Below are 57,671 nucleotides of genomic sequence, written 5' to 3'. Positions count from 1 at the left end.
CGCGTGCTCATCATCGACCGGCGCGACTTCTTGGATTTGCTGGCGGACCGGCCCGAGCTGCTCACCGGCTTCTTCCGCGCGGTGAGCCTCCAGCTCCAGGCGCTCATCGCGCTGCCCGACTCGCGCGAGACAGGGGAGCGACTGGAGATGACGGCGCCCCTTCCTCCGACGGCCCCGCCGCTGCCCACGGGCCCCGCGCCCGACTCTCCCGAGCCGACCGAGAAGCGCTCGCGCGGCAAGGACGCCTGAGCGTCACGCGAGGCGTTCAGGCGCGGATGGAGTCCTCGAGCTGACCGGGGACCCGGGCGCTCGAACCGGAGTCCGTGCCCCGTCCTTCACGGGCGCGACTTTCGGCCTCCTCCCGGAGGATGTGGGCGGACGCCACGGGGATGAGGGGGCGCACGAAGAACTTCAGCGGCGCGAACGAGCCCACGAAGCGCACCAGCGACAGCCCCGCGTAGGCCCACGGATGGCGCTCCACCGCGGCCACTGGCACGAAGACCTCCGTGGATTGCCTGCCCCACATCGCGCCATAGCGTTGCAACACCGGCCACCGCAGGCCGGGCACGCGGGTGGTGAGCCAGGTCCACGTGCGCAGGAACCAGGGCGGCCGCTGGCCGGCCATCGGCTCCCAGGCCTGGGCGCTCTTGGCCGCGGTGAACACCATCAACCACCACCCGCCCCACAACGAGGTCATGGTGGCCATCACCGGACTGCTGAGCCCCAGGCAGAAGAGGGGCGAGACCACGAAGGCCGCCGCCGGCACGCCCACCGCGAAGAGGATCATCGCTCGGATGCGGCGGTGCACCTTCTTCCTCATCCACGACACGTTGAGGCGCACGTGCGGCGTCATGGCGTCGTCTTCCGGTGCCACGCGGGTCAGCAGGCTCGCCTCCCGGGAGATGACGTCGTGGTAGTCGCGCGACAACGCGATGATGACCCACTGGGCCAACTGCATCAGCGCGAACAGCTTCACCCAGAAGGGGAGGCCGAGCAGGGCGAAGCCCTTGAACGTCGGGCCCGCGGGGGCCTTGTCTTCAGGAGGCGCCTTTTGAGTCGGCTCCTGGGGCTCAGACCCGGGCGTGTCCTGCTCCTCGGGCGTGCCTCTGTTCTTCTTCGGCTTCACGCTGGACGCGTCCGAGGAAGCACTGGAGACCGCTTCGACCACCAGGGCCATGACCGCGTCGGAGACCGAGGTGCCCGCGTCCGGGTTGTTCGCGGCGGCCTCGATGTCGCGAACCCGTTTCTCCAGGTTCAGCGCGATGCGGCCCTCCGGGTCCTCCTCGGCCGACGCGGCCTCGGACGGTTCTCCTGGGCGCTCCTCTGCCGCGGCGGGGCTGCCTTCCAGGGGAGGGGCCGCGACCGTGTTGCCTTCAGCGGTCGGCTCCGAGGGCTTCGCCTCGTCTTCCGCGTCCCCATCCGGAGGACTGGCCTCGTCCGTGTCCGACTTCCCGGCCTGCGCCTGGGCGTCTTCGTCCGAGCCCGGCGCCAGGGCGACGGAGCCCGCCCCGGTGTCGACGGCGCGGTCCGTGGCCGCGGCCGCCGTACCCGCTTCGGGCCTGACGTGCGAGTCCCGCTCCGCCGCTCGGGCCGCGTCCACTTGGGCCTTCTGGTTCCGGCGCTGCTTGCGGAGCTCGCGGGCTGCCTCCCGCTCCGCCTTGCGCGTGTTCTCCGCCGCCACCGCCGTCGCGACCTTCTTGAGCGCCGATGACACCTCGGCGGCCACGGCTTCGTCCCGGCGGTCCTCCACCGCGTCGGCGGCCTTCTCCGCCGAGCCCATGCACGTCAGGCACAGCGCCAGGGCGACCGTGGTCTGCATCAGCCCCACGCGCAGGTACTGGCCGCGCGCCACCGGGTCTCTCAGCAGGGCCCGGGCAATATGAAACGGAAGGCTCAGTCCATGGATGAACTGTCTCACCCGGCCCTGAGGAACCGCCGCCGAACCCCGCTCCTCGAAGTGCGTGGCGCCTTTTTGCAGCTCTTCCCAGAAATGCTGGGCAAGTACGCGGCCGGGCTGGTGCTTTCCGCTCACGGCGTCCTGCTGCTGCTCCCCTCGCGGTGAGGGTGGGCCCTTGGGGTCCTGTTCATCCGACACGCCAGTCACCGTATCACGTCCCGAGTTGTGCTAAACGGCGCGCTGTGAGCTCGAACCCCTGCTACCGCCCCCGTCCCTCCCGCCAGTCGCGCCTTTCCGGCGTGCTGGTCCTCGCGCTCGGCGCCCTGGCCGGCTGCGAGAAGAGCAGTCCTCCCCCTACCGCCCCCGTCGCCGAGCAGCCTGATGCCGCGACGGCGAAGCCCGCGGTGCCCAGCGAGGTGACGGTGCTCGTCACCGGTGGCACCTTCGGTCAGCTTCAGCCCGTCGAAGGCAAGGGTGGCGCCGCCGAGTTGCTCGGGCACTGGATCAACGACGAGAAGCACTGTCCCGGCCCCGTGAAGGATGGCCAGGCCACCTGCGCCGACTCCGGCACCCTGGCGCTCGCCACGGGCGACCACTGGAACGGGCCGGCCCTGTCGTCCTTCTTCCTGGGCGCTCCCACCGCCGAGGTCATGGGCCGCATGGGTTATGCCGCCTCCGCCATGGGCAACCATGAGCTGGCGTTCGGCAAGGAGGCCTTCCTCAAGAACCGCGCCTCCGGCGGCTTCCCGTTCCTCGCCGCCAACGTCCGCGTGAAGGACCCGGCGCTCGCGGGTGACATGTCCCTGCCCGCGTTCCAGGTGTTCGACCGCCGGGGCCTGAAGATTGGCGTCGTGGGTCTCGCCTCGGAGAAGACGGTGCGCACGGCGATGGCCGGCCGCGCCGAGGGCCTGGAGGTCACCGGCTATGAGGAGGCGCTCAACAGCGCCATCCCCGAGGCCCGCAAGGCCGGCGCCGACACCATCGTCGTCGTGGCCGACACGTGCGTGACGGAGCTGCAGCCCGTCGTCGCCAAGCACCCCGAGTGGAAGCTGTCCGTCGTGGCCGGTGGCCGCTGCCCGGAGCAGGTCTACTCGAAGGAGAACGGCGTCATCTTCGCGTCGCTGGACCGCGGCTTCGCCAAGTACCTGCGCGCCCAGATTCAGTTCGACCCGGCGAAGCCCGCTGGCGAGAAGGTCACCAACATCGAGGGCAAGCTCGTCGACGTGGCCGGTGGCACGCCGGACGCCGAGACGGCGCAGCTCGTCGCCAAGTGGAAGGCGCAGCTCGACGAGGTGCTGGGCCAGCAGATCGGCTTCACCAAGACGGGCATCACCCAGGCCTCCCCGCAGATGGCGAAGTGGATTGGCGGCGCGGTGCGCGAGTCGCTCGGCACGGACGCGGCCATCCTCAACAAGGGCGGCATCCGCGGCGACCTGCCGGCCGGCCCGGTGACGCGCGGCAGCATCTACTCGGTGATGCCGTTCGAGAACTCGCTGCTCGTCGTGAAGCTCAAGGGCGAGGACCTGGCCAAGCAGCTCGCGAACCCGAACGCGCTCATCTCCGGCTTCACCGCCGCGGGGAAGAACAAGTTCAAGGACGCCAAGGGCAAGCCGCTGGACCCCAAGAAGGAGTACTCCGTCGCCACGGTGGAGTACCTGTACTTCGGCGGTGACGGCTTCGAGTTCGAGAAGCTCGCCCCCGAGCCCACCGAGACGGGCATGGCCTGGCAGACGCCGGTGGTGGATTGGACGAAGCAGCTGGACTCCAACGAGAAGAAGCCGCTGGAGAAGCAGCTGAAGTAACCCACGGCGGTCCGCGTGGTCTCCGAGGCGCCGGTCGGGCCCCCTTCCAGGGCTCACCGGCGCTTCGTCGTTCCGGACGCTACTCGCCGCCCGCGGGCGAGGACGCGGCGGCGGGAGAGGAGCCGCACACCGCCTCGTAGCGGGCCAGGGTGTCGTGCACCGTCTGGCGCAGCCGCTCCGGCGTGCCCTCGTAGAGCACCTCCACCGCGAGCTGCTGCGTGGCGAGCGCCTCCTGGCAGCGGCCCAGCTGGAAGAGGATGGTGGAGTAGGTGTCGAGCACGCTGGCGTTGCCGGGCGCCAGGGCCACGGCACGCTGCGCCGCCGCCAGCCCCTTCTCCGGCTGCGCGGTGCGTGCGTAGTAGCGGGCCAGGCCGTTCTGGGTGCCCACGCTGTCGGGCACCAGCTCCGCGGCGCGCAGCCGGGCCGCCTCCTGCTCCTCGGTGGCATAGCCCGCCGCGTCCAGCGCCTGGGCGAGCGCGTCCCACGCGAGGCCACTCTCCGGCCTGCGGCTCACCAGCTCCCGCGCGAAGCCGAGCTGCTGGTCCGGGTCTCCCATGGAGCGGATGCGCAGCAGCGCCACGGTGAGGTTGCCCGGGTCCTCCTTCAGCGCCTGCGCCATCTCCCACTCCGCCTTCTCCAGGCGCACCTCGGCGGGCGCGGCGCCGGGCGTCATCAGGATGAGGCGCGCGCGCACGGCGTGCACCTCCGCGGGCTCCAGCGGACGGGTGCGGATGTCGCTGGAGACGGGCACCAGCGGCGCGGTGATTCGCGGGTAGTGCACGTGCCGTCCGCCGTGGGCATAGGCGTGGACCTGGCCCGCGATGTCCCTCACGCCCCGGAAGGACGCCTCCCAGGCGCTCCTCGGCTCCTCGCCGCGCATGAGGCGCTTCTGGAAGCGCTCGAAGCGCTCGGAGTGCTGGCTGATGAAGAAGTGCACCCAGAGCCACGCGGAGGCGTAGTACTGCCGCGACTCCGCGCTGCTCATCAGCCCGCGCCGGTCCCACTCCCACAGCTCGTCCAACGTGCGCCAGCCGCTGCGTTTGACGTGGGACAGGAACGGGTCATGGAGCGTGCCAAGGATGACCTCCTTGCGCTCCGGCCGCAGGGTGATGGTCTCCAGATAGGTGGCCAGGCCCTCCGACAGCCAGCGCGGCTGGCGCACCAGGGCGAACTGCGAGAGGTAGTGCGTCAGCTCGTGCGCCTGGGTGGAGATGTCCGCCGCGTCCTCGCTGAGCGCGTAGCTGTTGCCCGCCATGACGAGCAGGGGGCCCTCGGACGTGGTGGCGGAGAAGCCCTCGATGCCGACGTTGGTGAACTCCGACAGCTCCCGGCGGTTGCGCAGGACGATGACCTCCACCGTGCCCGGCGGGTCGAAGCTGCCGCCCCACGCCTGGAGCAAGCCCTGGCGCAGCATCTCCAGCTCGCGCGCCGCGTCCTCGGCCGTCTCGGTGTCCAAGTCGGTGCGGATGCTGAAGTGGGGGCTGCGCACTTCCACCCAGGGGCGGCCGCCCTCCAGGGGACACAGCGCTCGCATGGAGCTGCATCCCGATAAACAGGCCAAGAACCACCCCAGGAACGCCAGCCGACACGTCATGCCCCTGTTTTCCCACAACCGACGCCCGTAGGGCAGGGTGGGCGTACCGCCCTCCTGGGCTAGACTGGCGTCATGGAGATGGCGGAGTTCATCGAGTCGCGCCGGCCTCGCTGGGAGAAGCTCGAGAAGCTGTTGGACCAGTCCGAGGTGGGCGGCCTGCGAGGGCTGAGCCTGGATGACGCTCGGACGCTCGGAAAGCTCTACCGCGCCGTGTCGAGCGATTTGCTTTGGGTGCGGGCCCGCAGCGGCTCGGCGGACGTCAGCGCGTATCTGAATGACCTGGTGGGGCGTGCCTATGCGCTCACCTATCCGGGACGCCGCCCGAGGCTGGCGGATGTCTGGGGTTTCGTGGCGCGAGGCTTTCCCGCGCTCCTGCGCCACGAGTGGCGCATGTACGTGGCGGCGGTGCTGCTCTTCCTGGCCGGCGCGGGCTTCGGCTACCTGGGGATGATGGTGGACCCGGATGCGGCGCACTACCTGGTGCCCGCCGAACATCTGGAATTGGACCCGGTGCAGCGCGCCGCCAACGAGGCGTCCGGGGACGGCATGTCGGTGGGCCAGCAGGCGCACTTCTCCTCGTTCCTCTTCACCCACAACATCCAGGTGGCCTTCCTGTGCTTCGCGCTGGGCGTGACGCTGGGGCTGGGCACCGCGGTGATGCTCTTCGTCAACGGCCTGTTCCTGGGCGCGCTCGCGCACGTGTACGCGGCGAAGGGCATGGCCGGCTGGTTCTGGGCGTGGATCCTCCCGCACGGCATTCCGGAGATTACGGCCATCTGCATCGCGGGCGCGGCGGGCCTCGTCATCGCGCGCGGCCTGGTGGCGCCCAAGGGACTGCCGCGAGGAGAGGCGCTGCGCATGGAGGCGGTGACGGCGGTGAAGCTCCTCTTCGGGACGCTGGTGCTCTTCGTCCTCGCGGGCTTCATCGAGGGCACGGTGTCCCAGATTCATCCCCCCAAGCTGTCGGTGGCCTTCAAGGTCACCTTCGCCCTCGTGGTGGGCAGCGGCGTCTACTCGTACCTGATGTCGGATTGGCTGCGCGGCGCGGGCTCGGCCAGCTCGGCCGGCTCGGAGGACGAGCGGCTGGAGGCCCCCCGGCCGGGCTGACAGAGCCCTCCCGCCCTCGGGGCGTGCTACACGGGAGGCGTGTCCGAGCCGCTGCTCCTGCCCCTGTTGCCGCGTGAACCCGAGGTCGTCATCGAGTGCCCGCGCTTCTCGTTCGTGAAGCGACGCGCGGACGGCACGGTGGACTTCGTGGCGCCCCTGCCGTGCCCGTACAACTACGGCAGCATCCCGGGGCTGATGTCCGATGACGGAGACCCGCTCGACGCGGTGGTGCTCGGTGCCCGTCTGCCTCGGGGCCAGCGCGTGCGCGTGCCCGTCGTCGGGGTGCTGGGCTTCATCGACTCGGGGCGGGGCGACCCGAAGGTGATTTGCAGCACGGGCGAGCTGAGCGAGGCGGAGCGTCTGGGCCTGGAGTCGTTCTTCCGCGTCTACGCCTTCTTCAAGCGCGGCCTGCACCTGGTGCGAGGCAACGTGACGGACACGCGCTTCACGGGCTGGCTGCCGGTGACGTCAGCGTCTTTCGCATCCTGAGCACGCGGTAGCTCAGCTCGCCGTACTGAAGCGGGCCCACCCACTCTTCTTCCTCGAAGCCCATGCGGCGCCAGAAGCGCAGCGCCGACGTGTTCGGCTCGGAGACTCCGACGCGCAGCACGTGCATGCCCTCGGAGCGCAGCCAGTCCTCGTAGCCGTGGAGCACCGCAGCGCCGAGCCCCAGGCCGCGCACGTGGGGCGCGAGCAACATGAGTCCCAGGTAGGCCTCGCCCGGTTTGCGGAAGCCCTGGAGTCCTTCGAGGACGCCCACCCACTGGCCCGAGGCGTCGCGCACCGCGATGAGGTGGCCCGCGTGGGGAGGCAGGCCGGGAGGACGCTCCAGCGGAAGCTGTCGTCCCTCGTCCGGGCGCGCGGGGCGGCCGTAGCACAGCTGGAAGAAGTCCTCGCAGCGCTCCAGGAGCGGCTGGAACCGCTCGGCCTCGGCGTCTTCGATTCGCTCGGCGGTGAAGGAGACCTGGGCCTGGAAGAGGGGGCTCATGGTGCCGGCCGCTACAGCACGCCCCGGGCCTTGATGTCGAGGTAGCGGTTGACGGCCGCGAGGCTCAAGTCATCCGGTTGAACATCCAGCATCTGCACGCCGCCCTGGCTCACCCGCGCCTTGAGCACCTCGCGGTCCGAGAGCAGCTCCGAGGCGACGGCGTGCTGGAAGGCCTCCTCCGGTCCGGGCGGTGGCGTGCGCAAGAGCTTCTGCAGCGCGGTGTCCTTCACCGACAGGCAGAGGGGCACGTGGCGCCGCGCGAGCCGGTGCAGCGGGGCCACCATGGTGGAGGCCTGCTCCTCGTCGAGGAAGTCCGTGAAGACACACAGCAGGCTGCGCCGGGTGAGGCGGACGTTCAGCTCCTTGAAGAGCGCCAGGTAGTCCACGTACGTGAGGCTGGGTGTCGTCGAGTAGAGCGCGTCCACCATCTTCCGGTACTGCCCGCGTCCCGCCGCGGGAGGCAGGTACGTCTTCACGCCGTCCGCGAAGACGGCCAGGCCCACGCGGTCTCCATTGCGCACGGCGACGAAGGCCAGGAAGAGCGCGGCGTTCACCGCGTGGTCCAGCTTGGTGAGGCCGTCCACCTGCGCCGCCATGGAACGGCCTGCGTCCACGCAGATGAGGATGGACTGCGAGCGCTCCGACTCCAGCACGCGCGTCACCGGCTTGCCTCGCCGGGCCGTGGCCTTCCAGTCCACGTCACGCGCGCTGTCGCCCTGGGCATAGTCGCGCAGGCGCGCGAACTCGCTTCCCCGTCCGTCGCGGCGGAGCTGGCGCAGGCCCAGGTTCACCAGGTCCAACGCGGCGCCGGAGAGGAGCAGCCGGTTGGCCCCGCGCAGGTCCGGGTACACGGAGATGGACTGCGCGGCGGGGAACACGCGCTCGTGGGACACGAGGCCCAGCGGCCCCTGGACTCGCACATACACGTCCCCGAACTCGAAGCGCCCGCGCTTCGCCGGCGTCACCCGGTACACCCAGCGCGTCTCGCTGTCCGCGTTGAGCTCCAGTGGGGCTTCCTCGGGCGTGGCGGTGAAGGACTCCGGCACGCCGTCCTTGAGGCGCACGCGCACCTTTCGGCCGCCCCGGTGCACCACGCGCAGTTCGACTTTGTTGGGCACGCCGACGTTGAGCCGCTGCGGCAGCACGCGCCGCGCCTCCAGCTTCGCCGAGCGGGCGCTGAAGAAGTCCAGCAGGGCCAGCGCCAGGGCCAGCGCATCCAGGGCGATGACGGCGCCGCCGAGGCCGGGAAGAAAACCCGCGGCCATCATGGGCAGGGCCAAGAGCGCGAGCAGCCCCCAGAGGCGCCCGGTGGGAATCACCGGGGGACCTCCACCGCCTGCACCACCTCGCGCAGCACGTCCGACGGCGTGGCGCCATCCAGCTCCGCGTCCGGCGACAGCAGCAGGCGGTGCTTCAACACGGGGCCCGCGAGGAAGCGCACGTCGTCCGGCGTGACGAAGTTGCGTCCCCGCAGCGCCGCCAGGGCCTTGGCCGCCAAGAGCAGGTGCACTCCCGCGCGAGGGCCCGCGCCCAGTCGGATGCGGCTGGAGGCGCGCGTCGCGGACACCAGCTTGCGGATGTAGCTGAGCACCGGCGGCTCCACGTTGACCTCGCTGAGCGCGGCGCGCGCGGCCAGCAGGCCGTCCTTCGTCACCGCGGCGCTCACGCCGGCGCGCGACAGGTCTCCCGAGTCGAAGCCCCGGTGCACCGACGCCAGAATCGCGTCCTCCTCCTCCGGCGCGGGGTAGCCGACGTCAATCTTGAGGAGGAAGCGGTCCAACTGCGCCTCGGGCAGCGGGTATGTGCCCTCCGACTCCACCGGGTTCTGCGTGGCGAACACCGTGAAGAGGGGCGACAGCGTCAGGTTGCGGCCCTCCAGCGACACGCCGCGCTCCTGCATGGCCTCCAGCAGCGCGGACTGCGTCTTCGCCGGAGCGCGGTTGATTTCGTCCGCCAGCAGCAGGTCCGTGAAGATGGGGCCGCGCACCAGCACGAAGCCCTGCGTCTTCAAGTCGAACACGCTGGTGCCCAGGATGTCCGCCGGCATCAGGTCCGGGGTGAACTGGATGCGCTTGAAGTCGGAGCTGATGCTGCGCGCCAGCGCCTTGGCCATCAGCGTCTTGGCCACGCCGGGCACGCCCTCCAGCAACACGTGGCCACCGGCGATGAGGCCGCAGAGCATCAGCTCCAGCACCTCGTCCTGGCCCACGACGGCCTTGCGCACCTCGCGCAGCACGCCCTCGCGGATGGCGTGGGCTGCCTGCACGGCGGAGCCAGTGGGCACGAGGGAGGAGGCGGAGTCATTCGCGTTCATGGGGTTCCGGGAGTGCCGCGCCGGGCGGTGCCGGCGGAATGGAGTCGTTGGCGCAGCCCCGCCGCGCGAGCGGTGAGCTGCTGAAGGTCTGAGTCGTTCTGCGCGGTCTCCGCGCGGCCTGCCACTTCCCTCAGGCCGCGCGCCAGGTCCTCGCGTCCGCGCTCCTTCAGCGCGTCGGAGACGGCGGAGGGCGTCGCGTGCGCGGGCAGCCCCGCGTGCAGGGCGAACTCCTGGGTGAGTCCGCGCGAGACGAGCTTCGCGGCGAAGGCGTGGTGCCGGCCCTCTCGGTACAGCCGCGCCATGGCGAACAGGGCGTCCGTGGCGCCCACGCGCGCGGACTCGGGAGGAGGGCGGGGCGGGCCGAAGCGCTTGAGCGCCACGGACCACAGCGCCACGCCCACGAGCAGTTGGAGCACCGCGAACTGCAGTCCGTAGCGCCGCGCGAAGTCCACCACCGAGCGCTCGTTGGTGAAGCCGTGGTGGAACTCGTCGAACTCGTAGGGGCCGGGGCCCAGTGCGCGCAGGGCCGAGAGCCAGAACTGCGCGTTGTCCGCGCGTGCCAGCGCCCCGTTCATCGCCAGCTCCGGCGCGCCCACCACCAGCACCCGGCCCTGGCCGTGAGGCACCACCGCGGCCACCATGCGCCCCAGCCGCTCGTCCTCGAGCAGCGGCACCGCGTTGGCCGGCAGCTCCAGATACGCCTGCACCTTCACCTCCACCCGCTCCACGCCCAGCGTGTACGGGGAAGGGAAGGGCGGCACCAGCGTGCGCATGGGCAGCGTGGTGTCCGCCTTGGTGAGCTTCACGCCCAACGCGTCGAGCAGCGGATTCTCCCGCGAGCCCCACGGCACGTAGACCACCGTGCCGCCCGCCACCACGCGCTCCAGGAGCTCCGTCACCTCGCGGTCGTCCAGGTGGCCTGCGCGGAAGGCATTGAAGCCGACGCGCGGCACGTGCTCGTCGCCCAGGCCCGCATCGGGCTCGGCGGCGAGCTGCGTCTGCTCCAGGTCATCCTCGCGCGAGCCCTCCACCTCCACCGCCAGCAGCACCGGCGTCGAGGTGCCCTCTCCCATGATTCGCAGGTCCGCCATGCGGCGCGTCACCGGCAGGCCGCTCTCCTCGGCCAGCAGGAACAGGGCGCGCGAGCCGTCTTCTTGGGCGCGGTAGGTGGACAGGGTGTCGGCGAACTCGCCGCGCTTCGCGCCCTTCACGAGCAGCGAGCCCAGCACCACGGTGAGCACCAGGCCGCCCACCACCAGCAACGGGAAGCGGTCACGCACCGGCGGCCTCCGGAGTGGCGGGCCCGGCCAGCATGGGCGCGGTGAGCGTGCGGAACTCCTGGTAGCCGGACTGGCCCACCGGCGTGTTGCCGTACCAGGCGAAGTCGAAGCGCAGCGTCAGCTCGCGGAAGCGGGGCTTCCACTCCGAGCGGCCCTTGAACTGGCGCAGGTAGTCCCAGTTGGACAGCGTCACGTCGTACAGGATGGCGCCGTCGCGGTGGAGTCGGGAGAGCAGCGCCAGGTACAGGCTGCGCACCGCCTCGCGGTACTCCCCGCGCGCCGCGAGCTCGTCCGCGAGCTGGGCCCAGCCCTCCGGCGGACGTGACAGCGCGTGCGCCGGGTCTCCGGCGAGGGTGGCGGCATCCAGGGTGGATACCTCCAGCCCCTCGGCGCGCGCTCTCGGCTGGGACTTGCGCAGCGCGCGCACCAGCACGATGGCCAGCACCACCACCGTCAGCCCCACCAGCACCACCACCAGGGCATTGGCCACCGCGCCGCCGCTGACGACGGGGGGCGTGGTGGAGATGGGCTCGGGCGCCTCGTCGCGCTTGAAGAACTCCTTGAGCCACTCCGACAGCTTGTCGATGAAGCGCCGCCACCAGCCTGGTGGCTCCGGGGGCGGAGTGGCCTCGGGCGCCTCCGCGACCTCCTTGAGGGGCGCCACCGCGAACTCCGGCCGCGCCAGGATGTCGCGAGCCCGCGCCGAGGCGACGCGCGCGTCCGCCTGCGCTTGCGCCTCCACCGTCCCCGTCGCCTGCTCCAGCCCCTGCTCCAGCGTGGCCAGGGCCGAGTCGCAGTCCTCGTTGTCGTACGCCTGGCGCTCCACCGCGCGCACCAGCCGGTCCAGCTTGCCGCGCTCACCGGCGCTCAGGGAGCCCAGGCGCTCGAAGCGCGGATCCTCGGAGGGGGCGCCCCCCTCGCAGGTCTCCGACACCTGTCCCAGTCGCTTCGCCGCGTCGCGCCCGGAGGTGACGGGGGCCCTGGGCTCCGTGTCCTGCGCCCGGGCGGGAGTTCCGACGAGCAGGCCCAGCCCCAGCGCCACCACGAGCATGGCCGCGCTGCGAGGGCCCAGCGGCCTGCCGGAGTCGCGCGTCGGCAGTTGCTGCACGGCCGCCATCAGGTCGAGCCCCTCCTGCCGCACCCGGCCATCCACCAGCAGCAGCGTGGCGGCGGCGGCGCGCACGGGCTCGAAGAGGGCGAACGTCGCCGCCGCGAGGAACAGGAGCCAGGGCACGTTGTCCAGCGAGGCGAAGCGCTCCGCGAAGGTCAGGTCGACGCCAACGAGCTTGCGGGCCATCGTCAGCAGGAAGTTGAACCCGATGTGCAGGTTGAAGAATGCCAGGACCTGCACGCCCATCAGCAGGCGGACCATCGTCGCGGTGCCGCGCGCCGGGCCCAACAGCCGCGAGCAATACCCGTACAGCCGCAGCACGCTCCCCTGGCCCTGCATCACCGCGGCGTAGCCCACGCCCTGCGCGGAGAACACGAGGAAGCCGACGCCCAGGGTCAGCGTCACGACGAGCCAGTTGAAGCAGAAGAGGTAGCCCACCGTGACGAGGAGCGAGGGCAGGCGCCCCAGCGCGGCCTTCATCGAATCCCACGTGGAGGGCTCGCCCTGGCCCTCCAGGAGCCGCGCCTGGACGTGGTGACACGCGGCGCCCTGGCACACGCCCCGGACGAACCAGGCCAGGGTGAGCGCCAGCGTCGGCAGGGCCAATGAGCGCCCCATGCGCACCGCCTCGGCCAGGTACAGCATGGCGGCGATGACGGCCGCGCCGCCGGGCAGCGTGAGGGCCCAGACGCCCGTGCTCCGGGCGCACAGGCGCAGCGCCGCGTCCATCAGCGCGACGGCGTTGCGGGGGCGCAGCTCCAGCGCGGAGACGGCCATGGGCTAGCTCGCCGCCAGCGAGGCGAGCATGTAGAAGCCGCCCCAGACGAGGAACAGGCCCACCAGCGCCAGGAGCCCGTTGCCCACCGTCCACTCGCGCCGCTCACCCGGGCCCTCCAGCGCCTTGAGGCGCTGGCCCAGACAGCTCGCGCAGCGGTTGATGCCCTCGAACTGCGTGGTGCACTCCCGGCAGATGACCCGCCGGCACTCCACGCAGATGCCGAGACCGGCGCGCTCCGGGTGGTAGTGGCAGCGGCCCGAGCCCTGAATCATGCCGCCACCTTACGCAAACCCGGGCCCGCTGTACCACCCCCGCGAACCTGCTCGGAGCTCGCCTTAGAGCTCGTCCAGGAACTCGTCGTTGTAGGTGTAGCGGGAGAGCCGCTTGACGAGCGCTTCCATGGCCTCCACGGGCTTCACCGCGTGGAGCATCTGCCGCAGCTTCTTCACCTTCTCGTACTCGCGCTGGGTGAAGAGCTTCTCCTCCTTGCGCGTGCCGGACTGGGCGATGTTCACCGCCGGGAAGACGCGCTTCTCCGCGAGGAGGCGGTCAAGCGTGACTTCGGAGTTACCGGTGCCCTTGAACTCCTCGAAGATGACCTCGTCCATGCGGCTGCCGGTGTCGATGAGCGCCGTGCCGATGATGGTCAGCGAGCCCGCCTCCTCCGTGGCGCGCGCGGCGCCGAAGATGCGCTTGGGGCGCTCCAGCGCGCGGCTGTCCACGCCGCCGGACATGGTGCGGCCGGAGTTGTCGATCTCCTTGTTGTAGGCGCGCGCCAGACGCGTAATCGAGTCCAGGAGGATGACCACGTCCTTCCCGTTCTCCACCAGCCGGCGGGCGCGCTCCAGCGCCAGCTCCGCCACCTTGAGGTGGTCCGCGGTGGGCCGGTCCGAGCTGGAGGCGACGACCTCCGCCTTGATGCTGCGGCGCATGTCCGTCACTTCCTCGGGCCGCTCGTCGATGAGCAGCACCATGACGTGCGCCTCCGGATGATTGGAGATGACGGCCTGGGCGATGCGCTGGAGCATGATCGTCTTGCCCGTCTTCGGCGGGGCGACGATGAGCGCGCGCTGGCCCTTGCCGATGGGCGACACGAGGTCCAACACCCGCGTCACCATCTCCTTGTGGCCGCTCTCCAGCTTGAGCCGCTCGGTGGGGTCCACCGACGTCAGGTCCGCGAAGTGCGGCAGCCGGGGGGCGCCTTCCAGCGGGCGGCCATCCACCGTGTCGACCTTCTGGATGATGCCCTTGTGGCCGCGCATCTGCGCGAAGGCCGTCAGGTACTGGCCCTGTCGCAGCCGCAGCTTCTGCACCAGGTTCTTGGGCAGCTCCGGGTCATCCGGCGCCGCCAGGAGGTTCTTCTTCACCTGCCGCAGGAACGCGTTGGGCCCCTTGGCCTCCGTGTCCAGCACGCCCTCCACGGGCGACAGGTTGGACTGCTGCGCCGCCTGGGCCTGCTGACCGCCGTGGTGCTGGCGCTGATGCTGCTGACCGCCACCATGGCCGCCCTGCTGCGGCCCCTGCTGGGGCTGCTGCGGACCCGGCTGCTGTTGCTGCTGGGCCTGGCGCTGCTTGTGCTGCTCCAGCTCCTGGGGCGTCAGGAAGACCTGGACCTGCTGCCCGTCCGGGCCCGGCTGCATCCGGTACGCCTGACCCTCCGGCGTGAAGAGCACCTGCGCGCCACGACGACGACGGCGCCGACGACGACGGCGTCCCCCGGGTTGACCGGGCTGGCCGCCGGGACCACCGCTGGCCGAGGCGCCACCGCCTTGGCCATCCCCCTCGTCTCCACCCTCGTCGTCGCCGTCATCGCCGCCATCGTCGTCCGCTTCGGGAGGAGGGACGGGGCGGGCAACCGCTGGCGGCGGCGGGGTATCACGTGGGTCGCGGTTATCGGAGTTTTCGCTCATGAGGTTTCCAGACCGTGTGCGCCCCACACGGGCCATCCCGAGGGGAGGGCGGGGGGACGCAGGGTGACTCAGGCTGTGGGACAGGGAGCCGGGCGCGGGGCCCTGAGACACGGAAGGCCGAACCGCCGGTCCCTGGAACACCCTGGCGGCCCGAAGGCCGACCAGTGTGCATGAGGAACACTAACAGAGGACGCCCGGCGCGCTCCCGTTTTTTCTAGGGGGTGTTGGCGGGCGGACCTCCCTCCCGCCAACACGTCTTCAGCGAACGGTGAGGGTGAAGGGCATCATCGCCTTCATCCCCGGGCGCAACAGCTCCAGGTTCACCCCGGCCTCGCGCGCGAGGTGGCTCAGCGCCGCCGGGAAGGGCTCGGCGGGCGCTGGGAGCAGGGCGAGCGCCGCTCGCACGCCCGGCTCCCCGCCCAGGCCGGAGAAGAAGCCGCGCGCCTCGCCCATCAGCACCAGGTCCAGCTCCTCGGAGGGCGCGACGCCCGCGTGTTTGCGAGCGGACTCCACCGCGTCATGCAGGCCGCCCAGCCGGTCCACCAATCCCCGCGCGAGCGCGTCCGTGCCGCTCCACACGCGGCCCCGGGCAATCGCGTCGATGTCCGCCTTGTCCTTCTTGCGCGCCTTGGCCACCTCGGTGATGAACATGTCGTAGGACGCGTCCACCCACTGCTGCACGGCGGTCTGCTGCTCCGGTGTCCAGGGCTCCCAGGTGCCGAAGACGTCTGCCATGGGCGAGCGGCTCAGCGTCTCCTGGTTCATGCCCAGCTTGTCGCCCAGGAGGCCCTGCAGCGCGGGCTTGATGTAGAAGACGCCGATGCTGCCGGTAATCGTCGTGGGCAGCGCCAGCAGCTCCGTGGCGCCCATGGCGGCGTAGTAGCCGCCGGACGCCGCCGCGTCGCCCATGGAGGCGATGACGGGCTTCTCCTTCGCCGCGTCCAGCACCGCCTGATACATGATGTACGAGGCCAGCACCTCGCCACCGCCCGAGTCCACGCGCAGGACGATGGCGACGACGGACGGGTCCGACTTCGCCGACTCCAGCGCGCGCACCACCGTCTCCGCGCCGGCGATGCGGCTGAAGCCCAGCGGATCCTCGCGGCTGGTGCCTCCGGCGATGGTGCCCAGCACCGGCACCACGGCGATGCGGCGGCGCTGGCCCCAGCGGCCCTCGCGCTCGTCGCGGGGCGAGTACGCCGCGCTGAAGCGGCCCCGCGGCACCAGCTCCCGCACCTTCCCGTCCAGCTCCGAGGGGTGGATGAGGCCATCCAGGAAGCCCAGCTCCAGGGCCCGCTTCGGCGTGGGAAGGCCCGCGGTCCACAGCTCGTGCAGCTTCTCCACCGGCACCTTGCGCGACTCCGTCACCGCGCGCTCGTACCAGCTCACCTCGTTGTCCAGGTACGCGCCCACCGCCTCGCGAGAGGCGTCGCTCGGCTCGCTGAGGGTGAGCTGCTCGGGCGCCGTCTTGTACTTGCCCACGCGCGCCACGTCCCACTTCACCCCGAGCTTGTCCATCGTCCCGCCGAACGTCTGCAGGTGCGCCGCCAGGCCATTGATGCTCAGCATGGACTCCGGCATCGCGTAGATGCGCTCCGCCGCCGTCGCCACGAAGTAGCCCATGTCGTCCACCGACAGCAGCACCGCCATCACCCGCTTGCCGGACGCGCGCAGCCGCAGCACCGCCTGCCGCAGCTCCTCCGCCTTGCCCCAGTCCACTCCGGGCAGGCCCTCCATCTTCAGCACCACGCCCGACAGCCGCTCGTCCTTCGCGGCCAGGTCCAGCCAGCGCGACAGCCGCAGGAACGGGTCCGCCTCGCTCACGCCGAGCACCGCCAGCAGCGGACTGCCTCCGCCGGCCAGCACGTCGTTGAGGTCCAGCATCGTCACCACGCCGCCGGGCGGACGCAGCGAGCGATAGTTCTCCGAGGACAGGCGCACGCCGATGACGTGGTCCGTGCCGTCCTCGCCGCCGCCTGCAGCGTACGTGACGCCGAGGTGGCCCGTGTCCACCGTCGCCGCCAGTTGGAGCGCCAGGGGCACGCCGCTGACGAAGCCGTGCGACACGCCGCCGCCCAGCCGCACGCCCGGAATCACCTCCGCCTGGAGGGTGTACGTCGCCTGGCCTTCGCGGAACGCCCCCTCGGAGAAGAGCCAGTCCACGCCCAGCGTGAAGCGCTCGCCGAACGGGCGCAGGCCCAGGCCGAAGTCGTAGCCGCGCTTGATTTCAAGGGCGCCTTCCGTGGGCGCGTTGAGGTCCTTCACCACCGCCGCCAGCGACAGGGCGCGCAGGGGGCGGGCGGTGAGGCCCACGTCGAACGTATCCAGCGCGTCGATGTCGTCGTCGCTGGAGCTGAAGCCGTGCCACGAGGCACCGAGCCGCAGCGTGGGCGAGCCCAGCGACAGGCCCAGCGAGGTGCGGCGGTAGTGCGGCTCGTGGCGTCCGCGAATCCACTCCATCGCGCCGCCCAGGCCCAGGCCTCCCAGGTTCGCGCCGAGGAAGACGCCGTCCGCGACGCTGTCGCGCTCCAGGTTGCGCTCGTGCAGGTAGAAGAGCTGCCCGGCGTTGACGAAGCCCAGGCCCGCCGGGTTGAGCGAGAGGGAAGTGGCCTCGTCCACCAGCGCCGCGCCGGTGGGCGGCAGCGTCATCCCCCGCGTGGGGACGGGGGCCTGGACGATGGTGCTCGTTTGAGCGAGCGCGAGCGACGAGAGCAGCGGCAGGAGGGCGAGCAGGCGCATACGCGCCAGGACTCTAGGCCGCGCCCGCCCGGGGACAAGCGCCGCGTGTCACCAGTCCTCGGTTCCGGACACCCCGTCGAGCGGATCATCCGCTTTCTTCTTCTTCTTCTCCTCGGAGCGGGTGCGTCCTCCCCGGTCCTCGGCGCCCCAGTCCTCGGTGCCGCCCCGGTTGTCGAGCGGATCCGAGCTGCGCACCACCTTCTCCGCGCCGCCGTCGCTGGTGTTCACCATCTGATTCACCATGCGCTCCATCTCCGCCTTGAGCTGACCGAACTCGTCGCCCTGGAGCACCACGCGGCGGCCTCCCAGCTTCTTGCCGTTGCGCAAGTCGTAGTAGCCGAGGATGAGCTCGTTGCCCTCGCCCGAGGCCTTCACGGTGCCCACCATGGCGCGCTCCAGGCCCAGCGACTTGCCCAGCCCCGCCACGCCGTTGGCCTGGGCGATGCCGCGCGAGACTTCGCTGGCCACGCGGTCCAGCTGCGCGTCGTAGGCCTTGTACGAGGCCGTGGGCACCAGCTCCGTGCTCACCTCCACGTCATCCGGCGTCACCTCCATCAGCTGCCCGTACTGACGGAAGCCCGGACGTTCGATGCGCAACAGATGCTTGCCCACCGCCAGCGTGGGAATCGTCACCGGCGTGTAGCCGGCCATCTCCCCATCCACGTAGACGCGCGCGCCGGAGGGCCGCGACTTCACCGTGGCGCTGCCGCGAAGCAGGGACGTGCGGCCGGTGGCCACCTGCACGCGCAGGGAGATGAACTCCCGGCTGAAGCGCTTGGGGTTCAGCTCGAAGGTGGGCGACACGGCGATGAGGTCGATGAGGACCAGCTTCGCCTCCTCCACGTCGCCGCGCAGGTGCAGCAGCGCCGCGTACAGCGCCAGCGACTCGCACAGGGGCGAGCAGCCGCGCATGGACGACGGCGCGCCGTTGAGTTCCTTGAGGGTGGCGCGCACCTTCGCCTCCGCCTCGTCGTACTCCTTCTTGTCGAAGGCGGCGGCGCTCTCCGAGTAGCCCTTGCGGGCGCGCTCCAGCGCGGACTGGGCGGCGGGGTCTCCCGGCAGCCCGAAGAGCTCCTCGGGCTTGCGCACGGTGAAGCCCGCGAAGTTCCCCAGGGCCTCGTTCATGTAGCCCTCCATCTGGACGGCATTGGCCTCGGAGGCCGGGTCCATGGGGACGAGGAGGCTGGTGACGCGCCGAGCCGGGGCGGGGGCAGCCGCCAGGGCGAGCGAGGGAAGCAGGGCGAGGACGAGGGCTCTCATGGGGTAACCTCAGAAACGAGCGACGCGAGCGGGCGATCCGTCATTCAACCCGTGGCTCAGAAGCCTGTTCCTCCGGTGATGGGATTGAAGGGCCGGCCCTTGTCCTGGGTCGCCACGAAGACGGCGCCCGCCGTCACCGCCGCCGCTCCGCCGACGACAGCCCAGAACCAGGGCCGCTTCAGCAGGGACATGCCGGAGCCGGTGCTCTCCGCGACGCGGGGCGACATGGCGCCGTTGATGAAGTCGCGGACCTGCTGGGCCGCCGCCTCGGGGCCCTTCTCGCGGTCCTTGCCGGACAGGTCGATCTCCACGCCGCGCAGCCGCGCCTGGGTGCGCACGTCCCAGACTTGGAGTTCCGCCTGGAGGCGGCCCTTCTTGTCCTGGGACACCGCGGCCAGCACCAGGTAGCGAGCGTCCAGGCGCTCGGCGATGGCGCCCGTCTCGGCGGGAAGCGTCTCGCTGTCGAAGGCCTCCTTGGATCCGGCGCGCACGGAGGCCTCGCGGATGGCGGACAGGCCCGGCCCGGCCTCCAGCGTCGCCTTCACCTCGGCGCTCCCGCTGGCCTTCACCTCCGTGTACTGGGCGAAGGACGTGTAGCCCGGAGACGACACCACCACCGCGTGGTGGCCGGCGGGGACGGAGATGCCCTTGAGCGGCGTCACGCCGACGTCCTGGCCGCGCACCCGCACCTGGGCGCCCGCGGGCTGGGAGTCCACGATGAGGGTGCCGCTGGGACGCGTGCTCGCCTCGGCGCGGGCCTCCTCGAAGGCCTTCTGCACATCCTGGCCGAAGAGGGCCTTGTCCGGGCGGGTGGAGGGCTCTGCGACGACGGAGCGCAGGAAGGACTCCTTCGCGCCCGCCGTGTCGCCGTTGAGCATCCGGGACGCGCCGAGGAACAGGAACGCCTCGCCCAGCCGCTCCGGCCGCAGCTCGCCGGGGGACTTCTCATACGCCTCGGCCGCGGAGCGGAACTTCGCCTCGGCGACCTCCGGGTCCAGGTTGTCGTAGGCGGCCCGGCCCTCCTCGAACAGGCCGTCGGCCTTGGTCAGCGGCATCGGCTCCGGAGGCGGGAAGGCCGTGCCCAGGTCCACGAACTGCACATCACCCCCGCGCCGCAGGTGTCGCGTCAGTTCCGTCTCCAGCTTGAGCGCCGCCGCGGCAGCGGCCGACGAGCGAGCCACGGAGAACAGCGCCACGGGGCCCGTGGACGCGGCGGGAGTGGACGCCAGCGACGGCCTCGTGGAGGGCTTCTCCGGCGCTCCCGTGCTCGGAGGCGGCGGCGCGACGGGCGTGGCCACCGTGGGGGGCGCGGGCTTCACGGGGGGCGCGGAGGGCTTGTCGGAGTCGGGCGACGCGGCGTCGGAATCTCCGAAGACCATGGGCTCCGGGGAGGCCACGTCACTGGTGTCCGCGGAGTCCGTGTCCTCGACGACGGGCGCCTTCTTCACATCGCGCACCGGCTTCTTCTTCTTCACCGACTTGGTGGGCACGGCCTTCTTGCGCGCGGACTTCTTGCGCGTCGTCTGGGCGTGAGCGGGAAGGAAGGCCAGCAGCAGGGTGAGAAGCAGGGCGATTCGGCGGAACGTATTCACGCCGGGGAATCTAGCCGAGCAGAGGGAGCCCCGTCACGGTCCCCCGCCTCCGCCCCGGGGGCAGTCCGGGGCAGGGGGGACCCTCGGCAGGATGACCGATGGCTAGACGTCCAGCGCTTCGACCTCGCCCGCTCGCTCCATGATGAACTTGAAGCGGGCGCTCACGTCCTTGCCCATCAAGTCATTGATGACGCGGTCCGTCTCGATGGGGTTGTCGATGGTGACTCGCAGGCTCATCCGGTTTTTCTGGTCCAACGTCGTCTCCTTGAGCTCGTCGGCGGTCATCTCACCGAGGCCCTTGAAGCGCATGATGTTGGGCTTGGCGTTGCCCTTGACCTTCTCGCGGATGATTCTGTCCCGGTCCGCCTCGTCCAGCGCCCAGTACGTCTCCTTGCCGATGTCCACGCGGAACAGGGGAGGCTGGGCGATGTGGATGGCGCCGCTCTCGATGAGCGGGCGCAGGTGCCGGTAGAAGAACGTCAGCAGCAGCGTGGCGATGTGGTGGCCGTCGCTGTCGGCGTCCATCAGCAGGAAGACGCGGCCGTAGCGCAGCTTGGTGATGTCGAAGTCCGCGCCGATGCCGCAGCCCAGGGCGCTGACGATGTCCTGGAGCTCCTTGTTGCCCGCCACCTTGTCGGTGGACGCCTGCTCCGCGTTGAGCACCTTGCCCCGCAAGGGGAGGATGGCCTGGGTGCGCCTGTCGCGGCCCTGCTTGGCGGAGCCACCTGCCGAGTCACCTTCCACGAGGAACAGCTCGCTCAGGTTCGGGTCCGTGGACGAGCAGTCCGCCAGCTTGCCCGGCAGGTTGAGCCGGTGGCTGACGGCCGTCTTGCGGCTGACGGCCTGGGACGCGGCGCGGCTGGCCTCGCGAGCGCGGGCCGCCAGGATGATGCGGGCGATGACGGCCTCGGCGATGCTCTTGTTGTCGTTGAGCCACTTCTCCAGCGCCGGGCGCAGCACGCCGTCCACCTGCGCCGCCACCTCGGGGTTGTTGAGGCGCGACTTCGTCTGGCCCTGGAACTGGGGCTCCACCACGTAGACGGACAGAATCGACGTGATTCCCTCGCGGATGTCCTCCGCGGTGAGCGTCACGCCCTTGGGCGTCAGGTCGTGCGTCTCGATGTAGTTGCGCACCGCCTTGACGACGGCGCCCTTGAGACCCGCCTCGTGCGTGCCGCCCATGGGCGTGGGGACGCCGTTGACGTACGAGCGGATGTGCTCGTCGGTGGCCTCCGTCCAGCCCAGCGCCACCTCCAGCCGCACCCCGTTGTCGCGCGAGTGGTAGAACGTGCTGCTGCCCACCGGCACCAGCGGCTTCTGCCGCTCCGTCACCACCTTGGTGAGGTACTCGGCGATGCCGCCGTCGTGCTTGTACGTCACGGCCGTGGAGGGGCTGGAAGTCTCGTCCTTCCAGACGACCGTCATCCCCTTGTGCAGGTAGCTCTTGGCCTCCAGCCGCTCGCGCACCAGCTCCGCGTCGAACTTCAGCTTCTCGCCGAAGATCTCCGGGTCCGGCTCGAACGTTATCGACGTGCCGGTGCCGCGCGCGCCGCCGTCCGCCTTGAGGGGGCTGGTGGGCTTGCCGCGCGCGTACGTCTGGATGTGGCGCTTGCCGTCGCGTTTGATCTCCACCGTCAGCTTGCGGGAGAGCGCGTTCACCACGGAGCTGCCCACGCCGTGCAGACCGCCCGAGTGGATGTAGTTGCCCTGCTCGAACTTGCCGCCCGAGTGCAGCGTCGTGAGGATGACCTCCACGGCGGGCTTCTTGAGCTTGGGCATGATGTCCACGGGGATGCCTCGCCCGTTGTCCACCACGGTGATGCTGCGGCCATCCTTGTGGAGCGTCACCTCGACGGTGGTGGCGTGTCCGTTGATGACCTCGTCCACCGAGTTGTCGAGGATCTCCCACAACAGGTGGTGATACCCCGTGCCGTCCGTCCCGCCGATGTACATGGCCGGGCGCTTGCGCACCGGCTCCAGGCCCTCGAGGACCTGGATGTCGGCGCCTGTGTAGCTTTCCTTCTTCGTCGCCATGGCGTCCTCTGGCTAGTCCTTCTTCTCGGGCAACGGGATGAAGACGACGGGCCGGGCCACGTCCTCCACCGCGTCGCGCTTGGACATCTCGTGGCCCTTGCCGCCGCGGCCCGTCACCCCGTACTTCGCGGGGGCGAGCTGCAGCTTGCGGCCCTTCTGCGTCTCGAAATCCAGCTTGGCGTCCTTGTGGTTGGGCGCGGTGACGAGGAAGTCCACCACCTGGTCACCCTCATCCACCTTGATGACGGTGACGCCCTTGCCGGGGCCGGCCAGCTCGTTGATCTCCGCCGCCTTGCACACCAGGGCGTTGGTCTTCTTGGTGAGCACCGCGAGCAGGTCCTTCTCGCCCACGGCCTGCACGCCGATGATCTCATCGCCCTCGCCCGTCTTGGCGTAGCGACGTCCGGCGCGCGTGGAGATCTCCAGGTGCGGCTCCAGGAGGAAGCGCATGCCCATGCCCTGCTTCGTCACGCCCAGCAGCTTCTGCGGGCTCGGCAGCCGGGTGTCGAGTGAGAGGGCGGCGACCACGCGCTCGCCGTCGTCGAACTTGAACAGCTTCTGGACCGGGTCGCCGTAGCCGGTGGAGGCGGGGATGTCGTTGAAGCGGGTGACGTAGGCGGTGCCGAAGTTGCTGAACAGGACGAGGTTCGCCTTCAGGCTGCCGGCGAGCACGGCCATGACGGCGTCGCCCTCGCGCAGGCGGGTGGAGGACGGGTCCTTCACCTCGCGCACGCGCTTGACCCACCCGTCGCGGGTGAGGACCACGTGGGCATCCTCGTCCGCGATGAACGCGTCGGCGTTGAACTCCACTTCCTCGGAGCCCGCGCCACCAATCTTGGTGCGGCGCTTGTCGTTGTACTGGCCCTTGATTTCGCCGAGCTCGTCCTTGACGGTGCTCCAGACCTTCTTCTTGTCCTTGAGGATGCCCTCGATGCGCTTGATCTCCGCGCGCTTCTCCTTGAGCTCCTTCTGGACGACCAGGATTTCAAGGCGGGCGAGCTTGTAGAGCTTCATCTCCAGGATGGCGTCCACCTGGAGCTCATCCAACTGGAAGCGCTTCATCAGCTTCTGGGCGGCGTCCTGCTTGCCTTCCGACTGGCGGATGATGCGGATGATTTCATCCAGCGCGTCGTAGGCCTTCTCGAAGCCCTCGAGCAGGTGGACGCGCTTCTGCAGCTCACCCAGCTCGTGCTGGTAGCGCCGCGTGACGATGCCGAAGCGGAAGTCGAGGAAGAACTGGAGGATGCTCTTGAGGTCCAGCCGGCGCGGCGTGCCCACCTCGGGGTTGTCGTCGCTGGGGACCAGGCACGTCAGGTTGACGCCGAACGTCGTCTGCAGGGGCGTGTGCTTGTAGAGGTACGCCATCACCAGCTCGGGATTGGCGTCCTTCTTCAGCTCCAGGACGATGCGCACGTCCTTGGTGGACTCGTCGCGCACGTCGACGATGAGCGGCAGCTTCCGCTCGCGCACCAGGTCGCCAATCTTGGCGACGAGGGTGGACTTGTTCACCGTGTAGGGGATGGACGTGACGATGATCTGCGTGCCGCCGCGCTTGAGCTCCTCGGTGTCCCACTCACCGCGGATGCGGACGCTGCCCTGGCCCGTCTCGTAGATGTCCCGCAGTTCCTTCTTGTCGTTGAGGATCTGCCCGCCGGTGGGGAAGTCCGGGCCCTTGATCCACTTGAGCAGGTCCTTGGTGAGCAGCGCGGGGTTCTCGATGAGCGCCACCAGCGCGTCCACCAGCTCGCCCAGGTGGTGGGGCGGGATGTTGGTGGCCATGCCCACGGCGATGCCCGTGGTGCCGTTCATCAACAGCTGCGGCACCCGCGAGGGGATGACGATGGGCTCGTTGCGCGTGCCGTCGTAGGTGGGGCGGAAGTCGACCGTCTTGCGCTCCAGCTCACCGAGCATCTCGGTGGCGAGCTTCTCCAGGCGGCACTCGGTGTAGCGGTAGGCCGCGGCGGAGTCGCCGTCGAGCGAGCCGAAGTTGCCGTGGCCGTCCACCAGCGGGTAGCGCAGGGAGAAGTCCTGCGCCATGCGCACGAGCGCGTCGTAGATGGAGGCGTCGCCGTGCGGGTGGTAGCGACCCATGATGGCGCCGACCACCTGTGCGCACTTCTGGTACTTCGTGTCGAACGACAGGTTCAGGTCGTTCCACATGCCGTACAGGATGCGGCGCTGTACGGGCTTGAGGCCGTCGCGCACGTCCGGCAGGGCGCGCGAGGTGATGACCGACAGGGCGTAGTTGATGTACCGGCGACGCGCCTCGTCAGCGAGGGAGGCGGGGACATACCCGTCACCACCACCCGCCGAGCCCGAGGCTCCACCCCCGCCACCCGCGCCTCCCTGCTTCTTCGGCGTCTTCTTTTCGGCTTCTGCGCGCATGCTCTTCAAACCCAGGTGAGAACGTCTCGTACCCGAACGCGGTGCGTGACTTGCGCACTCCGCGCCATCGAATCTCGGATCGGTGACCCGATTCCCGAACACGGATTCCACGTTCCGTGTTCTGTAACAAAGCGGCGGGACTACCATGGCCCCCTGACAATTGGAACGAATTCGGGGGGTTGCGCATCCTCGGGAGCATCCTACCTGAATGCACGTCCAGTTCTGCGTCCGAGTGAAACATCCCTGTAACCCTGCGGAATTCCGAGGGCCAGGGCCTGTAGGACTCACCTGTGGGCGGGACGGTGGGTGCGGGTAGGACGCGACGCCGGGTTGCCTGTCGGAGGACACCTGGCGGGTGGGGCAGGGTGCGCCTGCTCCCTTGCCTGGGCTCCGACGCGGCGCGCCGGAGGCCCGGTGCGCCAGCTCAGCGCCGCTGATTCTTCTGCCTGCCGCGCGCGGTCAGGGCGTGGCCTTGGGCGCCTTGCCCCAGTTGCCATCCTTGAAGATGCGCACGCCCTTGCCGCCACCGCCGCCAATCATGCCGGGGATGTTGGCCTGGAGGGGCTTGCCACCGGGAGGCTGGTAGATGACCCGCGCCTTGCGCGCGGAGGGGATGGAGGCGTGGGTGGTGTCGATGAGCAGGTAGACCGTCTTGCCGTCGGACTGGATGCGGTCGGTGTCGTGCTTGTGGCTCAGCTCGGCCAGGAGCTCACCGTCATCGATGGTGCTCGCCTCGCTGCCGAGCAGCCGCACCTTCACGCGCAGCCACGTCTGGGCACTTCCACCCTCCGACGCGTAGTCGCGCACGCCCTGGATGATGACGGCCAGGTCCGCGCCGTTGCCCGGAGCGCCTTGCGCCAGCCGCAGTCCGGTCTGCTTGCTGTTGTCCGTGTCGATCAGCAGCGTGGCGTTGGCGCAGCGGCTCTTGCACGCCTCGCCCCAGGGCTCCTTGTCGAACCGCAGCCGCATGGCGAAGTCGCTGCCCTGGGGCGCGATGACGGCGTCAACCACGACGGGCCGCTCACCATCCACGGGCGCCGTGTATTTGAAGGTGGACCGTTCCTTGGCGACGACGCTCGAGCCGGCGAGGAGGGTGCAGACGAGCAACGGCAGAGAGCGCTTCACGGGGTGTGGACCTCCGAGGAAAAGACGCCCATTCAAGAGGGAAGAGGCCGTGGCATCAAGTCTCAAGCGCTAGAGTCTTCCTGGGAGGTGTGAGAGATGCGGATTCCCTACGTGCGCCAGCTCAAGCTGGGGCCCATGGACAACTTCGTCTACCTGGTGGGCGCGGCCGACTCGCCCGACGTCGTGGTGGTGGACCCGGCGTGGGACGTCGATGCGATTGAGCGCGCGGTGGCGGAGGACGGCAAGCGGCTCGCGGGAGCGTTCGTCTCGCACTGCCACTTCGACCACATCAACGGACTGCCGGATTTGCTGTCGCGGCATGACGTGCCCGTCTACGCGCAGCGCGCGGAGGTGGAGTTCTCCGCGGAGCTGCGTGAGCTGAAGGACGCGCTGCGCCCGCTGGGCCCTGGTGACTCCGTGCCCGTGGGCGCCGAGGTGTTCCAGGCGTTGCACACGCCGGGACACACTCCGGGCTCGCACTGCCTGCTGGCGGGTGACTCGCTCGTGTCTGGGGACACGCTGTTCATCAACGGCTGCGGCCGGTGCGACATGAGCGGGGGAGACCCGGAGGCGATGTACCGCTCGCTGTCGCAGGTGCTGCTCAAGGTCCCTGACTCGACGCGACTGTGGCCGGGGCACGACTACGCGGACGTGCCGGTGGCTCCGTTGGGAGACGTGCGCCAGAAGAACCCGTACTTCGCCTTCCCCGACGTGGCCTCGTTCGTCGCGTTCCGGATGCGCCCCAGGAAATGAGCACGCCGTGAAGAAGCCAAGTGAGCTGACGGATGCGGAGTTCCTGCGCGACGCCTATATCCAGGAGGGACTGAGCCCCCTCCCTGGGGTGGTCATCGCCGCCTGCACGGTGGGGGATGACTACGACAACCCGGGCAATCGCATCGGCGTGCGCAGGGACGGCGCGTGGCTGGAGTTCGGGGTGTCCGGTGAGGCGGTCCTCTCCGTGGATGCCACCGAGGCGGGACTCGCCTACGTCCTCGGAGAGAACGGGACGGTGATTCGTTTCGATTGGAAGACGCCTCGGACTCGGGATGCGCTGAAGGCGTCTCGCAAGGTGTTCAAGAACGCGGCCGTCGAGGACCTCGGGCCGCTGCGCCGGCTCCGCGTCCTGGGGAACGACGTCGTCTGCGTGGGCTCGGTGGGGCAGGCCTACGTGCTGGGCAAGGCGCGTTTCAGCACGCTGCCTCAGCTCACCATCGACGGAGAGGACGTCACCCTCGAGGACCTCGCGGGCCACGGCCAAGACGACTTCATGGCCGTCACCTCCGAGGGGCACCTGGCGCACTTCGATGGAAAGCGTTGGCGCCGCATCTCGCTTCCCCTGGAGACGGGCTTCAACGGCGTGTGCACGATGAAGGATGGCTATGCCCTCTGCGGTAATGAGGGCGCCGTCCTGTTGGGAAGCGGCGACGACTGGCGCGTCATCCGGCCTCCAGACACCGAGCGCGAGTACTACGGCATCGCGACGTACCAGGGCCACGTCTACGCGGCGCACCTGGGCGGCATCGACCACGTGGTCGGCGACAAGCTCAAGCGCCTGGCCATCGCGAAGGCGGGCTCGCTGCGCTTCACCGGACTGCGCGGCGCCCAGGATGGTGTGTGGTCGCTCGCGGACCGGACCATCGGCTGGATTCACGATGACCGGTGGCACACCGTGGCGGCCGAGACCCCCTCCGAGTGAGTGCGTGGCTGAGGTCGTGGGGGCCGTCGCTCCCGAGGGAGAGCCAGGCGCGGAGGAGACACTCCGGCCTGTCTTGTCACTCCGGGGCGACGGCCTTGAGTCCGGTTACGGGCGCTGCTGGGCGAACATCCAGTCCCAGAAGGCGACGTTCTCGTACGTGGGCGTGCCGAAGTCGGTGCCCTGCGGGTGCACGGTGAAGCGCAGGGGCGAGGTCCCCGCGGCATAGGCTCCCGACTGGGTGGACCAGGTGTCGTTGGTGGAGGTGAACACGTACGTGAGCGTCGCGGCGGGCGCGGCGAAGGTCAGGTACTGGTCCCAGCCGTACGCCTTGGTCAGGCCGCGCAGCCAGGAGTGCTGGGCCGTCCATGCGTCGGCCGTCTGCCAGGAGTCCACCATCCACACGGGGACATTGACCAGTTGGGTGAGCCCGGGGCCGGGAGCGCCCAGGTTCGCGCCCACGGGTGCGAGCGCCGCGATGCGGTTGCCGTGGCTGTAGCCATAGTTCCACGCGCCGGAGCCGCCCAGGACGCGGCCCGTGACGTAGATGCGCGACGGGTCCACGCGGTAGTTGGCGATGATGAAGTCGACCAGCGCGTCGAGCTGCGTGACGTTCCAGTTCGAGGAGGCGCGCGGCGCGAAGACCATGGCCTGCTGGGTGCCGAAGTACGTCTTCCACGTGGGGTTGTCGCGGATGAGCTTGAGCGGACCGTAGCGCGACACCACTTCCACCAACTGGGCCTCGGTGCTCGTGGTGCCCGCCTCGCCGGAGTCGTGGAGCTGGAGCACCACGGGATAGGTCGTCGTCGGAGACGTCAGGTAGCCCGGGGGCAGGTACTCCGCATAGGCGTACGGGGCTCCAGTGGCGCTCGTCAGCCGGCCGACGAGCTGGTTCTCGGTGGTGATGGGCAGGCCCGGCGTGGACACGCGGTAGGTGGCGGTGACGGTGGTGGCCGCCGCGGGCATCGTCAAGGTCGTCGTCGCGGACGTGCTGCTCGCCACCGTGGCGCCGGTCCACTGGTCGAACACGTAGCCGGACGCGGGCGCATCCGCGGTGATGGTGACCTGCGTGCCGCTGGTGTACTGGCCGTCACCCGAGCCGCTGTTGACGGTCAGCGTGTACTGCGTGGGCGGCGTCCCGCCGCGCTGCTGCGCCAGCATCCAGTCCCAGAACGCCTGCGTGCTGTAGGACTCCGACCAGCCGGTGTGCGCCGAGCCGGGAATCACGATGAGCCGGGCCACGGCTGACCCCGTGCTCACGGCGCCCGTCTGCGACGTCCACTGCTTCGTCGTCTTGTCGAACAGGTACGTCAGCTTCTGTGTGCTGCTGGTGACGCTGACCATCTGCGACACGTCGTAGTTCTTGGTGTAGCCGGTCAGCCAGGACTGCTGCGCGAGGACTTCGCCGTAGCTGCTCGACGCCCAGATGGGCACGTCCTTGAGGGCGGTGATGGTGGGGCCCGGCGCACCGATGTTGGTGGCGAACGGGGCGATGGCCGCGAGCTCGGCGCCGTACAGGTTCGCGTACCGCCACGTCCCCCAGCCGCCCATGCTCAGGCCCGTCAGGTACACGCGCGTGGGGTCCACCCGGTAGTTGGCGACGATGAACTGCACGAACGGACGCAGCTCCGTCGGCGAGTAGTTGTCCAGGCTCTGCGGCGTGAAGACCATCACCTGCTTCGTGCCGAAGTACGTCTTCCACGTAGCGCTCGCGCGGATGTTGGCGAGCGCGCCGTGCCTCGTGGTGATGTCGTACAGCTGCGCCTCCGTCGTCGCCTGACCCAGCTCCCCCATGCCGTTGAGGTGGATGATGGTCGGATAGCGTTGCGTGGGCGACGTCAGATAGCCCGGAGGCAGGTACTCGGAGTACCCGAGCGTGGCTCCCGAGGCGCTCGGCAGGCGGGTGACAATCTGGTTCTCCACGGTGATGCTGACCGCGGAGCGCTGAGCGCCGAGTTCCTGGGAGGACGTCTCTTCGGGGGCGGGACCACACGCCGCCAGGACCGCCACGGCGACGCTGAGTACGACGCTTCTCATGGAACACCTCTCGAGCGGGGAGTGCGACCTGACCCACTCTAGTAGGCGCTTTGTAATTGTTCCAGGATTGCGTTTGTTGCGGAGTGTCCGTTTGACTCAGGCCCGTCGGGCCCGGGTGCCCACGGGGGGCATCTGGAGGCCCTTGGGGCGGGCGTGGAGGGACCACCAGGCGGCGATGGCCAGGAGCCCCACGGCCATCAGCGTCCACAGGGCGGCCCACACCACGGAGGGCACGTAGGTGACGTCGGCGAGCAGCGCCGCGTCGCTCTGTGCGCGCACCGTGCTGTTCCAGAGGTCGGAGCGCAAATCAAACAGCGCGTACAGCGCGGTGAAGGCGGCGATGAAGAGGTTCACCAGGTCCACCGCGCCATCCGGCAGCCACTTCGCGCACGCGCCGAGGACGACGGCGGTGCCCACGCAGAAGGCCAGGGTGAAGAGGTCTCCCCCATACAGGAGGCCCATGATGACGAGCCACGCGGAGGCGGCCACCAGGACGCCCCGCCGGAGCTGGAACCGGAAGGTGGCGATGAGCAGCCCGGCGCCGGCCACCGCGCTTCCCAGGTAGCCCGCCGAGTACAGGACGACCTGACGCAGCATGCCCGGCGGGAGGCGGGACATACACAGGCCCCCCTCGTCGGCCATGAGGTGGATGCGGTCCACGGACCCGCCCAGGAGCAGGGTGGCGAGCGCGTGCCCGCTCTCGTGCATCATCACCACCAGCACCTTGAGGGGCCACAGGACGGGCGAGTCCCAGAAGAACCAGCCGACCCCCAGCATCACGAGCAGGAGGGCCAGGCGGCCGAAGTCGAGCTTTGCTCCGCTGGCGGTCCTCATCGTTTTCAGGGCCTCCCCTCCATCAGACACCCCAACACTTAAGCTCGGTCCCTCTTCCCGGGAAACTCCTGGCATGCCGCGAAGCGTCGGACACACCGTGGGAGTCGCGTGCGGGCGCCGGACGGGGTAGGGAGGACTCCATGAAGAAAGCGCTCCTCCTGCTCTCGCTCGTGGCTGCCCCGGCTCTGGCCGGGGAAGGAAAGTGGACCCCCCAGCAGGTGCTGGACCTGGACCCGGCGTGGTTGCGCGCCCAGGGGCTCCAGGTCTCTCCCAAGAAGCTCTGGGACCCCAAGCGGGGCACCGGCCTGCTCGCGGGCGCGGTGAACGTGGGCGGGTGCACCGGCGCGTTCATCTCCTCCACGGGCCTGGTCATCACCAACCACCACTGTGCCTTCGGCGTCATCCAGGAGCACAGCACGCCTCAGCGCGACCTCATCACCCAGGGCTTCCTCGCCTCGGAGCGCAAGGAAGAGCTGCCCGGCAAGGGCGCGCGGGTGCAGGTGCCGCGCAGCTTCACGGACGTGACGGCGCAGGTGCTCGCCGCGGTGCCTCAGGGCGCGGACGACCTGGTCCGCTACAAGGCCATCGAGCGCAAGCAGAAGGAGCTGGTGGCCGAGTGCGAGAAGCGCCCCGCCACGCGCTGCCAGGTGTCCACGTTCGACGGCGGCGTCAACTACACGCTGGTGGACGCGGTGGAGCTGGTGGACGTGCGGCTCGTCTACGCGCCGCCGCGCGCGGTGGGCGAGTACGGCGGTGAGGAGGACAACTGGATGTGGCCGCGCCACACCGGTGACTTCGCCATCCTCCGCGCGTACAGCGCGCCGGACGGCTCCTCGGCGCCGTACAGCGAGAAGAACGTGCCCTTCAAGGCGGAGTTCTTCTTCCCGCTGGCCACCGAGGGCGTGAAGCCGGGCGACTTCGTGATGGTGCTCGGCTACCCGGGCCGCACCTACCGCGCGCTGCTCGCGGAGGAGTTCGCGGAGCGCCAGTCGCGGCTGTACCCGCGCATGCGCGACGTGTTCGGCGAGGCCATCCGCATCCTGGAGGAGGAAGGGGAGAAGGACCCGGCCGGCAAGATCGCCGTCGCGTCCACCGTCAAGGGCCTGCACAACGTGTACAAGAACGCGGGCGGGCAGCTCGCGGGACTCAAGCGCGGCAAGCTGGTGGAGAAGCAGCACCAGGCCGAAGCGGACGTGGCCGCCTGGGCCGGAAAGAACGGCGCGAAGTGGGCGAGCGCCCTGTCGGCCCGCGACGCGCTGCTGGCCGAGCAGAAGGCCAACACGAAGGTGTTCGAGCGCGAGTTCCTGCTCGGGGCGGCGCCTCGGCTGGCCCGGGGCCCGGCGCTGGCGGTGACGCTGTCGCGGCTGGCGGCGGAGCGCGCGAAGCCGGACCTGGAGCGCCGTCCGGAGTACATGGAGCGCGAGCAGGCGCGCATCAAGGACCGCCTGGAGCGCGAGCAGAAGAACGTGTTCGTCCCGGCCGAGAAGCGGCTGCTCATCGCCTACGTGAAGCGCGCGCAGGCGCTGGGCGCGGACGAGCGCATCGCCGCCGTGGACAAGCACTTCGGCAAGGTGTTCGTGGAGAAGGACGTCGCGGCGAAGGTGGACTCGCTCTACGCCGTCACCCAGGTGCTGACGCTGGCCGAGCGCATGAAGATGGCGACGGAGACGGTGGCGCAGCTGGAGGCGCGCAAGGACCCGCTGCTGGCGTTCGGCCTGGACCTGGCGCGGGAGCTGGAGGCGCTGGATGACGTGGGAGACCGCCGCCAGGGCATGTCGCTGCGGCTGCGTCCGGACTGGCGCAAGGCGGTGCTGGCGCATGCGGGCAAGCCGGTGGCGCCGGATGCGAACGGGACGCTGCGGGTGACGTTCGCCAAGGTGCAGGGCTACTCACCGCGCGACGGGGCCGTGTACACGCCGCAGACGACGCTCACGGGCATGCTGGACAAGCACACGGGTGAGGAGCCCTTCGACGTGCCCGAGCGCGTGGCGAAGGTCGCCGAGTCCAAGCGGTATGGCGCGTGGGCGGACAAGAAGCTCAAGGACGTGCCGGTGAACTTCCTGGCGGACGCGGACACGACGGGCGGCAACTCCGGCAGTCCCACGGTGAACGGCAAGGGGCAGCTGGTGGGCGTCAACTTCGACCGCGTCTGGGAGAATGTGGCCAACGACTTCGGCTACAACCCGGACGTCGCCCGCAACGTCAACGTGGACGTGCGGTATGTCTTGTGGATGTTGGACCAGGTGGAGAACGCGGACACGCTCTTGAGGGAGCTGGGCGTGCGCAAGGGCCCGCCGGTGGCGGGGGAGACGCGCTGATGACAGACCCGGCGGACGCCGCTCCGCCCCTGCCCACCTTCCGGCCGGAAGAGCAGGTGTGCGGCAACTGCAAGCTGTGGAGCCCTCACTCGGTGGAAGAGCGCCGGGGCTGGGTGGGGCCGTGTCGGCTCCAGTCCTCGCGGGGCATGTTCCCGCCGTCCGCCCCCATCTGTGACAAGTACGCGCCCCGAGGCACGGCCGTGGCCCCGGCGGCGCATTCTCCCGCGCGAGAGCGCACCGCGCGCAGCGTGGCCCCGGTGGTGATTCGCCGCCGGGTGGACCCCAACGAAGTCGTGGACCTGGAAGGGTTGAACATGACGCGTGAAGAGCTGATGGACATCTTCCGGGAGGCGTCCGGCCTGACCGACTCGCCCCCGCTCGCGGGCAAGTGGGAGGGCGGCACGGTGCGCCTGGTGCCCGGCAACCCGGAGCTTCAGGCCAAGGACCTGCCCATCGACAGCCTGTTCCACAAGGTCGTCATGGTGCGCGACAGGCTCCGTGTGCTCGAGCAGAAGCTCAACGCGCACCCGAAGCTGACCGACGCGGAGAAGGTGGAGATGCAGAGCTACATCACCCGCGTCTACGGCTCGCTCACCAACTTCAACGTCCTCTTCAAGGACAAGGGCGACCAGTTCGTTGGCGCGAAGGGTGATGAGTAGTTGATAGTGTCTATTTGACACGAAGACGGCGCCGGGTGTTGACTGGCGCCATGTCCTCGACTGTCAGAGTGGCGGACCACGCGGAGCGGATGTCGCGAGCCCTGTTGTCGTTGGAGGGGCTCTCCGTGGGGGATGGTTTTGGGGAGCGGTTCTTCGCGGCTCGGAGCCTGGTGGCGCAAGAGGTGGAGGCGCGCAGGCCGCCTTCCGCGCCGTGGCCGTACACGGACGACACGGAGATGGCGCTCTCCGTCGTCCAGGTGCTCGATGAGCACGGACAGGTGGAGCAGGAGCGGCTCGCGCAGCTCTTCGGCAAGCGCTACCGCGCCAATCGCTACCGGGGCTATGGCGGCACGGCGCTGGATATCCTGGAGCGCATCCATTTGGGGATGCACTGGCTGCCCGCGTCGTCCCAGGTCTTCGACGGCACGGGGTCCAAGGGCAACGGCGCGGCGATGCGCGTGGCGCCGCTGGGGGCGTACTTCGCGGGCGACTTGCGGCGCGCGGCGGACGAGGCGCGGCTGTCCGCGGAGGTGACGCACTACCATCCGGACGGGCAGGCGGGTGCCATGGCCGTCGCGGTGGCGGCGGCGTGGGCCTGTCAGGACGCGGCGGCGCGTGGGCCCGCGCGGAACCTCTTCGACGTGGTGCTGGAGTACACGCCGAACGGAGCGACGCGGCGCGGGCTGGAGAAGGCTCGGGGCTGGTCGTTGGAGACGACACCGACGGCGGCGGCGAAGGAACTGGGCAGTGGCTTCCGGGTGCTGTCGGAGGACACGGTGCCCTTCGTGGTGTGGTGCGCGGTGCGGCACCTGGAGCACTACGAGGACGCGCTGTGGTCCACGGTGTCTGGGCGGGGTGACATGGACACGACGTGCGCCATGGTGGGCGGCATCGTCGTGCTCGTGACGGGCAGGGCGGCGATTCCCGCGTCGTGGCTGGAGGCTCGCGAGAAGCTCCAGCTCCGAGCGCTGGAGTAGCCGCCGGGCGCCTCAGGGGTGTTGGCCGCGCTCTTCCATGAGGCCGAAGGTGCGTTGCCGGGCGCGGTGCAGGGTGCTCTTCACGGTGCCTTCGGGGATGCGCAGCAGACGGGCGATTTCGGGGTAGCTGAGGCCGCGCACCTCTCGCAGGTGGAGGACCTGACGTTGCTGCTCGTTGATCTCCTGCATGGCGTCGGTGAAGTGGCGTTGCAGCTCCGCGCCCGCGGCCTGGACTTCGGGCGTGAGGGGTTCGGAGGGTTCGAGGCTGAGGCGCTCGCGGCGCTTGCGTGCGCGCAGCCAGTTGATGCTGCTGTTGACCATGACGCGGTGGAGCCACGTGGTCCAGGCAGCGCGTCCGCCGTAGCCGGGAGACTTCCAGGCGAGTCGGGCGAAGACGTCCTGCACCACGTCCTCCGCATCGTCCGCGTCGCCGACAATGCGGCGGGCGATGGCGAGAGCGCGGGCACGGTGCTCGTTGTAGAGCTGAGTGAGAGGCGGGAGGTCGATGGCGGCGGCGTGCATCACGGGTGGGCTCCTGGACACCCCAGCGGGGACCTCCTTTGGAACGAACCGGCCGCGAAAAGGGTCTATCCGCCCGCGACGGCGGAATTTTTTCACCGCGCGTCGTGGGTGGCGCAGGGGTGTCCGGAGCGGGGTCCCGACTCGTACTTCAGGGCATGAAGGTGGGTAGGCTCAGGGGGGCCTGGAGCGCGCTTGGGACTGGATGTTCAGGGCGCTACCTGGCTCCGATGAGGCTGACATGGCGTACTTCGCGGACCTGGCCCCGTGTTCATATTTTCCAGCGGGGCAGGACGTCCTGCTGTCGGTGGGGTGGCTTGAGGAAGGGCACTCATTCACGCAGGGCGTGGTGAGTGAGGACTTCTTCGAGGCGCTCGTCCGGCTGTGCGTGAATCCATGGCAGCCCGTGGCGTTCGCGGGTCGGCACGAGTGCTCACTGTGCCGTTTCTCGGGTGGGCCGGGGACGCTGGTGTACCGCGACATGACGGTGTCATTCGGGGGCGCGAACGTCTTCGTCCCTGGTGCGGATCGCGTCTTCGTCGCTCCCACGTCGGTCGTGCACTACATCGACGCGCACGGGTACGCGCCGCCACGCGAGTTCCAGGCCGCGGTAATGGGCTGTCCGGAGATGCGCTCCATGGCGTACCTCAAGGCCCTGAAGGCGCGAGGGCTCACTGCCTTCAGGTGATGCCGTGTCCCGGCGCAGCCGCCAAGGTCTTCACCTTGCTCCGTCACAGCTCCATGGGTTCAAGTCGGAGCTGTTGAGTGGGAGATACAAGACGCCGGTCCCACTGCACGAATGGCCTCCCTGGGTGCTGGCCTTCGTGGCTTGACGGGAAACAGGAGGAGACCTCGTGCATTCCTGGGGCAGGTACCTGCAGATGGTGGGCGTGTTTCTCATCTCCATCGCAGCCGGCGTGATGCTGACCCGGCCGGGCGCACAGGTCTCAAACGCTCGCGAAGACGCTCGTCGTGGGACTCAGCGCCCCGAAGCGGGTGCCACGCGGGCCGTGGTGGAGTCCAGGCCTGCTCCGGAAGCGTCCACTGGGAGTCGGCCAGGAGGGAACGGCGCCTCCGAACCTCCAGAGACGCCGGTGAGTGGAGGGGCCGTGGCCACCACGGCATGGGACGACGTCCCTCTTATTGCCGACCCTCGCGAGCTGGGTTCCAGGGCAATGCGCCACCTCCAGGAGGGCATTGACGGACAGGTGCGTGAGCGGGTGCGAACATGCCTGGCGGGCATGCTCGAGGCGGGCATCCACCACCCCACGGAGCGTACCGTCCTGGTCCTTCACATCGAGTCCCAAGAAGACCTGCTCGTCGTCAGGGAGGCGAAGGTCCAGCGGCACGGTGCCGCAGACGAGGCGGCGGCTCGGTGCGTGGCAGAGGCCTTCGAATCGCGGGAGTTCGAGGCGAGAGGCGCTGACACTCCGGGGCCTCGTTTCCGCCTGGAGTACCCCATCACCTTCTGACCCAGCCCTCGACCATGCGACATCGTTGGTGGTTGCTGTACATCCTCATCGTTGGGTTCAGCGTCGGGGTCTTGATTGGGAATCGGCTCTACTCCGAGCCGGAGCCGCCGCCGCCCGCCGCGCGCGATGAGGCGCCATCCCTGGTGGAGAACCCGCCGCCGCGAGCTCTGTCTCCCGCGAAGCCTTCTCCTGTCTTGCGTCTCCAGGTCCTCGGCCCCACCGGCTCTTGCGAGGTGAGCCTCTATTGCCGGCGTGGCCCGGTCTCTTCCTGGGGCCTGGTCGCGAGGCGGAGCACCCTCCCTGACGGTCGTCTCGACATGCCCGAAGCGGCCGGTCACTGCCTCGTCTTCGTCACGGCACCCGGCTTCGCGCCGAGCCACCTCGAATTCACCCGCCCGCCCACGGAATCGCTGGTCCTGTCTCTTCCGTTGAAGCCCGCGCGGGTCTTGAGAGGACGCACGGTCCGGAAGGGTGCGCAGGAGCCCATCCCCATGGCATCCCTGGAGCTGCGGCGCGTGCTCTCGGCATTTCCGCGCGAGCTTGAGCGAGACCTCAGACACGCTGGCTCCAGCGATGCACTGGGACGCTTCGAGTTTCGCGACCTCGCCGAGGGCACCTACGAACTCGTCGCGCAGGCCCCCTCCTTCCAGCCGGAGACTCGCGTGGTCCTGCTGGCAGGGGAGCCACACCCGGAACTCGAACTCGAGCTCGCTCCGCACGGGTTCCTCGAGGGCGGCGTTGTCGACGCGAAGGGCGTTCGGGTCGTGGGCGCGACGGTCCGGGTCTCGGAGGGGGCCGGAGGGGACGTTACCGACGCCAACGGGGTCTTTTCCCTGGAACTCCCAGCCGGGGTCTACCGGCTGACCGCGGCCCTGGGAAGCCAGATGGGCGTTGCCGATGAGCCGCAAGTCGTGGAGGTGGGAGGGACCACGCGTTGCCCCATCATCCAGCTTGGCCGGCCAGGGCGGATGGAGGTGCGGGTCGTGGAGGCCGAAAGCGGGACTCCCTTGCAAGGAGTGCGTGTCCGAATCCAGCCGGCGGCAAGTCTGTCCGTGACGAACGCGGAGGGCCGCTTCTCGGTCGAGGACCTGCTTCCCGGCGAGTACCGCCTCTCCGCCACGGCGGAGGGGTTCACGGACGAGGCCATTCGGGTTGCCGTCAGCGCCGGACAGACGGCGCGCCCCGTGTTGGCACTGCGCCGGATGGGAGTGCTGGAGGGCCGGCTGCTCACCGTCGAAGGTGTCGGCGCCACGGGAGTCAGCATCGAGGTGGGATGGCTTGGTGCCGATGAGCCAATCATCATCCAGCCAGACTCTGCGGGGAGGTTCTCCACGGGGCGCATTCCGGCAGGGACCATCAAGGTGTCCACTCGCTCCGCCACGGGTGTCATTCTCTCCAGCGACGTGTTCTCCATCGAGCCAGGCAAGGTGACACGCCGGGATCTCTCCCTGCGCTCCACGGGAAGAGTCTCTGGAACAGTCAGGGATGCGGATGGAGCCTGGCCCGGGAGTGCCATGGTGGGGCTCACGTCCTCCCAGGGCGGGAATGCGGTGCTGGCTCAAGTCCCCGTGGATGAGCAAGGTGCCTTCTCGCTGGAAGTGACAGAGGGGGCCTACCTCCTCCGTGCGTACCCCTCGGGCCAGTACGGCGCGTTCGGCCCCTCTGTCGAAGCAGCGGTGCGCTCCGGGAGTGAGTCCACGGTGGCGCTCATGCTCCCGCACCAGGTGAGGGCCCTCGCCGGCGTCGTGGTGGGGCCGGGGGGCGCTCCCGCTGCCGGTGCCGCCATCCTGGTTCGTGGAAGTGCCTTCGAGGCCCGAAGGGTCGCGGATCCGTTCGGTCGGTTCTCCCTTTATGTCCCGGGGGATGGCGAGTTCGAGGTGAGGGCGCTTCGCGAAGGGCGGAGTGCCGTGATTCTGAGCCGGCCCGACACCGGACTGACGCTTCGTCTCACGGAAGGGGCGAGAGTGAGGGGGACGGTCAGGGGAGACTGGAGGACCGATGAGCCGCTCCAGGTCACCATCAGGTCCGAGCACTTCGAGGAACTTCGCTCCGATGGCATGGACGGAATGCAGTTCAGGGGAGACCAATTCGAGTGGGTCGATGTCCCCGCAGGGCGACTGAGGATTGTCGTGACCGCGAGCAGCGGCGCCCAGGGGACGGCGACTGTCGTCGTGGCCCCCGGGCAGACCGCCTCCGTCTCCATCGAACTGGCCCGGCTCACGGGGCGCGCGCCCTGACGCCGCTCCAGTTGGAGCGGCTCCACCAACGATTCACCCCTGAACGACCCCGAAGCCGGGCAGCCCGCGACTACTCCTGCTCGTCCTGCTTCGTCAGGCCCCAGTCCTTCAGGCGCTTGAACAGGGTGGAGCGGGCCACGCCCAGCTCGCGAGCCACGCGCTCGCGGTTGTTGTTGTACCGGCGCAGCGCGGCCTCGACGATCTGCCGCTCCAGCTTCTCCAGCATCTGCTCCAACGTCATCCCAGGCGGCAGCTCCGGCACCGCGATGCCGGTCTCCTTGTTCATCTCCTGGTCGAACGTCAGGTCCGCCGCGTCGATGACCGGCCCCTTGCGGAACAGCAGCGCCCGGTGCACCACGTTGCGCAGCTCGCGGATGTTGCCCGGCCACGTGTGCCCCCGCAGGCGCTCCACCGCCGCCGTCGAGAAGCTCACCGTCTGCCCTCGCGGCGCGTACACCTTCACGAAGTGCTCGGCCAGCGCGGACAAATCACTCTTGCGGCTGCGCAAGGGCGGCAGGTGCAGCGGAATCACGCAGAGGCGGTAGTACAAGTCCTCGCGGAACTTGCCCTCGCGCGCAGCCGCGAGCAGGTCCAGGTTCGTCGCCGCCACCACCCGCACGTCCACGTGCATGGGCCGGCTGGCACCCACGCGCTTGATTTCTCCACTCTCCAGCGCGCGCAGCAGCTTCGCCTGCAGGTCCAGCGGCAGCTCGCCAATCTCGTCCAGGAAGAGGGTGCCGCCGTCCGCCTCCTCGAAGGCGCCCTTGCGCGCGTTCGCCGCGCCCGTGAAGGAGCCCTTCTCGTGGCCGAACAGCTCGCTCTCGATGAGCTCCTTGGAGATGGCCGCGCAGTTGACGGGGACCAGCGGCTTGTTCGCCCGCTGCGAGCACTGGTGGATGGCCTTCGCCACCAGCTCCTTGCCCGTGCCGGACTCGCCCAGAATCGTCACGGCCGCCGTGGAAGGCGCCACGCGCTCGATGAGGTCCGCCAGCCCCTTCACCGCCGCGTCGTTGCCGATGATGCCGTGGAAGGAGGCCACCTCCTTCTTGGACCCCGTCGCCGCCACCTCCAGCACCAGCTCCGTCTCACCGACGCGCAGCGTGGTGGGCAGCGTGACTTCCGCCTCGAACAGGCGCACCGGGCCCAGCCAGGTGCCGTTGGTGGAGCGCAGGTCCACGACGTGGAACGTGCCCTCCCGCCGGGTCACCTTCAGGTGCTTGCTGGAGGCGAACCGGTCCTGGAGGACCAAATCACAGCCCGGGTCCTTGCCCGCCGTGAAGCTGTCTCCAGTGAGCCGGTGCACCGACTCGTTCAGGCCCTGCTTCACGCGCACCTGCGCGGGCTGCCAGCGCGGCGCCTGCACGTCCTTCTGAATCGAGGTGGTGTGGCCCACCTCGGTGGCGACATCCGCGCCTTCACCGCCGCCGCTCAGCCGGAACACCGCGCGCCACTGGCCAAGCACCAGGTCCGCGCCGTCGGGCAGCTCCGCCTCGGTGACGGACGTGCCGCCCACCACGGTGCCCTTGCCGGAGAGGTCCTGCACCCGGCACCGCGTCCCGTCCCACAGCAGGGCCACCTGCTGGCGGCTCACCTCCGGGTCCGGAATGGCGACGTCACTCTGCTCGCCGCGCCCGAGCACCAACCGTGCCCGGTCCACGCCCACCCTCAACACCTCCTCGCCACGACGGAAAAACACCAGCTCCGGCATCCCGCGACCCTCCTGTGCGCCCGCGCTTTACACGTCCCGACACGCTGACTTCAACCCCACGCGTCGGGTCGGGCGCTTCACCGGGCCGCGGCCTACCGACGGGGCAGGAAGGTGGGCCGGTTGAGGAAGCCGCCAAGCCTGGCCGCCCGGAAGCTCGGGTCCTTCTTGTCCGGGGGGAAGATGGTGATGCCCGCCGCCAGCAGACCCAGCCGCTTCTGCGCCTCCGGGTCCAACCGGAGATTCACGTCCATGGCGGGCTCGCTGTACTCCAGCCGCTTGCCCAGCTTCAGCGTGCCGGTGGCCAGCGCCTCCACGTCCTCACCCTTCAGCCTCAGCTCTTGCACCGTGCCCAGGCCCTTCTCGAAGTTGATGCGGCCCACCAGCGCGCCGAGCGCCACCTGCGGCAGGTCCATGGGCATCGAGTTGCCCCCGCCCATGGGGATGGACGCCTTGCCACCCTTGATGATGAGCCCCTGCGAGTCGAGCGTCAGCTCACCGTTCGCCTGGGACAGGTCCGGCTCCGGGCTCTTGCCCTTGGGCAGCGTCAGCGACAGCACGCCGTTCAGCTCACCGTCCAGGTCCATCCCGAGGAAGGCGGGCAGGTTGCCGCCGCTGGCCTTGAGCCCCTCCATCTCCGCGCGGACCTTCATGTCACCCAGCCAGCCCATGGAGCCCACCACCGTGCCACCCAGCGCGTTGGCGCGCACCGCCAGGCCCGGAGGGAAGAGGGTGGGGCGCACCGCCAGGCTGTCGATGACCACCGCCTCGCCCAGCTCCGCGGCGCCCGGGAGGGTGCCCTCGCCGCTGACGAGCGCCGCCAGCGTCTCCGCGCTCAGCGGCTGGGGTGGCTTGCTCACCCGCAGATTGGTGGCCGTGACACCCGAAAGCCCCGGCCGCAGCGAGCCGATGCGCACGGCGAGCCCCGCCTGCGCCGCTTCGGACACGAGGCGCGTGCGCACCGTGTCGTACGGGAAGGTGAGGAGCAGGCAGAGGATGAAGGCCACGAGCGCGAACGCGCCGTAGCCCAGGATGACCTTCCAGCGAGCGGGCTTGGTGTCAGAGGACATGGGTTATTGCTTCATCCGGTAGGTGGCCACGGTGGTCCACGCCGTCAGCGTGTCGTTCGGCCTCGGTTCGATGCGCAGGTACTTCACCTTCACCACGCCCGGCCCGCTCTCCACCGTGCGCATGAAGTCCGTCAGCTTGCGCAGGTCCACGTCGGAGAACGTCAGCTCCACCGAGCTCTCCATGATCTTCCCGTCCCCTACGCCCACGTCGCCCTTGGGCGTCATGTTGGGGACCTGGAGCCCGGCCGCCGTGGCCTTGTCCTCGATGTACGAGATGAGCTGCACGTTGCTGGACGTCAGCTGCGTCTCCACCGCCTGCCGCGACGCCTGCGCCTCGCGATAGCTGGCCGCCAGCGCCTGCACCTCCTGCAGCTTCGTCAGCTTGTCCTGCGTGCGCTTGCGATAGCCGGACGCGCTGTTGGCGAACGTCATCAGCACCGCGAACACCACGAACACCGCCACCGCCGCGCCGGCGATGGACACCATCCGCCGCTCGCGGTCACTCAGCCGCTCGAACCACGTCTGCACCGGCGCGAGCACTTCCTGAAGCTTGTTGGCCATGACTAGCTCTCCCCCCCTTCCGCACCCGGGCACTGCACCTGGACGTCCAGGCGGAACGTCACCTTCTGCCCGTCGCGGGTGCGCTCCACCTTGCCCTGCTTCACTTCCTTGAAACACGCGTGGTTCTTGAGCGCGTTGGACAGCGTGTCCACCTGCTTGGAGGAGTCCGTCTCCCCCTGGAGGATGACGCGGTCCGTGTCTATCTGGATGCGGTCGAACTTCACCGGCAGGTCCGCGGGCACCTTCTGCGTCACCTCCGCCAGCAGGTTCACCGCGGACATCCGGGGCAGCGCCGCCGCCGGGCTCTCCACGCCCTTGAGCAGGTTCAGCGCGCGGTTGTAGTCCTTCTCGCACTTCCCGAGGATGCGCTGGGTCGTCTCGCACAGCGCCGCGTCCACCTGCGCCTCGCGCCGCGACAGCACCGAGTTGCGCACCACCCCGAAGGCGATGAGCAGCAGGAGCAGCGTGGCCGCGAAGGATGCCAGCAGGCCCAGCTTGTCCTTCACGTAGTCGAAGTCACCCTTGAAGGCGAGCTCGCCCCGTCGGTAGTTGAAGCGCGGCGCGCGAGCCCCGGAGGCGTTGCCACGCAGCGCCAGCGCGTAGGCCTGAGCCGCGGACGGCTGCTCCGCGGGAGCAATGGCCTCCGCCGTGTCGGCGGGAAGCGCGAGCACGCGCACCGGCAGGTTCAAGTCGCGGGAGAGCTGCTCCGCCAGGCCCGGCATCCGCGCCGAACCGCCGCACAGGACAATCGCGCCCACCTGCTGACGGCTGCGCGCCGTGTACGACTTCAAGGTGGGGCGCAGCTCGCGCAGCACCGGCTGGAGCCCGCGCACGAAGGCCGCCGCCGCGCGCTCCGCGTCCGGCCCCTGCGCCGCGCTGGCCAGGGCCCCATGCTGCTCCTTCCAGTGGTGTGCCTCCGCGAGCGACGTCTGGAACTCCGTCGCCAGCGCCTTGCTCAAGTCCTTGCCGCCGCCCGCGAAGGTGCGCGCGAACTGCACCCCCGTGCCCGGCCGGCCGATGGCCACCGAGGTGCGCTCGTGGCCCATGTCCACCACCGCCACCACGTTGCCCTCGCCGGTGCCCTCGAAGAGGCCGGCGGCCTGCTGGAGCATGTTCTGGTAGGCCAGCGCCGGGTGCGTGACGATGCGCGGGTCCACCTTCAGCTCGCCCAGGAGCTCCAGCAGCCCCTTCAGCTCCTGCTGGCGCACCACGCCCACGATGAGGTCGCTGGCCTTCTCCTTCCCGTCCGTCTCCTTCTGTCCGACGATCTGGTAGTCGTAGACGACGTCGGAGATGTCGAACGGGAGCAGGCTGCCAATCTCGAAGGGGAGCGTCGCTTCAATGCGCTTCCCGTCGGAGAACGGCAGGCCCAGCGTGTGGGTGATGAGCGCGGGGCCGGGCAGGGCGACCACGACCTGGTCGGGGTGACCGGGTGGCAGTTTGCCAAGCAGCTCCTGCACCGCGGCGCGAAGCGTGTCGGCGCGCTCGCCCTCCTGGGCGCGGCGCACCTCCACGTAGCTTCGGGTGGCGTGTCCTTTCGTCCGCGCCTCAAGCACCACGCCCTTCACGGAGTGGCTGCCCAGGTCGAGGCCAAGAATGCGGGCCATGCTATTCCTCTCTCCAGTACAGGAGCCTGCCCAGCGTGTCGTCCAGCCGGACCACGGCGGTCAGCGTCTTCTGCACGCTGCCCGCCTCTCCCACGGATTTGATGGTGAACGTCTGACTCTTGTCGCCGATGAGGCGATTGCCCGCCACGTTGGACTTCACGGCGGGATTGACGACGATGCCCGCGCTCTCCACCACGGCGACGAAGTCCTGCACGCCCATGCCGAAGAAGCTGAACATGCGCGCGCTGCGGATGCGGGTGATGAGCTCGTTGAGGAACACCGGGTCCTTCAGGCGCGGGTCCGGCCTGGCCGGGTCCGCCACGGACATGATGGCCAGCCCCATCATCACCGGGTCATCCGTGTTGATGTTGGGCCGGGAGTTGATGTCCGGGTACACCGTGAGCCTGTCACGGAACGCCGTCATGAACTGGTCATTCACCCCGTGTACCCGGTACAGCTCGTCGATGCTGTCGAAGCGCGCGTTCTTCGGCTCGTAGTTCGGCTCGTAGCGACTGTAGGGCGAGCCCTCGTCGGAGAAGCCGGAGGGCATGGGGTTGACGGGGTCCGTCGGGTTGATGGTGGAGCCCGTCTCGTCGTCGTCCGCCCAGTCCTTGATGGCCAGCATCACGTCCTGCGGATTGCTGCGCACCTTGTTCGCGTCGTCGCGCTCCCACAGGAACTCGAAGCGCTTGTCGCCAAGCATGTCCATCATCCGCAGCGCCGTGGGGAGCGCGTCACCCGCGCCCGCGACCAGCCGGTGCACGTTGAGCTTCTCCTCCTCGTCGGAGATGGTGGACAGGAAGCAGCCCTCGAAGCCGCCGAACGAGCGGCGCGTCATCTGCTGCGACATCTCCCGCGACGCCGGGTCCTCGCCGTCCTTCATGTCGAAGTTCGGGTCGTCCTCGTCCACCGCCTCCAGGGGCGGCGCGTCGTTCTCGGGTTCCTGACCCTCGCTCTTCACCATGCCCTTGAGCATGTGGCAGTCCACGCGCGCCATCCTCCAGAGCTGGAGGTTGAGCGACGCCGGCTGCGGGGTGTTGCCCTGCGCGCCCTGGTTGCCCAGGAGGTTGCCCAGGAGCGCCGCGGGGTTGGGGATGGGCGTCTGGTCGACCTGCTTCTGGAAGCGAAGCAGGAGCCGCGACAGCGCCACGCCCGAGCGCGCCATGTAGTACGCGCGCACCTCGTCCCGCTGGTTGGCCGCGAGTTGGAGATCCACGCGGCTGTTGTAGGCGAACTCGGTGGCGATGACCGTCAGGAGCGCGATGGACACCACCGCGATGATGAGCGCCACGCCACGCGAGCGCGGCTCCCCACCGGGGACCTTGGAACCGGGACGGCGCCGCCGGGGCGCCTGCTGGAAGAAGGGCAGGGGCATCAGTACCTCGGCAGCTCGGTGTTCAACATGATGCGCGTCTGGGTGGAGTAGCGCGCTTCCTTGCCCGTCTCGTCCACGGCGGTGATTGTCATCCGCACGCGCGTGGGCAGGATGGTCTTCTGCTCCGTGCGCCGGGTGTCCCACTCGTCATCCCACTCCTTCTTCTCGGAGTTCCAGTACTCGAACTCCAGCTTCTTGGCGCCCTCGAACAGCACGTCCGTCGTGCCGCCTCGGTCCATGCGGTCATCCACGTTGGGATTCGCGCGGCGCTTGATGTCCAGGCGGCCCTTGGCGGCCCGGTCGTCGGAGGGCTCCATGAAATACTCCACCACCGCCTGGTCGGACTCCTTCACGTCCGTGTACAGCCGCTGATGGGCGAACGTGGTGAACAGGAGCCGGTCGCTCTCGCCCACGAAGTTGGTGGGGCGGTCGTTCTGGTCCCGGAAGCGCTTCAGGTCGAACCTGTCGCTCACGTACGCGGAGCCGATCTCCCGCGCCATCCGGTTCATGGCCACCCGGACCTGCCGGTAGCGGTCCGCGTCCGTCTCCACCGACTCCTTCGCCGTCAGGCCCGTCTGGAAGGCCATGGCCACCACCGTGCCCATCAGGGCGGTGATGGCCACCGCCACCATGACCTCCATCAGCGTGAAGCCACGCGCGCGCCGGGCCGTCATCGGTTGTTCCTCGTGCCGGGGAAGTTCGGCATCGACGGGCGATTGCCTCCGAAAATCCCGCCGCCCTGACCACCGCCCGGGACGATGCCGCCGTTGCCGCCGCGCTGCTGCGGGTTGCCACCATTGGCCTGCTGCAGCCACTGCGAGCGTTGCATCAGCGGCTTGCGCGTCTGCGGATGGAGCATGGTGCCGTTGGGGCCGGGGATGGGGTTCTGGACAATCAGCCCCGAGCTGTCGGGGTCCACCCACTGGTTGTCGGCGCCCGCCGTGGTGCCCTGCGTGGCCGTGAAGCCGCCGTTGCGGTCCGAGCCCGGCCCGAGCGACACCACGTGCGTCACCAGGTCGATGTTCTCCAACTGGGTGCCCTCCTGCCAGTACACGGTGAGGTGCACCTCGCGCACCGTCTGGGTGAGCTGCTGCACCATCTGCGTGAACATGGGCTGCGCCATGCCCATGGCCGCGCCGCCCAGGCCACCGCCCGCGGGCTGCGGTCCGCTGGAGGCGCCGTCCTTGCCGCCTCCCGCTCCGCCACCGAACAGGCTGGCGATGCCGCTCATCGGGTCGTCCGAGTCCCCGCCGCCGATGGGCAGGTTGAAGAGCGCGCCGATGAGCTGGTCGGGCGACACGCCGTCCAGCTTCGGGGCGATGATGCGCGCCTTCCACTTGAACTGGGACCAGCCCTCGTCGGAGAAGTCACCGGACTCCTCGTCGTCGTCGGGCGAGAAGCCGTCGTCGTAGAGCTTCTGCTCCACGTCCGTCATCTTCGCGCGCGCCAGGAGCGAGGCCACCGTGAGGCGCTTGGTGTAGACGTGGTTGGACACCGCGCCCGCGTTCAAATCGAAGATGGCCATCAGCGCGAGCCCGAGGATGGCGAGCGCCACGACGACCTCCAGCAGCGTGAAGCCTCCCGTGCGTTTCATCGCGGCACCTCCAGGATGTCGTTCGCGATGTTCACCTTCCCGGTGAGCGGGGACACGTCCAGCGTCCAGGCGTTGTCGCCCTGGCTCACGTAGACGTACGCCTTCTCCGTGTAGCCCTGCGGGAAGAAGTAGAGATAGGCCACGCCGTTGTCGACCGCCTCCTTCTGCTGGCGCGTCCACACGGACACGCGCACGTCCGCCGGCAAATCACGGGCCGGCACCTCCTCGGAGGTGAAGGACGAGAACTTCGCCGCGTTCTGCACGCGCTCCTTCTCTCCGTCCATCAGCTCCTGCGCGCTGGGCGTCTCTCCGCCCGAGGCCAGGTAGCTGCGGCGCTCCTCGTTGCCCTGGGTGCTGCCCCGGTTGGAGCGCTTGGACTGCTCACGCTCGCGGTTCTCGTCGCGCAGGGCGGTGTCCCGGTCTCTCGCCGTCGTCACCGCGCTCTCCGCGCACTCGGCATGGTAGCGCGTGGCCTTCTCCTCCTTGGGGTCCGGAATCTCGAACACCAGCCGGCACGTCTTGCCGCGCAGCGCCGCCGAGTCGTAGAGCGAGCGGATGGTGCCCGCCAGCTCCCCCGCGGCGCCCTTGGCCTTGGCGCCCGTGAGCGAGCCGATGCCCATCACCGCCGCGGAGAACAACATCGCGACGATGATGATGGCGATGGAGATCTCGATGAGCGTCAGGCCGCGCTGGGCTCGGTGGAGCACGCGCTGCCGGGTCACCGTCGTCACACGCTTCATGGCTGCCCCCAGTCCGCCAGCACGCCCCCGCTGCTCAAATCCGCGTCCAGCCCCTCGCCGCCCTTCTTGCCGTCCGCCCCGTAGGACAGGACCGCGCCGTTCTTGCCGTCCATCCAGTAGACGTACGGGTGGCCCCACGGGTCCGACGGCACGGCGCTGATGAGCTTCGCTTCGATGAGCGGCGTGAAGCCCTCTTCCTTGGCCGGGAAGTAGCCCATCAGCCGGTGGTGCGCCTTGAACAGGCCCTCCAGCTTGCGAATCTCTCCGCGCGCCCGGCGCTGCTCCGGCGCGAGCGAGCGGTCGTCCGTCACGTACACGAGGACGAACGCCAGCACGGTGGCCACGACGAAGATGGCCGCCAGCAGCAGCCGCCCCTTCGTCTGGGAGCGCAGGGCCCCCGCGGGAGAGGGCATCTGGGATGGAAGTGAGGTTTGCACGTTCATGCCCGAAGCCCTGTCAACACGCGGGGTGCGCTACTTCTTCACTTGTTGTTGGCGGTGGCGTTGTCCGCGGAGGAGATGTCCGCGTCGTTGCCCTCGCCGCCGGCGGTGCCGTCCGCGCCGTAGGAGATGATGACGGGCTTGCCGCCCTCGTTCAGGTACACGTAGTCGTTGTTCCACGGGTCCTTGGGCATCTGCTCCAGCGACTGGGTCTCCACCAGCGCGTTGAGGCCCGAGGACGTGTCCGGGTACTTGCCCTTCTTCGTGTAATAGAGCTTCAGCGCACCCTGGATGCTCTTGATGTCCAGCGAGGCCCTGTCCCTGCGGGCCGCCTCGAGCTGCGGAATCACCGCCACGCCGACGGCGGCGGCGATGAGGCCGAGGATGGTGATGACCACCATGATTTCGATGAGGGTCATGCCGCGGCGGTTGCGGTTGCGGCGGCGCTGCTGCGAGTGGGTGTTCTGGCTCATGTCTGCTCTCACCTCGGGGTGACTTTCTGGCAAGCCACCGCTTCGTGTTCAGGACTTCCTGTCAGGGTGCCCGGGGGCCGTCCACCACCCCGGCGGGCGGCACCGCGGCCCGGGGCCCGTAGAGTCGGGCCCCCACCGTCACCAGCGCCGCCGCGAGGGCAATCATCGCCGCGAGCGTCGCGCGCTGTATCCAACGGTCGAGCGTGTCATTCGTCATGGCCCTGGCACCTCACCGGATGGCCGAGTTCACCTGGAGAATCGGCAACAGGATGGAGAGGGCGACGAATGCAATCACCGCGCCCATCACCACGATGAGCAGGGGCTCGAGCAGCGAGGTGAGTGCGCCGATGCGCACGTTCACCTGCGTCTCGTAGTTGTCAGCGACGTTGGTGAGCATGTCCTCCAACTGCCCGGAGCGCTCTCCAATCGCGACCATGTGGTACACCAGCGGCGGAAACTCACCCGAGCGCTTGAGCGGGGTGGCGATGCTCTCGCCCTCGCGGATGGAGTCGCGGGCCTTCTCCACGACTTCGGCCAGCACGGTGTTCGTCATGATGGCCTTGACGATGTCCATGGCCGCCAGCAGCGGGACGCCGCTCTTGAGCAGCGTGGACAGCGTGCGGGCGAAGCGGGAGATGGACAGCAGGCGTACCAAGCTGCCGACGATGGGCGCCTTCAGCACGAAGCGGTCCCACTTCGGCTTGCCCTTGGGGCTCTTCGTCCAGCGCATGAAGAGCCACACGCCCAGCGCCATCACCGGCACGGCGACGAACCACCAGTTCTGGAAGAAGTTGCTCGTGGCGATGAGGATCCGCGTGCTCAGGGGCAGGGTGGCCTTCATCGTCTCGAAAATCTTGGTGACTTTCGGAACGACGAAGACCATCAGCGCCACGAGGATGCCGCCGCCCACCACCATCATGATGGCGGGGTAGAGCATGGTGCTGAGGATCTTCTGCTGCAGCCGGGCCTGGTTCTCCGTGAAGTCGGCCAGGCGCGTGAGCACCGCGTCCAGCGCGCCGGACGCCTCGCCCGCGCGCACCATGTTCACGTAGATGTTGGGAAAGATTTTCGGGTGCTGCCCCAGCGCGTCCGCCAGCGTCGAACCCTCGTTGACGCGCTGCTTGATGTCGGAGAGGGCGCGCTTGAAGCGCTCCTTCTCCACCTGGTCGACCAGGGCGGTGAGCGACTCCACCAGCGTGACGCCGGCGCCCAGCAGCGTGGAGAGCTGCCGGGTGAAGATGGCGACGTCGTCGGTGTTGACGCGGCCGCGGCCCAGCTTGCGCAGGTCGATGTCGCGCGCCACCTGAGACGCGTTGGCGCCCTTGGACACCGCGCCCCGGCTGCCTTCCGCCTGGGCGAGCACGTCCGTGAGGAACACGCCGTCCGCGCGCAGCTTGGAGCGCAACGTCTTGGGCGAGTCGGCTTCCAGCAGACCCTTGATCTGCTTGCCCGCGGAGTTGAGACCTCTGTACTCGAAGACCGGCATGGCTCGATGACCCCGGCTCCTCCCAGGGAGGAGCTGTCGGTTACATGTCCTCCTGGGTGATGCTCAGCACTTCGGCGATGGTCGTCTCGCCCAGGGCAATCTTCCGCGCGCCGTCCTCCAGCAGGGTGATCATCCCCTTGCTGGTGGCGGACTTCTTGATGGTGGAGGCGTCCACGTTCTTCAGCACCAGCTGGCGCACGTCGTCGTCCACGGGCAGGAACTCGTAGATGCCCGTGCGGCCGCGGTAGCCGTTGCGGTTGCACGTGGGGCAGCCCACGGCCTTGTAGATGCGGTCCGTCCCGTAGCGCGCCTTGAACGACACCAGCGAGTGTCCCAGCTCCTTCAGCTCCACGTCCGTGGGCTGGTAGGCCACGCGGCAGTCGGGGCACACCCGGCGCACCAGTCGCTGGGCGAGGATGCCGGTGAGCGACGAGGCCACCAGGAAGGGCTCCACGCCCATGTCCACCAGACGGGTGACGGCGCCCGCCGCGTCGTTGGTGTGCACCGTGGAGAGCACCAGGTGGCCCGTGAGGGACGCCTGGATGGCGATCTCCGCCGTGTCCTTGTCGCGAATCTCGCCCACCATGATGACGTCCGGGTCCTGGCGGAGGAACGAGCGCAGGCCCTGGGAGAAGGTGAGGCCAATCTTCGGGTTGATGGCCATCTGGCCAATGCCCTTGAGCTGGTACTCGACCGGGTCCTCGACGGTGAGGATGTTCAGGTCCGAGGTATTGATTTTCGACAGGGCGCCGTAGAGCGTCGTCGTCTTGCCGGAGCCCGTGGGGCCGGTGACGAGGACGATGCCGTGCGAGCGCTTGATGACCGCCTCCATCGCGTGGAGCGTCACCTGGCTCATGCCAATCTCCGCCAGGTCCAGCAGCGTCGCCGTCTTGTCCAACAGACGCATGACGATGCGCTCCCCGTTCGTGGTGGGGATGGTGGACAGACGGATGTCGATGTCGCGGCCGGCCAGCTTGATGCGGATGCGGCCGTCCTGCGGCAGGCGCTTCTCCGCGATGTTGAGCTGCCCCATCACCTTCACGCGGCTGACGATGGCGTTCTGGTAGCGCTTGGGCGGCTTGATGACTTCCTGGAGCACACCGTCCACGCGGAAGCGCACCAGCAGCTCGCGCTCCATGGGCTCGATGTGGATATCGCTCGCGCGCTCCTTGGCGGCGCGGAAGAGCACGGAGTTCACCAGCCGGATGACCGGCGCCTCGTCGTCCGTGTCCAACAGGTCCTGCGGCTCGTCCAGTTCGTGCGCGAGCGCGTCCAGGTCCTGCGTCTCCATCTCGTCGACCAGCTGCTCGGCCTCGTTGATGGAGCGGTCATAGACGCTGTTGATGGCGTCGGTGATGGTGGAGGCCAGCGCGAGCCGGGGGCTGATGCTCTGCCCCAACAGCAGCCGCGCGTGGTCCATGGTGGACGTGTCCAGCGGGTCCGCCACCGCCAGCACCACCGCGTCACCCTCCACGGACAGCGGGAGGATGTGCGACTGCTTGGCGAAGTTGATGGGGATGCGCTTGACCAGCTCCGCGTCCACCTCCTCCGTGAAGATGCGCGCCAGGTAGGGCAGGTCCAGCTGGTGCCCCAGCGCCTTGACGACGTCCTCCTCGGAGACCGCCTTGAGGCCCACCAGCACCTCACCGATGCGCCCACCCTTCTCCTCCTGGGCGGCGAGCGCCTCGCGCAGCTTCTCCTCGGTGAGCGAGGGGACGAGCGCGCGGAGGATCTCCCCCAGGGGCCTTCCGCAGAGGAAGGCCTGCCCGTGGGAGACGACCTGGGTGGAGTCGTTCCGAGCGGCGGTCGCGCCAGATGCCATGGTGGCGAGAGTGGGGTCGGCGGTCACGTTCATGGGCTCTTAGTTCCCCGATTCAGGCTGGATGCGCAGGCGCTCTGGCGACGCGTCTCCGGAGGACTCCGGAGCCGGCGCTTCGGGCGTCGGGGCCGCGGGGGGTGACTCTTCGGAACCCCCGGCGGGCGGTGCTGCTTCCCGCACCTCCGGCTCACGCGACTGGGAAGGCGTGGGCCGCGCGGGCTGCGTGGTGTTCTGGCGAGCAGGCGGCGTCGCCGGGGTCTGTCCCGCGCCGGGCCCGATGATGCGCTCCCCGTTCAGGCCTGGACCGCCGTTCTCCGCGCGGTTGCGCTCCCGGATGACGGCCTGGTTCATGCGCGACAGCGGACCGGGCTTGCGGCTGAAGTCCACCGCCACGTCGTAGCCCGGCACCTGGCCGTAGAACTGCTCCACGAACTGCTGACGCTCCTTCATCTTGCGCTCGAAGATGATGCGGAAGTCCTCCGGGCCCCGGATGATGTAGGGCGTCAGGAACAGGAGCAGGTTCGTCTTCGTCTTCTTGCGCGAAGTCTCGCGGAAGAAGTTGCCGATGATGGGGATGTCGCCCAGCACCGGGACCTTGGTGACGGACTCAATGGTGCGGTCCTGCATGATGCCGCCCAGCACCACCGTCTCCTGGTCCTTGGCGATGACCGTCGTCTTCGCGCTGCGCTTGCTCGTCGTCGGACCGAGCACCGGGTCATTGGAGGCGATCTCCTCCGTCTGCTCGGTGATGACCATGCGGATGTAGTCGCTGTCGTTGATCTGCGGCTTGACGGTCAGCTTCAGCTCCACGTTCTGGCGCTGGATGGGCGCGTACAGCGAGCCCAGGCCGCCCAGGCCCGCGAGCAGCGACGGGTTGAGGCCACCGGCCGCGCCGCCAGCACCGCCCACCTGGGAGCCCAGGGAGGAGGGCGAGAAGCCGGACTGGAAGGGCACGTTCTGGCCCACCGTGATTTCCGCCTCCTCGTTGTCGCTGGTGAGGATGTGCGGGGTGGAGAGCACGTTGACGTCGGAGCTCTGCTGCATCGCGTGCAGCACCACGCCGAAGGCGGGGATGTCCAGGCCCAGCTTCTCCAGCGCCGGAATCACCGGACCCTGCAGACCCGCCAGGAAGCCGCCGAAGGACGCCAGGTTCGCCAGGCTCAGCGAGGGCGGAAGCCCCTGGCCGCCGTTGTTGGTGCCAATCAGGCCGGGCGCCGCGCCCCGGTCGGTCTGGAGCGCGAAGCCGCTGTGCAGGTTGACGCCGAACTCGGCGTTGCGGTCCAGGTTCACCTCCATGATGACGGCCTCGACGAACACCTGGCGGCGCGGCGTGTCGAGCTGCTGGATGACCTGGACGATGTTCTTGTAGTCCGTCTGGCTGGCGACGATGACCAGCGAGTTGGTGCCCTTGTCCGCCGAAATCTTCACCTCGCCGCTGAACAGCTCCGCGGCCTGGGTGGTGCCGGTGGGACGCGGGGCGCCCTGGGGCATGTTCGGCATCGGCGAGCGCGGCCGGTTCGCGGTGCCCTGGGCCAGCGACTGGAGCGTGCTGGCCAGCTCCTCCGCGTTGGCGTTCTCCAGGTAGTAGACGTTGATGCGACCGCCCGTGCCGGAGGGGATGTCGATCTGCGTGACGATGTCCTGGATGCGCTCGAACGCGGCGGGGCTGGCCACGATGATGAGCTTGTTGGTGCGCTCGTCCGGGATGATCTGCGACAGCGTCACCGGCCCGGCGGAGGCCTCCTGGCCGCCCGAGGCGGGCTGCGCGATGACCTCACCACCCGGCTGACCCGGCGGCGTGCTGCCCGGGGTGAACGTCCCGGGGCGCTGACCGGGGCGTGCGCCCTTGGCCTCGAAGAGGCGCTGCACCGTGGTGGCCACGTCCTGCGCGGACGCGTACTGCACCTGGATGACGCGCAGCTCGTCGCTGGCCGCGCGCGTGTCCAGCTGGTTGATGAGGCGCTCCAGGCGGTGGATGTTGGAGCCCACGTCGTTGACGATGATGGTGTCCGGCGGATACGGGATGGTGTCGCCGTCTTTGGACACCAGCTGCTGCAGCACGCCGCGCAGCGGCTCCACCTCCACGTTGCGGATGCGGAACAGCTTGGTGATCATCTGCTCGTTGGTCGTGTACGGCTGGCCGTCCTCGACGATGGTCGGGATGGGGTTCTGCTTCGCCGAGCGCTTGTCGACGATCTTCATGAAGCGGCCGTACTGGTACGCGGCCAGGCCGTTGGCGTCGAGCGAGGCCAGGAAGGCGGAGTAGAACGCGTCCGCGTCCACTTCGACGCGGCCGTTCTCCGGGCCGATGATGGAGATCTTTCCGCGCACGTTCTCCGGGAGGATGAAGGTGCGGCAGGTGGCGTCGGCGACCGTCTGGACGAGCTTTTCGATCTCCACCTTGTCGAAGTAGATGCCGTAGCGCGCGTTGCGCCGGGCCTCCTCGCACGTGGGCGTGCGCCGTGAACCCTGGTTGGTCTCGTCGGCGCCCGTGGGCGGCGACTGGGGAGTGATGGTCCGCTCACCCGGCGCGGCAGGCGCGGAGGAGCCGGGCGGAGGGGGGCGGCGCTGGGCCTGCGCGGGGACGGCGAGCGCGAGGCAAAGGCAGAGCATCCAGGACGGGAGCGTCTTCATGGAGGAGCGGGCGCGGCGTGGGGTTTAACGGACGTTGTAGGACTTGCGGATCGGCGCGCCGTTGCGCTCGATCTCGATTTCGATGCGGGATGAGTCCTTCATCTTCGAATAGACCTCGAGCGCCTTCTCGGGGCTGTTGAGGTCGAATCCGTTGATGCGGCGGATGACGTCGCCGTTCTGGACTCCAATCTTGGAGTAGATGGAGTCCGGGCGGATGGAGAAGAGCTTGAACCCCACGGCCTGCCCGTCCTTGAAGGCGGGGACGATGCGCGCCTGCATGGCGACGTCGTTGAGGTTGTTGAGCGTCTTGTCGATTTCCGCGCGCGGCACTTCGTACTCGTTGTCGCTGACCGCGCGGATGCCGCTGGTGGACGTGGTGTTCGTCTGCGCCACCGGAGGCGTGGGCGGCGTGAAGGCCTGCGCGCCGTCACCCGGGTTGCCGTCGATGAACTCCTTGCGGCCCCCGTTGACGATGATGACGCGCTCACGCTCGATTTCGAGCACGGTGGCGCCCTGCAGGGCATTGCCCACCATGTACGTCTGCGAGCGCTGGGTGACCATGTCCTGGATGGAAGCGAAGGACCAGTCGGGGTTGCCGGCGACGAGCGTGCCGAGCAGCTTCACGCGAAGTCCACTCTTCACCGGGGCCGCGTTGGGGTCGACCTGAGGCGCGGTGGGTTCCGCCACCGCGACCTCCGGCTCCGGAATCTTGATGCCAGTCACCCGGGACAGCTGCTCCATGTCCGGCAGCGCCAGTGCGGACTGGGCTGGCCGGGTGTTGGCGGGCGCGCGCGAAGCGGCCCCCGACGTAGGCACCGGGGAGATGGCGGATTCGACGAACAGGTTCACCGTCTTCGCCGCCAACAGCGCGACGAGGAGGACGAACAGCAGGTTCACCGTCCAAAAGTATTTTCGAAAGAAGAGTTCCATCACGCTTCCGAGAGAAAGCCGAACCCGTGGAGAGCAAGCCAGGTGCCACCGCGGGCCAGTGGGGCCAATCAAGGGGGACGGCCAAGCGCTCGAAATTATTCCGGAATGAAGGGCCGCTCCGGGCGACTGAGCGAGCTGCCCCGAGCCTTGGGACAAATTGTCAAAGCCAGGTGGGGGCCTTTGTGACGGCCTGTCAGTCCTCGCTTCCGCCGGTGGAGGGCTCGCCGCCGTTGGACTGCTCGCGCTCCAGCTTGCGGTAGATGGTGCGGGCCGCGATGCCCAGCAGCCGGGCGGCCAGCGTCTTGTCGCCCTTGGTGTGGCGCAACGTCTCGTGGATCACCCGGCGCTCCACCTCTTCCATGGGTGTTCCAATGGGAATGACCAGCTGGGACGCGGCGCCGAGCGGGCCCTTGCGCACCGACTCGGGCAGGTCGCTGGCCTCCAGCACCTCGCTGCGGGCCAGCACCACCGCGCGCTCGACGGCGTGCTCCAGCTCCCGCACGTTGCCGGGCCAGGCATAGTTCTCCAGCGTCTGGAGCGCCTCTGGGGAGAAGCCGCGCAGCACCTTGCCGTTCTTCACGGCGAAGCGGCGCAGGAACGCGTCCGCCAAGAGGGGGATGTCCTCCCGGCGCGAGGCCAGCGCGGGCACGCGGATCTCCACCACGTTGAGGCGGTAGTAGAGGTCCTCGCGGAAGCGCCCCTCCGCCACCTCCTTCTGGAGGTCCTTGTTGGTGGCGGCCACCAGCCGCACGTCCACCTTCACTATCTGCGTGCCGCCCAGCCGCTCGATTTCGCCCTCGGCCAGCGCGCGCAGGAGCTTCACCTGGGCGGGCAGCGGCATCTCTCCGATTTCATCCAGGAAGAGGGTGCCGCCGTGGGCGCGCTCGAAGCGGCCCTCGCGACGGGCCACCGCGCCGGTGAAGGCGCCGCGCTCCACGCCGAACAGCTCCGCTTCCAGGATGTTCTCCGGCAGCGCGCCGCAGTTGACGGCGACGAAGGCGCCCTTGGCCCGGCTGGAGAACTCGTGCACCGAGCGCGCGGCCAGCTCCTTGCCGGTGCCGGACTCGCCCAGGAGCAGCACCGTGGCGGTGGAAGGCGCCGCCTGGCGGATGGTGTCCAGCATGGCGCGGAAGGCGGGGGACTGGCCCACCATGGTGCGCCCGCCCGCGGCGCTCATCTCCGCCAGCTTCGCCTTGAGCGTCTGGTTCTCGGAGACGAGGGCCCGCTTCTCCAGCGCCTTCTGCACCGCCTTCACCAGCGAGTGGCGCTTGAGGGGCTTGGTGATGAAGTCGTAGGCGCCGTCCTTCATCGCCGCCACGGCCGTCTCCACCGTGCCGTAGGCCGTCATCAGCACCACCTCCACGTCGGGGCGGATGGTGCGCGCCGCGCGCAGCAGCTCCTGCCCGTCCATGCCGGGCATCATCAAGTCGGTCACCATCACCGTGACTTCGGGCCGGCGCAAGAGCTCCAGCGCCTCCGTCCCGTTGGCGGCCGACAGCGTGGCCATGTTCTCCCGCTGGAAGATGCGCGTCACGGAGTCGAGGTTGGCGCGGTCGTCATCGACGACGAGAACGGTGGAGGTGGTCATGTTGGGCGCCGCTTCTTGCAATCCCCGTTCCCTAGCCGTGCTCTTCGTCCGACTCAACAGGGCCACCGCCCATCCGGCCGATGTCCTCGCGCTTGACGGACTCCAGGTTGAACTTGAGCGCGCTGGCGAGCATCCGGTCCAGGGTCTCGTCGAAGTCGGGCTTGCCGCCATTCTTGCGGAAGCGCAGGAAGTTGATGCGGGCGACGACGAAGTTCTTCAGGTAGGGGCTCTGCATGCCCCGCTCCTTGAGGCCGTTGACGACGGCCACCACGGCGTCGTCCAGCTCCAGGAGCCGGTCCGCCCGGGCCTCGCGCAGGGCGAGCGCGTCCACGAGCGGCTTGTCGAGGAAGTCCTCCACCACCTTGACGAAGGGGTGGTAGGCGCCCGCGGAGAAGCGGGGGCGCTTCTCGTACGCGGCGCCCAGCGTGACGAAGGCGGGCTCCTCGAACAGGTGCGCGAAGGCGGTCTCCTTGCCTGCGCGGCCCGCGCCCACGAGGCCCCGGTACATGCGGACCACCTCCAACGAGCGCTCCTTGAGGTTGTGGGCCTTCTCCGTGTTGAGGGCGAGGATTTGGTAGGCCACGTCCTCGTCGGGGAGCAGCAGCGCGACGATGGACTTGGCGCCCAGCAGCTTGCTCGCGTGCAGGCGGTGGTTGCCGTTGGGCGTCCAGTACCTGCCGTCCTTGCGCACGGCGATGACGGGGTCCAGGAAGCGGTCCAACCGCTCCATGGCGCTGGCGAGCCGCTTCACGTGGGGCTCGGACAAGTCCCGCTGGTACGGAGTGGGCTCCACCAGGTCGATGGGCAGCACCGCGAGCACCACCGGGTGGCCGCCCAACGGCTCGCGGTAGACGCCGAGCACCTCGCCGCCATCGGTGCGCACGGCCTCGAGGATTTCGAGGGGGTACTCCACCGAGTCGCTGGCCACGTCCGCGGGCGTCAGGCCCCGGGACTTGGGGACCGCCTTCTTGCGGCGGGGCTTGCGAG

At 69.3% G+C, this 57,671-nt stretch carries 47 protein-coding genes (2 of these 47 running past the window's edge); 12 read left to right on the top strand and 35 right to left on the bottom strand.

Annotated elements, in window-relative coordinates:
• Positions 1–249: the final stretch of a cyclic nucleotide-binding domain-containing protein gene (locus LZ199_RS13255; protein WP_253994039.1), read on the top strand. It extends 2,874 nt beyond the left edge of the window; 249 of the gene's 3,123 nt are visible here — the last part of the coding sequence; the start codon falls outside the window, past its left edge; its stop codon occupies positions 247–249.
• A 16-nt stretch (positions 250–265) separates the two neighbouring features.
• Here LZ199_RS13255 and LZ199_RS13250 read toward each other — a convergent pair whose 3' ends face one another.
• Positions 266–2,032 (bottom strand): ICP22 family protein, encoded by a 1,767-nt coding sequence (locus LZ199_RS13250; RefSeq protein WP_253994038.1) that lies wholly within the window; start codon positions 2,030–2,032, stop codon positions 266–268.
• A gap of 107 nt (positions 2,033–2,139) precedes the next feature.
• Between LZ199_RS13250 and LZ199_RS13245 the strand changes: the two genes are divergently transcribed.
• Entirely contained in the window at positions 2,140–3,699 is a 1,560-nt protein-coding gene (locus LZ199_RS13245; RefSeq protein ID WP_253994037.1) for a bifunctional metallophosphatase/5'-nucleotidase, read from the top strand.
• A gap of 79 nt (positions 3,700–3,778) precedes the next feature.
• Here the strand turns inward: LZ199_RS13245 and LZ199_RS13240 are convergent, their stop codons facing one another.
• Positions 3,779–5,233 (bottom strand): DUF1570 domain-containing protein, encoded by a 1,455-nt coding sequence (locus LZ199_RS13240; RefSeq protein ID WP_253994036.1) that lies wholly within the window; start codon positions 5,231–5,233, stop codon positions 3,779–3,781.
• Positions 5,234–5,365: 132 nt separating this feature from the next.
• Between LZ199_RS13240 and LZ199_RS13235 the strand changes: the two genes are divergently transcribed.
• Positions 5,366–6,400 carry a stage II sporulation protein M gene (locus LZ199_RS13235; RefSeq protein WP_253994035.1) on the top strand — a complete coding sequence of 345 codons (1,035 nt, stop codon included), beginning with the start codon at positions 5,366–5,368 and terminating at the stop codon, positions 6,398–6,400.
• 39 nt (positions 6,401–6,439) lie between these two features.
• Positions 6,440–6,889, top strand: a complete 450-nt coding sequence (locus LZ199_RS13230; protein WP_253994034.1) for an inorganic diphosphatase — start codon at positions 6,440–6,442, stop codon at positions 6,887–6,889.
• On the opposite strand, the gene LZ199_RS13225 is transcribed toward LZ199_RS13230, so the two are convergent.
• From LZ199_RS13225 to LZ199_RS13165, 13 genes are all read right to left on the bottom strand, one after another.
• On the bottom strand, positions 6,846–7,388 hold the full coding sequence (locus LZ199_RS13225) for a GNAT family N-acetyltransferase (protein WP_253994033.1): 543 nt from the start codon (positions 7,386–7,388) through the stop codon (positions 6,846–6,848). The genes LZ199_RS13230 and LZ199_RS13225 overlap by 44 nt on opposite strands.
• 11 nt (positions 7,389–7,399) lie before the next feature.
• Positions 7,400–8,707: a DUF58 domain-containing protein gene (locus LZ199_RS13220; RefSeq protein ID WP_253994032.1), complete on the bottom strand. Its 1,308-nt coding sequence runs from the start codon at positions 8,705–8,707 to the stop codon at positions 7,400–7,402.
• The gene (locus LZ199_RS13215) at positions 8,704–9,702 is read right to left on the bottom strand and encodes an AAA family ATPase (protein WP_253994031.1); all 999 of its coding nucleotides are present in this window, start codon (positions 9,700–9,702) and stop codon (positions 8,704–8,706) included. The genes LZ199_RS13220 and LZ199_RS13215 overlap by 4 nt, the downstream gene beginning before the upstream one ends.
• Positions 9,699–10,982, bottom strand: a complete 1,284-nt coding sequence (locus LZ199_RS13210) for a DUF4350 domain-containing protein (RefSeq protein ID WP_253994030.1) — start codon at positions 10,980–10,982, stop codon at positions 9,699–9,701. Before LZ199_RS13210 ends, LZ199_RS13215 begins: the two co-directional genes overlap by 4 nt.
• Positions 10,975–12,870, bottom strand: a complete 1,896-nt coding sequence (locus LZ199_RS13205; protein ID WP_253994029.1) for a DUF4129 domain-containing protein — start codon at positions 12,868–12,870, stop codon at positions 10,975–10,977. The genes LZ199_RS13210 and LZ199_RS13205 overlap by 8 nt, the downstream gene beginning before the upstream one ends.
• Before the next feature lie 3 nt (positions 12,871–12,873).
• Positions 12,874–13,143, bottom strand: coding sequence for a hypothetical protein (locus LZ199_RS13200; protein WP_253994028.1), 270 nt, complete (start codon positions 13,141–13,143; stop codon positions 12,874–12,876).
• A 63-nt stretch (positions 13,144–13,206) separates the two neighbouring features.
• On the bottom strand, positions 13,207–14,781 hold the full coding sequence (gene rho / locus LZ199_RS13195; RefSeq protein ID WP_267145146.1) for a transcription termination factor Rho: 1,575 nt from the start codon (positions 14,779–14,781) through the stop codon (positions 13,207–13,209).
• Between the two features lie 258 nt (positions 14,782–15,039).
• Positions 15,040–17,520, bottom strand: a complete 2,481-nt coding sequence (gene sppA, locus LZ199_RS13190) for a signal peptide peptidase SppA (RefSeq protein ID WP_253994027.1) — start codon at positions 17,518–17,520, stop codon at positions 15,040–15,042.
• Between the two features lie 48 nt (positions 17,521–17,568).
• On the bottom strand, positions 17,569–18,780 hold the full coding sequence (locus tag LZ199_RS13185; protein WP_253994026.1) for a PEGA domain-containing protein: 1,212 nt from the start codon (positions 18,778–18,780) through the stop codon (positions 17,569–17,571).
• Positions 18,781–18,836: 56 nt separating this feature from the next.
• The gene (locus LZ199_RS13180) at positions 18,837–20,372 is read right to left on the bottom strand and encodes a PEGA domain-containing protein (RefSeq protein ID WP_253994025.1); all 1,536 of its coding nucleotides are present in this window, start codon (positions 20,370–20,372) and stop codon (positions 18,837–18,839) included.
• A gap of 102 nt (positions 20,373–20,474) precedes the next feature.
• Positions 20,475–22,406: a DNA gyrase/topoisomerase IV subunit B gene (locus LZ199_RS13175; protein WP_253994024.1), complete on the bottom strand. Its 1,932-nt coding sequence runs from the start codon at positions 22,404–22,406 to the stop codon at positions 20,475–20,477.
• Between the two features lie 12 nt (positions 22,407–22,418).
• On the bottom strand, positions 22,419–24,791 hold the full coding sequence (locus tag LZ199_RS13170; protein WP_253994023.1) for a DNA gyrase/topoisomerase IV subunit A: 2,373 nt from the start codon (positions 24,789–24,791) through the stop codon (positions 22,419–22,421).
• Between the two features lie 459 nt (positions 24,792–25,250).
• Positions 25,251–25,916: a hypothetical protein gene (locus tag LZ199_RS13165; RefSeq protein WP_253994022.1), complete on the bottom strand. Its 666-nt coding sequence runs from the start codon at positions 25,914–25,916 to the stop codon at positions 25,251–25,253.
• A gap of 96 nt (positions 25,917–26,012) precedes the next feature.
• On the opposite strand from LZ199_RS13165, the gene LZ199_RS13160 reads away from it, so the two are divergent.
• Together LZ199_RS13160 and LZ199_RS13155 are read left to right on the top strand one after the other, a co-directional pair.
• Positions 26,013–26,669, top strand: coding sequence for an MBL fold metallo-hydrolase (locus LZ199_RS13160; protein WP_253994021.1), 657 nt, complete (start codon positions 26,013–26,015; stop codon positions 26,667–26,669).
• A 7-nt stretch (positions 26,670–26,676) separates the two neighbouring features.
• On the top strand, positions 26,677–27,612 hold the full coding sequence (locus LZ199_RS13155; RefSeq protein ID WP_253994020.1) for a hypothetical protein: 936 nt from the start codon (positions 26,677–26,679) through the stop codon (positions 27,610–27,612).
• 105 nt (positions 27,613–27,717) lie between these two features.
• On the opposite strand, the gene LZ199_RS13150 is transcribed toward LZ199_RS13155, so the two are convergent.
• Entirely contained in the window at positions 27,718–29,646 is a 1,929-nt protein-coding gene (locus LZ199_RS13150; protein WP_253994019.1) for an InlB B-repeat-containing protein, read from the bottom strand.
• Between the two features lie 96 nt (positions 29,647–29,742).
• Positions 29,743–30,480, bottom strand: coding sequence for a M50 family metallopeptidase (locus tag LZ199_RS13145; protein WP_253994018.1), 738 nt, complete (start codon positions 30,478–30,480; stop codon positions 29,743–29,745).
• Between the two features lie 140 nt (positions 30,481–30,620).
• Here LZ199_RS13145 and LZ199_RS13140 point away from each other — a divergent pair, with 140 nt between their 5' ends.
• Genes LZ199_RS13140 through LZ199_RS13130 form a run of 3 tightly spaced genes read left to right on the top strand, consistent with a single transcriptional unit; the run spans position 30,621 to position 34,434 of the window.
• The gene (locus LZ199_RS13140; RefSeq protein ID WP_253994017.1) at positions 30,621–32,798 is read left to right on the top strand and encodes a S46 family peptidase; all 2,178 of its coding nucleotides are present in this window, start codon (positions 30,621–30,623) and stop codon (positions 32,796–32,798) included.
• A complete protein-coding gene (locus LZ199_RS13135; protein WP_253994016.1) occupies positions 32,798–33,457 on the top strand; it encodes a hypothetical protein in 660 nt (219 codons plus the stop codon). The genes LZ199_RS13140 and LZ199_RS13135 overlap by 1 nt, the downstream gene beginning before the upstream one ends.
• A 50-nt stretch (positions 33,458–33,507) precedes the next feature.
• Positions 33,508–34,434, top strand: coding sequence for an ADP-ribosylglycohydrolase family protein (locus LZ199_RS13130; protein WP_253994015.1), 927 nt, complete (start codon positions 33,508–33,510; stop codon positions 34,432–34,434).
• 12 nt (positions 34,435–34,446) lie between these two features.
• Here the strand turns inward: LZ199_RS13130 and LZ199_RS13125 are convergent, their stop codons facing one another.
• A complete protein-coding gene (locus tag LZ199_RS13125; RefSeq protein ID WP_163868068.1) occupies positions 34,447–34,956 on the bottom strand; it encodes an RNA polymerase sigma factor in 510 nt (169 codons plus the stop codon).
• A gap of 238 nt (positions 34,957–35,194) precedes the next feature.
• Between LZ199_RS13125 and LZ199_RS13120 the strand changes: the two genes are divergently transcribed.
• From LZ199_RS13120 to LZ199_RS13110, 3 genes are all read left to right on the top strand, one after another.
• Positions 35,195–35,641 carry a DUF7919 family protein gene (locus LZ199_RS13120; protein WP_253994014.1) on the top strand — a complete coding sequence of 149 codons (447 nt, stop codon included), beginning with the start codon at positions 35,195–35,197 and terminating at the stop codon, positions 35,639–35,641.
• Positions 35,642–36,128: 487 nt separating this feature from the next.
• Positions 36,129–36,425, top strand: coding sequence for a hypothetical protein (locus LZ199_RS13115; RefSeq protein ID WP_253994013.1), 297 nt, complete (start codon positions 36,129–36,131; stop codon positions 36,423–36,425).
• Between the two features lie 491 nt (positions 36,426–36,916).
• Positions 36,917–38,662 carry a carboxypeptidase regulatory-like domain-containing protein gene (locus LZ199_RS13110; protein ID WP_253994012.1) on the top strand — a complete coding sequence of 582 codons (1,746 nt, stop codon included), beginning with the start codon at positions 36,917–36,919 and terminating at the stop codon, positions 38,660–38,662.
• A 70-nt stretch (positions 38,663–38,732) separates the two neighbouring features.
• On the opposite strand, the gene LZ199_RS13105 is transcribed toward LZ199_RS13110, so the two are convergent.
• From LZ199_RS13105 to LZ199_RS13025, 17 genes are all read right to left on the bottom strand, one after another.
• Positions 38,733–40,370, bottom strand: a complete 1,638-nt coding sequence (locus LZ199_RS13105) for a sigma 54-interacting transcriptional regulator (protein ID WP_253994011.1) — start codon at positions 40,368–40,370, stop codon at positions 38,733–38,735.
• Between the two features lie 92 nt (positions 40,371–40,462).
• Entirely contained in the window at positions 40,463–41,437 is a 975-nt protein-coding gene (gspN, locus tag LZ199_RS13100) for a type II secretion system protein GspN (protein WP_253994010.1), read from the bottom strand.
• A 3-nt stretch (positions 41,438–41,440) separates the two neighbouring features.
• Positions 41,441–41,998 (bottom strand): type II secretion system protein GspM, encoded by a 558-nt coding sequence (gene gspM, locus LZ199_RS13095; RefSeq protein WP_253994009.1) that lies wholly within the window; start codon positions 41,996–41,998, stop codon positions 41,441–41,443.
• A gap of 2 nt (positions 41,999–42,000) precedes the next feature.
• A complete protein-coding gene (gene pilM, locus LZ199_RS13090) occupies positions 42,001–43,605 on the bottom strand; it encodes a pilus assembly protein PilM (RefSeq protein ID WP_253994008.1) in 1,605 nt (534 codons plus the stop codon).
• A gap of 1 nt (position 43,606) precedes the next feature.
• Complete coding sequence (locus tag LZ199_RS13085; protein ID WP_253994007.1) at positions 43,607–44,980, bottom strand: type II secretion system minor pseudopilin; 1,374 nt, start codon at positions 44,978–44,980, stop codon at positions 43,607–43,609.
• Entirely contained in the window at positions 44,980–45,654 is a 675-nt protein-coding gene (locus LZ199_RS13080) for a type II secretion system protein GspJ (protein ID WP_253994006.1), read from the bottom strand. Before LZ199_RS13080 ends, LZ199_RS13085 begins: the two co-directional genes overlap by 1 nt.
• On the bottom strand, positions 45,651–46,574 hold the full coding sequence (locus LZ199_RS13075) for a type IV pilus modification PilV family protein (protein WP_253994005.1): 924 nt from the start codon (positions 46,572–46,574) through the stop codon (positions 45,651–45,653). The genes LZ199_RS13080 and LZ199_RS13075 overlap by 4 nt, the downstream gene beginning before the upstream one ends.
• On the bottom strand, positions 46,571–47,314 hold the full coding sequence (locus tag LZ199_RS13070) for a prepilin-type N-terminal cleavage/methylation domain-containing protein (protein WP_253994004.1): 744 nt from the start codon (positions 47,312–47,314) through the stop codon (positions 46,571–46,573). Before LZ199_RS13070 ends, LZ199_RS13075 begins: the two co-directional genes overlap by 4 nt.
• Positions 47,311–47,757: a type II secretion system protein GspG gene (locus LZ199_RS13065; RefSeq protein WP_253994003.1), complete on the bottom strand. Its 447-nt coding sequence runs from the start codon at positions 47,755–47,757 to the stop codon at positions 47,311–47,313. Before LZ199_RS13065 ends, LZ199_RS13070 begins: the two co-directional genes overlap by 4 nt.
• 38 nt (positions 47,758–47,795) lie before the next feature.
• Positions 47,796–48,227 (bottom strand): type II secretion system major pseudopilin GspG, encoded by a 432-nt coding sequence (gspG, locus tag LZ199_RS13060; RefSeq protein ID WP_253994002.1) that lies wholly within the window; start codon positions 48,225–48,227, stop codon positions 47,796–47,798.
• A 61-nt stretch (positions 48,228–48,288) separates the two neighbouring features.
• A complete protein-coding gene (locus LZ199_RS13055) occupies positions 48,289–48,444 on the bottom strand; it encodes a hypothetical protein (protein ID WP_253994001.1) in 156 nt (51 codons plus the stop codon).
• A gap of 12 nt (positions 48,445–48,456) precedes the next feature.
• Positions 48,457–49,713 (bottom strand): type II secretion system inner membrane protein GspF, encoded by a 1,257-nt coding sequence (gene gspF / locus LZ199_RS13050; protein WP_253994000.1) that lies wholly within the window; start codon positions 49,711–49,713, stop codon positions 48,457–48,459.
• 40 nt (positions 49,714–49,753) lie between these two features.
• The gene (gspE, locus tag LZ199_RS13045; RefSeq protein WP_253993999.1) at positions 49,754–51,568 is read right to left on the bottom strand and encodes a type II secretion system ATPase GspE; all 1,815 of its coding nucleotides are present in this window, start codon (positions 51,566–51,568) and stop codon (positions 49,754–49,756) included.
• Between the two features lie 6 nt (positions 51,569–51,574).
• Positions 51,575–54,166, bottom strand: coding sequence for a type II secretion system secretin GspD (gene gspD / locus LZ199_RS13040; protein WP_253993998.1), 2,592 nt, complete (start codon positions 54,164–54,166; stop codon positions 51,575–51,577).
• A 24-nt stretch (positions 54,167–54,190) separates the two neighbouring features.
• Complete coding sequence (gspC, locus tag LZ199_RS13035; RefSeq protein WP_253993997.1) at positions 54,191–55,096, bottom strand: type II secretion system protein GspC; 906 nt, start codon at positions 55,094–55,096, stop codon at positions 54,191–54,193.
• Positions 55,097–55,289: 193 nt separating this feature from the next.
• Positions 55,290–56,684: a sigma-54-dependent transcriptional regulator gene (locus LZ199_RS13030; protein WP_253993996.1), complete on the bottom strand. Its 1,395-nt coding sequence runs from the start codon at positions 56,682–56,684 to the stop codon at positions 55,290–55,292.
• 31 nt (positions 56,685–56,715) lie between these two features.
• Positions 56,716–57,671: the 3' portion of a ParB/RepB/Spo0J family partition protein gene (locus LZ199_RS13025; protein WP_253993995.1), read on the bottom strand. 70 nt of this gene lie beyond the right edge of the window; only the last 956 of its 1,026 coding nucleotides appear in the window; its start codon lies beyond the right edge, outside the window; it ends in the stop codon at positions 56,716–56,718.

Source organism: Myxococcus qinghaiensis, assembly GCF_024198215.1.
Lineage (GTDB): Bacteria > Myxococcota > Myxococcia > Myxococcales > Myxococcaceae > Myxococcus > Myxococcus qinghaiensis.
The sequence above is the reverse complement of the archived record's forward strand: the minus strand, read 5'-3'. Positions and strand labels throughout refer to the sequence as shown.

Coding starts and splice junctions, on each gene's coding strand:
- LZ199_RS13080 (WP_253994006.1), bottom strand. CDS start 45,654: ATGACGGCCCGGCGCGCGCGTGGCTTCACGCTGATGGAGGTCATGGTG.
- LZ199_RS13140 (WP_253994017.1), top strand. CDS start 30,621: ATGAAGAAAGCGCTCCTCCTGCTCTCGCTCGTGGCTGCCCCGGCTCTG.
- LZ199_RS13030 (WP_253993996.1), bottom strand. CDS start 56,684: ATGACCACCTCCACCGTTCTCGTCGTCGATGACGACCGCGCCAACCTC.
- LZ199_RS13160 (WP_253994021.1), top strand. CDS start 26,013: ATGCGGATTCCCTACGTGCGCCAGCTCAAGCTGGGGCCCATGGACAAC.
- LZ199_RS13055 (WP_253994001.1), bottom strand. CDS start 48,444: ATGACGAATGACACGCTCGACCGTTGGATACAGCGCGCGACGCTCGCG.
- LZ199_RS13175 (WP_253994024.1), bottom strand. CDS start 22,406: ATGGCGACGAAGAAGGAAAGCTACACAGGCGCCGACATCCAGGTCCTC.
- LZ199_RS13170 (WP_253994023.1), bottom strand. CDS start 24,791: ATGCGCGCAGAAGCCGAAAAGAAGACGCCGAAGAAGCAGGGAGGCGCG.
- LZ199_RS13085 (WP_253994007.1), bottom strand. CDS start 44,980: ATGCCCCTGCCCTTCTTCCAGCAGGCGCCCCGGCGGCGCCGTCCCGGT.
- LZ199_RS13185 (WP_253994026.1), bottom strand. CDS start 18,780: ATGAGAGCCCTCGTCCTCGCCCTGCTTCCCTCGCTCGCCCTGGCGGCT.
- LZ199_RS13150 (WP_253994019.1), bottom strand. CDS start 29,646: ATGAGAAGCGTCGTACTCAGCGTCGCCGTGGCGGTCCTGGCGGCGTGT.
- gspN (WP_253994010.1), bottom strand. CDS start 41,437: ATGTCCTCTGACACCAAGCCCGCTCGCTGGAAGGTCATCCTGGGCTAC.
- LZ199_RS13130 (WP_253994015.1), top strand. CDS start 33,508: ATGTCCTCGACTGTCAGAGTGGCGGACCACGCGGAGCGGATGTCGCGA.
- LZ199_RS13115 (WP_253994013.1), top strand. CDS start 36,129: ATGCGCCACCTCCAGGAGGGCATTGACGGACAGGTGCGTGAGCGGGTG.
- LZ199_RS13240 (WP_253994036.1), bottom strand. CDS start 5,233: ATGCGAGCGCTGTGTCCCCTGGAGGGCGGCCGCCCCTGGGTGGAAGTG.
- LZ199_RS13065 (WP_253994003.1), bottom strand. CDS start 47,757: ATGAACGTGCAAACCTCACTTCCATCCCAGATGCCCTCTCCCGCGGGG.
- gspM (WP_253994009.1), bottom strand. CDS start 41,998: ATGGCCAACAAGCTTCAGGAAGTGCTCGCGCCGGTGCAGACGTGGTTC.
- gspG (WP_253994002.1), bottom strand. CDS start 48,227: ATGAGCCAGAACACCCACTCGCAGCAGCGCCGCCGCAACCGCAACCGC.
- LZ199_RS13075 (WP_253994005.1), bottom strand. CDS start 46,574: ATGAAACGCACGGGAGGCTTCACGCTGCTGGAGGTCGTCGTGGCGCTC.
- LZ199_RS13200 (WP_253994028.1), bottom strand. CDS start 13,143: ATGATTCAGGGCTCGGGCCGCTGCCACTACCACCCGGAGCGCGCCGGT.
- pilM (WP_253994008.1), bottom strand. CDS start 43,605: ATGGCCCGCATTCTTGGCCTCGACCTGGGCAGCCACTCCGTGAAGGGC.
- gspF (WP_253994000.1), bottom strand. CDS start 49,713: ATGCCGGTCTTCGAGTACAGAGGTCTCAACTCCGCGGGCAAGCAGATC.
- LZ199_RS13215 (WP_253994031.1), bottom strand. CDS start 9,702: ATGAACGCGAATGACTCCGCCTCCTCCCTCGTGCCCACTGGCTCCGCC.
- rho (WP_267145146.1), bottom strand. CDS start 14,781: ATGAGCGAAAACTCCGATAACCGCGACCCACGTGATACCCCGCCGCCG.
- LZ199_RS13105 (WP_253994011.1), bottom strand. CDS start 40,370: ATGCCGGAGCTGGTGTTTTTCCGTCGTGGCGAGGAGGTGTTGAGGGTG.
- LZ199_RS13070 (WP_253994004.1), bottom strand. CDS start 47,314: ATGAAGCGTGTGACGACGGTGACCCGGCAGCGCGTGCTCCACCGAGCC.
- LZ199_RS13205 (WP_253994029.1), bottom strand. CDS start 12,870: ATGGCCGTCTCCGCGCTGGAGCTGCGCCCCCGCAACGCCGTCGCGCTG.
- LZ199_RS13145 (WP_253994018.1), bottom strand. CDS start 30,480: ATGAGGACCGCCAGCGGAGCAAAGCTCGACTTCGGCCGCCTGGCCCTC.
- gspD (WP_253993998.1), bottom strand. CDS start 54,166: ATGAAGACGCTCCCGTCCTGGATGCTCTGCCTTTGCCTCGCGCTCGCC.
- LZ199_RS13225 (WP_253994033.1), bottom strand. CDS start 7,388: ATGAGCCCCCTCTTCCAGGCCCAGGTCTCCTTCACCGCCGAGCGAATC.
- LZ199_RS13135 (WP_253994016.1), top strand. CDS start 32,798: ATGACAGACCCGGCGGACGCCGCTCCGCCCCTGCCCACCTTCCGGCCG.
- LZ199_RS13110 (WP_253994012.1), top strand. CDS start 36,917: ATGGCATCCCTGGAGCTGCGGCGCGTGCTCTCGGCATTTCCGCGCGAG.
- LZ199_RS13235 (WP_253994035.1), top strand. CDS start 5,366: ATGGAGATGGCGGAGTTCATCGAGTCGCGCCGGCCTCGCTGGGAGAAG.
- sppA (WP_253994027.1), bottom strand. CDS start 17,520: ATGCGCCTGCTCGCCCTCCTGCCGCTGCTCTCGTCGCTCGCGCTCGCT.
- gspC (WP_253993997.1), bottom strand. CDS start 55,096: ATGGAACTCTTCTTTCGAAAATACTTTTGGACGGTGAACCTGCTGTTC.
- gspE (WP_253993999.1), bottom strand. CDS start 51,568: ATGAACGTGACCGCCGACCCCACTCTCGCCACCATGGCATCTGGCGCG.
- LZ199_RS13120 (WP_253994014.1), top strand. CDS start 35,195: ATGGCGTACTTCGCGGACCTGGCCCCGTGTTCATATTTTCCAGCGGGG.
- LZ199_RS13125 (WP_163868068.1), bottom strand. CDS start 34,956: ATGCACGCCGCCGCCATCGACCTCCCGCCTCTCACTCAGCTCTACAAC.